Source organism: Funiculus sociatus GB2-C1, from assembly GCF_039962115.1.
Lineage (GTDB): Bacteria > Cyanobacteriota > Cyanobacteriia > Cyanobacteriales > FACHB-T130 > Funiculus > Funiculus sociatus.
Map to the genome: position 1 here is coordinate 57,672 of NZ_JAMPKJ010000010.1, position 55,594 is coordinate 113,265.

General features: G+C 45.4%; 61 protein-coding genes and 1 tRNA gene (2 of these 62 only partly in view). 29 read left to right on the forward strand and 33 right to left on the reverse strand.

All coding sequences use genetic code 11. From position 1 onward, the window contains the following. Window positions 1-83, reverse strand: partial view of an Npun_F0494 family protein gene (locus tag NDI42_RS07315; protein ID WP_190424963.1) — the 5' portion only. Its footprint begins 322 nt before the window's first position; 83 of the gene's 405 nt are visible here — the first part of the coding sequence; its start codon is at window positions 81-83; its stop codon lies off the left edge, out of view. A 213-nt stretch (window positions 84-296) separates the two neighbouring features. Here NDI42_RS07315 and NDI42_RS07320 point away from each other — a divergent pair, with 213 nt between their 5' ends. Beyond that, window positions 297-737 carry a peroxiredoxin gene (locus NDI42_RS07320; protein WP_190452220.1) on the forward strand — a complete coding sequence of 147 codons (441 nt, stop codon included), beginning with the start codon at window positions 297-299 and terminating at the stop codon, window positions 735-737. 149 nt (window positions 738-886) lie between these two features. Here the strand turns inward: NDI42_RS07320 and NDI42_RS07325 are convergent, their stop codons facing one another. The 5 genes from NDI42_RS07325 to uvrC form a co-directional block, all read right to left on the reverse strand. Then, window positions 887-1,270: a hypothetical protein gene (locus tag NDI42_RS07325; protein ID WP_190452222.1), complete on the reverse strand. Its 384-nt coding sequence runs from the start codon at window positions 1,268-1,270 to the stop codon at window positions 887-889. Window positions 1,271-1,308: 38 nt separating this feature from the next. After that, window positions 1,309-2,196, reverse strand: coding sequence for an ABC transporter permease (locus tag NDI42_RS07330; protein ID WP_190452224.1), 888 nt, complete (start codon window positions 2,194-2,196; stop codon window positions 1,309-1,311). A 109-nt stretch (window positions 2,197-2,305) separates the two neighbouring features. Beyond that, a complete protein-coding gene (locus tag NDI42_RS07335; protein ID WP_190452225.1) occupies window positions 2,306-3,325 on the reverse strand; it encodes an ABC transporter ATP-binding protein in 1,020 nt (339 codons plus the stop codon). 66 nt (window positions 3,326-3,391) lie between these two features. Next, on the reverse strand, window positions 3,392-3,958 hold the full coding sequence (locus NDI42_RS07340; RefSeq protein WP_190452227.1) for a Uma2 family endonuclease: 567 nt from the start codon (window positions 3,956-3,958) through the stop codon (window positions 3,392-3,394). Window positions 3,959-4,025: 67 nt separating this feature from the next. Next, window positions 4,026-5,906 carry an excinuclease ABC subunit UvrC gene (uvrC, locus tag NDI42_RS07345; protein WP_190452336.1) on the reverse strand — a complete coding sequence of 627 codons (1,881 nt, stop codon included), beginning with the start codon at window positions 5,904-5,906 and terminating at the stop codon, window positions 4,026-4,028. A gap of 455 nt (window positions 5,907-6,361) precedes the next feature. On the opposite strand from uvrC, the gene NDI42_RS07350 reads away from it, so the two are divergent. Then, window positions 6,362-6,541: a hypothetical protein gene (locus tag NDI42_RS07350; protein WP_190452228.1), complete on the forward strand. Its 180-nt coding sequence runs from the start codon at window positions 6,362-6,364 to the stop codon at window positions 6,539-6,541. A 10-nt stretch (window positions 6,542-6,551) separates the two neighbouring features. Here the strand turns inward: NDI42_RS07350 and NDI42_RS07355 are convergent, their stop codons facing one another. Then, window positions 6,552-7,001, reverse strand: coding sequence for a response regulator (locus NDI42_RS07355; RefSeq protein ID WP_190452231.1), 450 nt, complete (start codon window positions 6,999-7,001; stop codon window positions 6,552-6,554). A gap of 414 nt (window positions 7,002-7,415) precedes the next feature. Here NDI42_RS07355 and NDI42_RS07360 point away from each other — a divergent pair, with 414 nt between their 5' ends. Continuing rightward, entirely contained in the window at window positions 7,416-9,251 is a 1,836-nt protein-coding gene (locus NDI42_RS07360; protein WP_190452337.1) for a M3 family metallopeptidase, read from the forward strand. Between the two features lie 70 nt (window positions 9,252-9,321). After that, window positions 9,322-9,456, forward strand: a complete 135-nt coding sequence (locus NDI42_RS07365) for a hypothetical protein (protein WP_277876803.1) — start codon at window positions 9,322-9,324, stop codon at window positions 9,454-9,456. Between the two features lie 17 nt (window positions 9,457-9,473). On the opposite strand, the gene NDI42_RS07370 is transcribed toward NDI42_RS07365, so the two are convergent. From NDI42_RS07370 to NDI42_RS07380, 3 genes are all read right to left on the reverse strand, one after another. After that, window positions 9,474-9,692 carry a type II toxin-antitoxin system HicB family antitoxin gene (locus NDI42_RS07370; RefSeq protein WP_190452233.1) on the reverse strand — a complete coding sequence of 73 codons (219 nt, stop codon included), beginning with the start codon at window positions 9,690-9,692 and terminating at the stop codon, window positions 9,474-9,476. An 80-nt stretch (window positions 9,693-9,772) separates the two neighbouring features. Next, window positions 9,773-10,639 (reverse strand): DUF4435 domain-containing protein, encoded by an 867-nt coding sequence (locus NDI42_RS07375; protein ID WP_190452235.1) that lies wholly within the window; start codon window positions 10,637-10,639, stop codon window positions 9,773-9,775. Beyond that, the gene (locus NDI42_RS07380) at window positions 10,636-11,994 is read right to left on the reverse strand and encodes an AAA family ATPase (RefSeq protein ID WP_190452237.1); all 1,359 of its coding nucleotides are present in this window, start codon (window positions 11,992-11,994) and stop codon (window positions 10,636-10,638) included. Before NDI42_RS07380 ends, NDI42_RS07375 begins: the two co-directional genes overlap by 4 nt. Window positions 11,995-12,155: 161 nt before the next feature. On the opposite strand from NDI42_RS07380, the gene NDI42_RS07385 reads away from it, so the two are divergent. After that, window positions 12,156-12,314 (forward strand): hypothetical protein, encoded by a 159-nt coding sequence (locus NDI42_RS07385; protein WP_199311019.1) that lies wholly within the window; start codon window positions 12,156-12,158, stop codon window positions 12,312-12,314. A 294-nt stretch (window positions 12,315-12,608) separates the two neighbouring features. Here NDI42_RS07385 and NDI42_RS07390 read toward each other — a convergent pair whose 3' ends face one another. Next, window positions 12,609-13,196: a Uma2 family endonuclease gene (locus NDI42_RS07390; protein ID WP_190452238.1), complete on the reverse strand. Its 588-nt coding sequence runs from the start codon at window positions 13,194-13,196 to the stop codon at window positions 12,609-12,611. 221 nt (window positions 13,197-13,417) lie between these two features. Next, window positions 13,418-14,599, reverse strand: a complete 1,182-nt coding sequence (locus tag NDI42_RS07395; protein ID WP_190452240.1) for an RtcB family protein — start codon at window positions 14,597-14,599, stop codon at window positions 13,418-13,420. 241 nt (window positions 14,600-14,840) lie between these two features. Between NDI42_RS07395 and NDI42_RS07400 the strand changes: the two genes are divergently transcribed. From NDI42_RS07400 to NDI42_RS07415, 4 genes are all read left to right on the forward strand, one after another. After that, entirely contained in the window at window positions 14,841-15,731 is an 891-nt protein-coding gene (locus NDI42_RS07400) for a class I SAM-dependent methyltransferase (protein ID WP_190452242.1), read from the forward strand. After that, window positions 15,728-16,429, forward strand: coding sequence for an HAD family hydrolase (locus NDI42_RS07405; RefSeq protein WP_190452244.1), 702 nt, complete (start codon window positions 15,728-15,730; stop codon window positions 16,427-16,429). The genes NDI42_RS07400 and NDI42_RS07405 overlap by 4 nt, the downstream gene beginning before the upstream one ends. A 47-nt stretch (window positions 16,430-16,476) precedes the next feature. After that, window positions 16,477-16,549, forward strand: a tRNA-Ala gene (locus NDI42_RS07410). Between the two features lie 129 nt (window positions 16,550-16,678). Further along, window positions 16,679-16,978: a hypothetical protein gene (locus NDI42_RS07415; protein WP_190452245.1), complete on the forward strand. Its 300-nt coding sequence runs from the start codon at window positions 16,679-16,681 to the stop codon at window positions 16,976-16,978. Window positions 16,979-17,080: 102 nt separating this feature from the next. Here NDI42_RS07415 and rbp read toward each other — a convergent pair whose 3' ends face one another. Continuing rightward, window positions 17,081-17,398 (reverse strand): RNA-binding regulator, encoded by a 318-nt coding sequence (rbp, locus tag NDI42_RS07420; protein ID WP_190423676.1) that lies wholly within the window; start codon window positions 17,396-17,398, stop codon window positions 17,081-17,083. An 838-nt stretch (window positions 17,399-18,236) separates the two neighbouring features. Between rbp and NDI42_RS07425 the strand changes: the two genes are divergently transcribed. Next, the gene (locus NDI42_RS07425; protein WP_190423680.1) at window positions 18,237-18,470 is read left to right on the forward strand and encodes a hypothetical protein; all 234 of its coding nucleotides are present in this window, start codon (window positions 18,237-18,239) and stop codon (window positions 18,468-18,470) included. A 73-nt stretch (window positions 18,471-18,543) separates the two neighbouring features. Here NDI42_RS07425 and NDI42_RS07430 read toward each other — a convergent pair whose 3' ends face one another. Next, complete coding sequence (locus tag NDI42_RS07430) at window positions 18,544-19,155, reverse strand: hypothetical protein (protein WP_190452246.1); 612 nt, start codon at window positions 19,153-19,155, stop codon at window positions 18,544-18,546. Between the two features lie 69 nt (window positions 19,156-19,224). Next, window positions 19,225-20,358, reverse strand: coding sequence for a bifunctional diaminohydroxyphosphoribosylaminopyrimidine deaminase/5-amino-6-(5-phosphoribosylamino)uracil reductase RibD (gene ribD, locus NDI42_RS07435; protein ID WP_190452247.1), 1,134 nt, complete (start codon window positions 20,356-20,358; stop codon window positions 19,225-19,227). 220 nt (window positions 20,359-20,578) lie between these two features. Here ribD and NDI42_RS07440 point away from each other — a divergent pair, with 220 nt between their 5' ends. Beyond that, window positions 20,579-21,388: an HAD family hydrolase gene (locus NDI42_RS07440; protein WP_190452249.1), complete on the forward strand. Its 810-nt coding sequence runs from the start codon at window positions 20,579-20,581 to the stop codon at window positions 21,386-21,388. Between the two features lie 29 nt (window positions 21,389-21,417). Here the strand turns inward: NDI42_RS07440 and mreD are convergent, their stop codons facing one another. From mreD to NDI42_RS07455, 3 genes are all read right to left on the reverse strand, one after another. Continuing rightward, the gene (mreD, locus tag NDI42_RS07445; protein ID WP_190423687.1) at window positions 21,418-21,963 is read right to left on the reverse strand and encodes a rod shape-determining protein MreD; all 546 of its coding nucleotides are present in this window, start codon (window positions 21,961-21,963) and stop codon (window positions 21,418-21,420) included. A 91-nt stretch (window positions 21,964-22,054) separates the two neighbouring features. Beyond that, window positions 22,055-22,789: a rod shape-determining protein MreC gene (gene mreC, locus NDI42_RS07450; RefSeq protein ID WP_190452250.1), complete on the reverse strand. Its 735-nt coding sequence runs from the start codon at window positions 22,787-22,789 to the stop codon at window positions 22,055-22,057. A 174-nt stretch (window positions 22,790-22,963) separates the two neighbouring features. Next, window positions 22,964-23,971 carry a rod shape-determining protein gene (locus tag NDI42_RS07455; RefSeq protein ID WP_190423691.1) on the reverse strand — a complete coding sequence of 336 codons (1,008 nt, stop codon included), beginning with the start codon at window positions 23,969-23,971 and terminating at the stop codon, window positions 22,964-22,966. Window positions 23,972-24,270: 299 nt separating this feature from the next. Between NDI42_RS07455 and NDI42_RS07460 the strand changes: the two genes are divergently transcribed. Beyond that, the gene (locus tag NDI42_RS07460) at window positions 24,271-24,633 is read left to right on the forward strand and encodes a single-stranded DNA-binding protein (RefSeq protein ID WP_190423693.1); all 363 of its coding nucleotides are present in this window, start codon (window positions 24,271-24,273) and stop codon (window positions 24,631-24,633) included. Between the two features lie 73 nt (window positions 24,634-24,706). Here the strand turns inward: NDI42_RS07460 and NDI42_RS07465 are convergent, their stop codons facing one another. Beyond that, window positions 24,707-25,441 carry an SIMPL domain-containing protein gene (locus tag NDI42_RS07465; protein ID WP_190452252.1) on the reverse strand — a complete coding sequence of 245 codons (735 nt, stop codon included), beginning with the start codon at window positions 25,439-25,441 and terminating at the stop codon, window positions 24,707-24,709. Between the two features lie 337 nt (window positions 25,442-25,778). On the opposite strand from NDI42_RS07465, the gene NDI42_RS07470 reads away from it, so the two are divergent. From NDI42_RS07470 to murI, 3 genes are all read left to right on the forward strand, one after another. Beyond that, window positions 25,779-27,185, forward strand: a complete 1,407-nt coding sequence (locus NDI42_RS07470; RefSeq protein WP_199311028.1) for a cation:proton antiporter domain-containing protein — start codon at window positions 25,779-25,781, stop codon at window positions 27,183-27,185. A gap of 519 nt (window positions 27,186-27,704) precedes the next feature. Next, window positions 27,705-29,624: an N-acetylmuramoyl-L-alanine amidase gene (locus NDI42_RS07475; protein ID WP_190452257.1), complete on the forward strand. Its 1,920-nt coding sequence runs from the start codon at window positions 27,705-27,707 to the stop codon at window positions 29,622-29,624. A gap of 51 nt (window positions 29,625-29,675) precedes the next feature. After that, entirely contained in the window at window positions 29,676-30,539 is an 864-nt protein-coding gene (gene murI / locus NDI42_RS07480; protein WP_190452258.1) for a glutamate racemase, read from the forward strand. 63 nt (window positions 30,540-30,602) lie between these two features. Here the strand turns inward: murI and NDI42_RS07485 are convergent, their stop codons facing one another. Next, window positions 30,603-30,731, reverse strand: a complete 129-nt coding sequence (locus NDI42_RS07485; protein ID WP_277873836.1) for a hypothetical protein — start codon at window positions 30,729-30,731, stop codon at window positions 30,603-30,605. Window positions 30,732-31,329: 598 nt separating this feature from the next. On the opposite strand from NDI42_RS07485, the gene sds reads away from it, so the two are divergent. Both sds and menB read left to right on the forward strand, forming a co-directional pair. Beyond that, on the forward strand, window positions 31,330-32,301 hold the full coding sequence (gene sds / locus NDI42_RS07490) for a solanesyl diphosphate synthase (protein ID WP_190452260.1): 972 nt from the start codon (window positions 31,330-31,332) through the stop codon (window positions 32,299-32,301). A 150-nt stretch (window positions 32,302-32,451) separates the two neighbouring features. Further along, window positions 32,452-33,285, forward strand: a complete 834-nt coding sequence (gene menB, locus NDI42_RS07495) for a 1,4-dihydroxy-2-naphthoyl-CoA synthase (protein ID WP_190423705.1) — start codon at window positions 32,452-32,454, stop codon at window positions 33,283-33,285. 198 nt (window positions 33,286-33,483) lie between these two features. On the opposite strand, the gene NDI42_RS07500 is transcribed toward menB, so the two are convergent. Next, window positions 33,484-33,798 (reverse strand): hypothetical protein, encoded by a 315-nt coding sequence (locus NDI42_RS07500; protein WP_190452262.1) that lies wholly within the window; start codon window positions 33,796-33,798, stop codon window positions 33,484-33,486. Between the two features lie 557 nt (window positions 33,799-34,355). After that, complete coding sequence (locus NDI42_RS07505; protein WP_190452264.1) at window positions 34,356-34,925, reverse strand: DciA family protein; 570 nt, start codon at window positions 34,923-34,925, stop codon at window positions 34,356-34,358. A gap of 161 nt (window positions 34,926-35,086) precedes the next feature. On the opposite strand from NDI42_RS07505, the gene NDI42_RS07510 reads away from it, so the two are divergent. The 3 genes from NDI42_RS07510 (at window position 35,087) to NDI42_RS07520 (ending at window position 38,312) form a co-directional block, all read left to right on the forward strand. Then, window positions 35,087-36,388: a hypothetical protein gene (locus NDI42_RS07510; RefSeq protein ID WP_190452266.1), complete on the forward strand. Its 1,302-nt coding sequence runs from the start codon at window positions 35,087-35,089 to the stop codon at window positions 36,386-36,388. A 142-nt stretch (window positions 36,389-36,530) separates the two neighbouring features. Further along, window positions 36,531-37,289 carry a PspA/IM30 family protein gene (locus tag NDI42_RS07515; protein WP_190452267.1) on the forward strand — a complete coding sequence of 253 codons (759 nt, stop codon included), beginning with the start codon at window positions 36,531-36,533 and terminating at the stop codon, window positions 37,287-37,289. 246 nt (window positions 37,290-37,535) lie between these two features. Next, complete coding sequence (locus tag NDI42_RS07520) at window positions 37,536-38,312, forward strand: PspA/IM30 family protein (RefSeq protein WP_190452268.1); 777 nt, start codon at window positions 37,536-37,538, stop codon at window positions 38,310-38,312. 190 nt (window positions 38,313-38,502) lie between these two features. On the opposite strand, the gene NDI42_RS07525 is transcribed toward NDI42_RS07520, so the two are convergent. Then, window positions 38,503-39,330 (reverse strand): hypothetical protein, encoded by an 828-nt coding sequence (locus NDI42_RS07525; RefSeq protein ID WP_206755901.1) that lies wholly within the window; start codon window positions 39,328-39,330, stop codon window positions 38,503-38,505. 340 nt (window positions 39,331-39,670) lie between these two features. Between NDI42_RS07525 and NDI42_RS07530 the strand changes: the two genes are divergently transcribed. The 3 genes from NDI42_RS07530 to NDI42_RS07540 all read left to right on the forward strand — a co-directional run bounded on the left by NDI42_RS07530 (window position 39,671) and on the right by NDI42_RS07540 (window position 42,649). Next, window positions 39,671-39,997, forward strand: a complete 327-nt coding sequence (locus tag NDI42_RS07530; protein WP_190452270.1) for a thioredoxin family protein — start codon at window positions 39,671-39,673, stop codon at window positions 39,995-39,997. 66 nt (window positions 39,998-40,063) lie between these two features. Beyond that, window positions 40,064-41,233 (forward strand): LL-diaminopimelate aminotransferase, encoded by a 1,170-nt coding sequence (locus NDI42_RS07535; protein ID WP_190452271.1) that lies wholly within the window; start codon window positions 40,064-40,066, stop codon window positions 41,231-41,233. 354 nt (window positions 41,234-41,587) lie between these two features. Then, complete coding sequence (locus NDI42_RS07540; protein WP_190452272.1) at window positions 41,588-42,649, forward strand: NF038130 family PEP-CTERM protein; 1,062 nt, start codon at window positions 41,588-41,590, stop codon at window positions 42,647-42,649. A gap of 338 nt (window positions 42,650-42,987) precedes the next feature. On the opposite strand, the gene NDI42_RS07545 is transcribed toward NDI42_RS07540, so the two are convergent. From NDI42_RS07545 to arsH, 3 genes are all read right to left on the reverse strand, one after another. Continuing rightward, window positions 42,988-43,692 carry a TVP38/TMEM64 family protein gene (locus tag NDI42_RS07545; RefSeq protein WP_206755902.1) on the reverse strand — a complete coding sequence of 235 codons (705 nt, stop codon included), beginning with the start codon at window positions 43,690-43,692 and terminating at the stop codon, window positions 42,988-42,990. Then, window positions 43,661-44,662 carry an arsenosugar biosynthesis radical SAM (seleno)protein ArsS gene (gene arsS, locus NDI42_RS07550; protein WP_190452275.1) on the reverse strand — a complete coding sequence of 334 codons (1,002 nt, stop codon included), beginning with the start codon at window positions 44,660-44,662 and terminating at the stop codon, window positions 43,661-43,663. The genes NDI42_RS07545 and arsS overlap by 32 nt, the downstream gene beginning before the upstream one ends. 147 nt (window positions 44,663-44,809) lie before the next feature. Next, complete coding sequence (arsH, locus tag NDI42_RS07555) at window positions 44,810-45,436, reverse strand: arsenical resistance protein ArsH (RefSeq protein ID WP_190452283.1); 627 nt, start codon at window positions 45,434-45,436, stop codon at window positions 44,810-44,812. Window positions 45,437-45,614: 178 nt separating this feature from the next. On the opposite strand from arsH, the gene NDI42_RS07560 reads away from it, so the two are divergent. Then, a complete protein-coding gene (locus tag NDI42_RS07560) occupies window positions 45,615-45,938 on the forward strand; it encodes a YnfA family protein (RefSeq protein WP_190452285.1) in 324 nt (107 codons plus the stop codon). A 68-nt stretch (window positions 45,939-46,006) separates the two neighbouring features. Here NDI42_RS07560 and NDI42_RS07565 read toward each other — a convergent pair whose 3' ends face one another. From NDI42_RS07565 to arsM, 6 genes are all read right to left on the reverse strand, one after another. Next, the gene (locus NDI42_RS07565) at window positions 46,007-46,480 is read right to left on the reverse strand and encodes a phosphatase domain-containing putative toxin (RefSeq protein ID WP_190452287.1); all 474 of its coding nucleotides are present in this window, start codon (window positions 46,478-46,480) and stop codon (window positions 46,007-46,009) included. A gap of 7 nt (window positions 46,481-46,487) precedes the next feature. Then, on the reverse strand, window positions 46,488-46,901 hold the full coding sequence (gene arsC / locus NDI42_RS07570; protein ID WP_190452289.1) for an arsenate reductase, glutathione/glutaredoxin type: 414 nt from the start codon (window positions 46,899-46,901) through the stop codon (window positions 46,488-46,490). Between the two features lie 13 nt (window positions 46,902-46,914). Next, window positions 46,915-47,628, reverse strand: coding sequence for an MIP family channel protein (locus NDI42_RS07575; protein ID WP_190452290.1), 714 nt, complete (start codon window positions 47,626-47,628; stop codon window positions 46,915-46,917). 59 nt (window positions 47,629-47,687) lie between these two features. Next, window positions 47,688-48,740 carry a PstS family phosphate ABC transporter substrate-binding protein gene (locus NDI42_RS07580; RefSeq protein ID WP_190452293.1) on the reverse strand — a complete coding sequence of 351 codons (1,053 nt, stop codon included), beginning with the start codon at window positions 48,738-48,740 and terminating at the stop codon, window positions 47,688-47,690. A gap of 122 nt (window positions 48,741-48,862) precedes the next feature. After that, window positions 48,863-49,186, reverse strand: coding sequence for an ArsR/SmtB family transcription factor (locus tag NDI42_RS07585; RefSeq protein ID WP_190452294.1), 324 nt, complete (start codon window positions 49,184-49,186; stop codon window positions 48,863-48,865). 177 nt (window positions 49,187-49,363) lie between these two features. Continuing rightward, window positions 49,364-50,332, reverse strand: coding sequence for an arsenosugar biosynthesis arsenite methyltransferase ArsM (gene arsM / locus NDI42_RS07590; RefSeq protein ID WP_190452296.1), 969 nt, complete (start codon window positions 50,330-50,332; stop codon window positions 49,364-49,366). 143 nt (window positions 50,333-50,475) lie between these two features. On the opposite strand from arsM, the gene NDI42_RS07595 reads away from it, so the two are divergent. The 3 genes from NDI42_RS07595 to NDI42_RS07605 all read left to right on the forward strand — a co-directional run bounded on the left by NDI42_RS07595 (window position 50,476) and on the right by NDI42_RS07605 (window position 53,475). Beyond that, window positions 50,476-50,799, forward strand: a complete 324-nt coding sequence (locus tag NDI42_RS07595) for a (2Fe-2S) ferredoxin domain-containing protein (RefSeq protein ID WP_190452338.1) — start codon at window positions 50,476-50,478, stop codon at window positions 50,797-50,799. A 198-nt stretch (window positions 50,800-50,997) separates the two neighbouring features. Then, the gene (locus tag NDI42_RS07600) at window positions 50,998-51,969 is read left to right on the forward strand and encodes a M48 family metallopeptidase (protein WP_190452298.1); all 972 of its coding nucleotides are present in this window, start codon (window positions 50,998-51,000) and stop codon (window positions 51,967-51,969) included. A gap of 213 nt (window positions 51,970-52,182) precedes the next feature. Continuing rightward, entirely contained in the window at window positions 52,183-53,475 is a 1,293-nt protein-coding gene (locus NDI42_RS07605; protein ID WP_199311020.1) for a hypothetical protein, read from the forward strand. 31 nt (window positions 53,476-53,506) lie between these two features. On the opposite strand, the gene NDI42_RS07610 is transcribed toward NDI42_RS07605, so the two are convergent. Next, complete coding sequence (locus tag NDI42_RS07610) at window positions 53,507-54,472, reverse strand: lysylphosphatidylglycerol synthase transmembrane domain-containing protein (RefSeq protein WP_190452301.1); 966 nt, start codon at window positions 54,470-54,472, stop codon at window positions 53,507-53,509. A 449-nt stretch (window positions 54,473-54,921) separates the two neighbouring features. Between NDI42_RS07610 and NDI42_RS07615 the strand changes: the two genes are divergently transcribed. Together NDI42_RS07615 and NDI42_RS07620 are read left to right on the forward strand one after the other, a co-directional pair. After that, window positions 54,922-55,479: a DUF6658 family protein gene (locus NDI42_RS07615; RefSeq protein ID WP_190452304.1), complete on the forward strand. Its 558-nt coding sequence runs from the start codon at window positions 54,922-54,924 to the stop codon at window positions 55,477-55,479. 93 nt (window positions 55,480-55,572) lie between these two features. Beyond that, a protein-coding gene (locus NDI42_RS07620; RefSeq protein ID WP_190452306.1) for a DUF6658 family protein crosses the window boundary here: on the forward strand, window positions 55,573-55,594 show its start. Its footprint extends 692 nt past the window's final position; the window shows 22 of its 714 coding nt (coding positions 1-22); it begins with the start codon at window positions 55,573-55,575; its stop codon lies off the right edge, out of view.

Sequence of the window (55,594 nt, forward strand, 5' to 3'; positions counted from 1 at the left end):
CAACGCATCGCCCGTTCGGCCCTTTTTATACTTTGAGGGGAATATTGAATTACGGGGGAGCTTTTCGCTGCAACAGAGTTCATAGTCAATACCAGTAAACAGCAGGAAATTTAAAGTAGCGATCGCTGCCAATGCCCTTTTTACATTGACTTATTTTTGCAGTCTGCGGAGAGTGGTTTTTTCTTGTAGCCTGAGACTTACTGCCGTCAACTACCTTAACCTAACCCAAGCGCGATCGTAAAATATTGTAAAATCTTATGGCTTAAACGATCGTAACCCAGAAGGAAACAGAATCTATGGCTTTAGCAGTTGATACGATGGCACCTGCCTTCACAGCCAAAGACACCAACGGTAACACCGTTTCGCTATCTGATTTTTCGGGGAAAACGGTAATTCTGTATTTTTATCCTAAAGACGATACTCCAGGCTGCACCAAACAAGCTTGCAGTTTTCGGGATGCCTATACAGACTATCAGGGAAAAAATATTGTAGTGCTGGGTGTCAGCAAAGATGATGAGAACTCGCACCAGAAATTCACTGAGAAATTCAATCTGCCTTTTCCCCTACTAGCAGATGTCGATGGCAGCATTATCAAAGCTTATGACGTTGAAGGTAGCAGTGGTTATGCCCAGCGCGTAACCTATGTTATTGATGGTGGCGGCAAGATTATTCATGTCGATTCCAGCGTTAATACTGCTTCTCACGCGAGTGATATTTTAGCGGCACTTGCTTCTTAAGCTGAGTGCAAGGTAAGCTAACCAAATAATAAAAGAGGGGCATAATAAATACCCCTCTTTTTATTCCCAGTTGTAAATGGGTTTTAGAAACGAAACCCAGCACCCAAAAGTATTTGTTGGGTCTCGTTCCTAGGCAGTTTGCTAAAAGATTAATTCTGTGCTGGTGTATTTGTAACTGGGTTTGTCTGATTGTTCGGAGAAGCTTGATTTTGATTGCGAAGCCGCTCTAATTGTAAACGCCTAAACTCATCGGCGGCAGTATTTATGTTTTGACGCTGTTCAATAGAATACTCATTCAAATCGCGAGGATTGCCCAGCGTGGCTCGATGAATTAAGTCTAAAACACCGAAAGAACTTCCATTGTCACTTCGAGAAAACGGATCTGTATTTTGCTCGTTTTGGAAGGTATCTGAAGGTTTCACTTCTCCTGGTGGAGTTAGGGTTGATTGAGCTAATGTTGCTTGAGGCAGCAGGCAAGAGAGGGCTCCCATGCCAGCAAGGACACCGAAAACCAGCTGGGTTTTTATCTTCATGGCAATTTGGGGTATAACACGCTACTCATGATTGTACGTTAAGCAAAGCGGCGACGCAGCAGGGGTTGAATTGCTAGTAATACTAAAGCATCGAAACCGATAAGCACTAGCAGAGCTGTCCCAAAAGTTACAGTTCCCCACGGAGCCTGCATTACCACACTACCGAGTCCCCAGTCGCTATTAAGATATAGGTAGCGAATTGACTCAATGGCGTAGCTGAGGGGGTTGAGGGTAGCAACTACCTGTAACCATTTGGGCATGAAGGACAAGGGAGCGAGGGCAGTGCTGGCAAATAGTAGCGGCAAGTTAGTAACAAAAATTACCGCAATTAGCTCGACGTGACCGGGTAAAGCAAAAGTCAAACCAAGGCTTAAAGCAGTTACGCCGACAACGAGGAGGAAGACAATTAGAGCGATCGCGCTCAACCCCAGTATATTTGGCAACCCTGCACCAAGCAAAGCACTAGCTGTAACAATTACAGCCGTTTGGATAAAGCTCAAAGCGATGATGTAAATAGCACTGGCTGCAACAATCGAGAATCGGGAAGCTAGAGGAGCCACCAACAAACGGTTAAGAAACCCGAATTCCCGGTCAAACATTACTGGCAAACCAGCATTCAACGCTCCCGCAAAGGCTGTAAAAACAATTACTCCAGCACCGAGAAATTGTCCGTAGCTGAGACTATTGCCAAACAAGCCTTGAGGCGCATTTTGAAACAGCGCCCCGAACAAAACCAACCACATCAGCGGTTGAATTATCCCAGCAATTAGAGTAGAAGGACGGCGTTGCAACTGTATAAACAAACGCTTTGTTAAAGCCAGAGTTTCTTGAATAAAATCGCCAAGTAAACTAGATGCAACTGGTTGACTAGCAGCTTGTGGCTGCAAACGAATGTCAGGTTTTGGAGGTGTTAACGTACTACTCATCTGAATCTCCCTATGATAATTGTCGGGAGGCTGAGCCTCCCAAACCTCTTTCCTGGGCTGCGACCGGGGAACGAGATATCAAAGCTATGCCTTGATGTAAAATCTAAACCTATCGCATATTTTGTTTCTTCTCAGCCTTGGGATCGCGGCTAGCAGATGCTGCAAGTTCAGCATCCATCAAAGTTTTACCCGTAGCAGCCAGGTAAACATCATCTAAACTAGGTCTAGCTTGGGCAATGCCAAAAGTTGGTAAGCCTGCTGATTGTAATGATTGCTGAATCGTTATCAAAGCGTCACTTTGCGGCTTCACCACTAAATTTAGAGAGTTACCTTGAGCGCCATTGATAATCACTTCTTGGACAAAAGGTAAAGATATTAGCATATCTTTGGCTTTTTGGGCTTCCTCAATCGGGGAAAACTCGCGGATGCGGAGAGTAATGCGATCGCCTCCTACTTTATCCTTTAACTCAGACGGCGTTCCAGAGGCAATTACCACACCTTTGTCAATAATCGCCACCCGATCCGCCAGCGCGTCAATTTCCTCTAAATAATGGCTGGTAATTAACACAGATGTACCACTCGCCCGCAGTTGGCGTAAAAAGTCCCAAACCACCACACGGCTTTCTATATCCAATCCCACCGTCGGTTCATCTAAAACCAAGACATCCGGCTGATGCAACAACCCAGCTGCCAAATCTAGCCGCTTGCGTAAACCGCCAGAATAAGTACCAGTCTTTTTATCGGCGTATTCATGCAATCCCAGTAAACCCAGCACCGCTTCAATTCTCTGTTTCGCGACTGCACCGGGGAGGTGGTAAAGTGCAGCGGACAGTTGCAGCATTTCCCGCCCAGTTAGCACCTTATCCAGCGCAACTTCCTGAGCCACATAACCTAGTCTAGCCCTTGCCGCTCTAGGATTATCGATAACTGAGATGCCAGATACCTCAACTTTGCCAGCATCAGGCTTGGTCAAGGTACACAAGACACGCAGAGTCGTAGTTTTCCCAGCCCCATTTGGCCCTAGAAGACCAAAAATTTCACCAGGTTCGACCTGAAAAGAAACGTTTTTAACGGCTTCTACTGAACCGTAGCGTTTGGCGAGCTTTTCGATTAAAACAGCGGGAGCCATAGATGTCCCAATTTTACAAATCTAAACAATCTTTATTTCTATTCTAACGGGCGAAGGATGCAGAGATTAAGCCAATAGTTCATTAATGGCGACACTAAAGCCTGGTAGAACCTTTTGCGTACTAGCCACCTCACCCGCAGCAAACCACAACCGCTGCTGGTGAGTTATCACAAATATGTAACCATTCTCAGGGAACACCAGCCAAACTTCGTCGCAACCAGACTGGAGATATTCCCTAGCTTTAGCAAACAAATCAAGAGCTAAATCAGTCGGTGAAACTATTTCAGCAACTAGCGGGAAACTCTGCGGCAAAACGTCAGTATTGCCTAACTGATCTACCAGTTCCGGTGTGAGATAAGCTACATCAGGACGACGACCCTGCTTGTGGGTGCGACATGGCACGTCGGTATAGACTTTTCCGCGTCCACTGGAAATTGCGTAACTTTTCCAATAAAAAGCTAAATTAGCCTGAATTTCACTATGTTCTAGCGTCATCCCATTTTTCTCGACGAGTTGACCATCCACCCATTCCATACCATCAGGCGGATTTCGCATAAAATCTTCCAGAGAGAAAACCCCAGTTTCATCTTCCAAAGAGACAACAGAGGTTGTAGTTAAAATTGCATTCACCATAACAACCTATCCCAATCGCAACACTCATTGAAATTATCTCTTTCCTGTGCGCCTGAAGCGGTTCGGATTAAGCCGGATGAAAATAATCGTATATCTCCTGAGCTAAACGCGGGCCAATACCGGAAACCTCAGCCAGCTGCTTTGGTGAAGCTTCCCGGATATAATCAACCGAGCGAAAATGCGCCAAAAGTTCCTTTTGTCGCTGAAAACCCAAACCCGGAATTTCATCCAAACGCGATCGCCTTAACTTATCACTCCGTTGCTGACGGTGGAAACTCACCGCAAAACGGTGCGCTTCATCCCGCAATCGCCGCAAAAGTTGCACGCCCGGTTGTTCCGCATCTGTGTGAAGTGGTAAAGATTCCCCAGGTAAGAAAATCTCTTCTCGCTGTTTTGCAAGACTCACGACTCGCAAATCTTCCATCAAATTCATCTCTTGCAAAACAGCAACAACAGATGAAAGCTGACCTTTCCCACCGTCAATCATCACCACATCAGGCCAATCGGAATTTCCCACTCGTTGTAATTGTGGATCTTCAGCATACTTGCGAAAACGCCGCCCAATGACTTCCGCAAGACTAGCAAAGTCGTCAGAGTGACCAGATGTAACCGTGGGATTCTTAATTTTATAGTGGCGATAGTGCTGCTTTGCGGGCAAGCCGTCAATAAACACTACTTGCGACGCTACAGCATTTGACCCTTGGATGTGGGAAATATCGTAACCTTCGATGCGGTGGGGTAAATCTGGCAAATCCAGAATCGCTGCTAAATCTTGCATCGCTTGTTCGTTGCGATCGCCAACTCGTTGCATCCGCGCCAGTTCGTGTTGGGCATTGCGCTCCACCATCTCAACCAATTCTGCCTTAGTTTGGCGCTGTGGCGCGAGAATACTAACTTTTCGCCCTTTGCGTTCCGTTAAGAATTCCCCCAGCATCTCGCCTTCTGGCAATTCATGCTGCACTAAAATTTCTGTGGGGATTTCCACAGACTCAGCGTTTTGGTAATGATCGTCCAAAACGCGCTGCAATATTGCTCCCGGAGTTCCTGAGTCCGCTTCAGCAAGAAAGCCTAAACGTCCCACCAGTTTTCCCGCCCGAATCTGGAACAATTGAATGCAGGCGTGTTTCTCGTCGGCGGCCAGAGCGATCGCATCCCGCGAAACGGTATCATCTGGCAAAGACACTTTTTGGTCAGCTGTCAGCGACTTTAACCCCGCAATCTGATCGCGTTTCCTCGCCGCCGCCTCAAAGTTTAGTTCCGCTGCCGCTTGTTCCATTTGCGCTGTCAAGATGTCGATTAATTCGCTAGTGCGTCCCTGGAACACCATTGCTACTTTTTGCACTGTTTTATGGTATTCCTCTGGGGAAATCAGTTGCTGACAGACACCAGGACAGCGCCCGATGTCGTAATTTAGACAAGGGCGATCTGTAAATAGCGGTTGCGGTCGTTGTCGCAGTAGAAATATTCGCTTGGCTACTCGCAGGCTATTTCGCAACAGTCCTGCATCAGTGTAAGGGCCATAATACTTGTCTCCTTTTTTACCTACACGCCGATTTCGGGTGATGAAAATACGGGGATATTGTTCTGACCAGGTGATCAGTACGTAGGGATATTTTTTATCATCCTTTAGGAGTACATTGAAGTAAGGTTGGTGCTGTTTGACAAGATTTGCCTCTAGCGCCAAGGCTTCGGCTTCGGTGTCGGTGACGATGAATTCAATCTCAGCAACCTGGCGTACCATCATCGCAATGCGATCGCTTAATTTCTGAGAGTCTCGGAAATAGGAACGAACGCGCGATCGCAACTTCTTCGATTTGCCGATGTAGAGAATGCGATCGCACCCATCCCGCATGATATAGACTCCCGGTTCTGGCGGAATCTCCTTCAGGCGATTCTCCAACCGTTCTGGCTCTTTGACTAGCGGCAATGTTTTCCCCGCTGGGGTCATTCCAGCAGACGAGACATAACCGCTTTGAGTTGTAGCGGGGGATAACTCGTTCCCATCCCTCAGCATTTGCGGATCTGTCATAAACAAAGCACTCCTTGAAAGCAGTAGTCTTTAACTGGAATATGTCCTTGAGAAAAGGGTAGCGCGATCACTAAATCAGTAAAATCTCGCAAGGAGTATTTTTGGCGATTTCGCACTTCAGTAGCATTTCACGCTAGGCATTCAAAAAAAGTAAAAATCTCAGTAATATTTCGTAACTAGCAATGTTTTTGTATTCCCTATAACCTAATTTTAGAGTAATTTTAAAGATTCGATAAAGCAATTACTCTCCTAGATAAATTTATAGTAATTCATAAGATTTTTATCTGGAATAAGCTAAATTATTTTTGTTATTTGATATGCTGAGATAGGTAAGTTATTGATTTATTTACTACCTTATATTCCAGGTCAAAGTCATGAATATAGAAGAGTTTGAGGCTAACTACCGAAACGCTATGGATGAAACCCTTAATCAACTGCAAACAGTTGTTTTCTTATTATCGCGAGTCGAAACACAGGTTGGAGAAATCAGCCACTCCATACAAGCTCTCAGCAAAACCGTGGAGGAATATATTAACAATCATAAAATTGAATAAATTGCCCCACCTAACAGGAAGCCTCTAAACTCCCCATCTGGAGTTCTTCCTGTATGGCTTGCTTCAAATCAACGATATTTACAGGTTTAACGATAAAGCGACGGGCGCCCAATCTAAGAGCTTTTTCTTTGTCTACTTGAAAAGCAAAGGCTGAAACAACAATTATAGGAATGTGCAGCCACTCTGTCCCTTTTTGGATTTGTTGAAGTAAGCTATAACCATCGATATCCGGTAACTTCAAGTCTAGCAAAATCAATTCAGGTTGAAAGTCAATCAGCGCCTGAAAAAAGCCCGATCCCTCTGCCAATGCGAAAACTTCGTATCCCAGATATTCCAGGTAGTCATTCAGCAACTCTCGATTCATGGGACTATCCTCAACGATCAAAATTCGCTTGCCAGCTGCGGAGGCGCTGGAGTTTAATTTTTGGTTGGTCGTTGAACTTTGTGTTTCGCTGCTCATGATACGTTAGCTGTGAAGGACTGCTGAAAATTATATGAGCATTAACAAAATAATTTGTTATCTATTTTACCTGAGTTTTCCTTAAAAATCTATTAAACTAAAAAATTATATTATAATTGAGTTTAAAATGTATTAAAAACTCAACTTGCCTCAGAAACTAATCTTTTCCCATAGCCTGCATCCCTAGGATAGGTATTGCTCACACTTTGCTTTAGTGGTAGGCAATGGGGAAGATACGGTATTCACTATTTAATTATGTCTGCCTATTTATTGGCTAAGGAAACTATCCAAAACAGAAAAACTCTAACCTACTCGCCGCAAGGTTGAAATCAATTTGGATAAAATAGACAAGTAACTACATTCTTCAAAGCATTTTTCAACCACATTTTCTAAAGGAGTTTAACTTTGGCTTTGGTGCAATCGTCTTCTAATGCCAATGAATCTAAAGCACTTACCACTTTAGACCAGCTAGATAGCCCTCAAGAGTGGAATCTTTGTGACCTCTACAAAGGCTTTGACGATCCCCATCTGGCGCAAGATTTGCAGGTACTCCAGCAGGATGCAACCCAGTTTAGAGAAAATTACCGGGGAAAAGTCAGTTCCCTGACACCGGAAGAACTGGCGCAATGTCTGCAACAGCTAGAAGCATTGGCAGAAAAATCTGGTTATCTTTATGCCTTCCCTTCTCTGGTTTTCTCAGCGGATACGCGCAACAATGAGGCGAAGCAATTTCTAGATAAGGTGAGAGAAGCCTTAACTGGAATTGAAAACCAACTGCTGTTTTTTGACCTAGAATTGCAGGATTTAGACGGTGCTAAATTTAGGGAATTGCAGGGATCAGCAGCCTTATCTACCTACAGCCACTACTTAGATCGGATCGCCCAATATCGCCCTCACAAACTTTCTGAAGAAGTCGAGCAAACCCGTAACCAGAATAGCTTAACAGGTCGGCAGGCGTTTATTCAATTGCGTTCTATTCATCTCGGCGAACAGGAGTACGAACCTGTCACCACGCCAGAGGGAAAAACATCTGACACCGAGGCGGAACTGGGTGCATTACTATTTCATCCCTCAGCCGAGGTGCGCTACAACGCTTATCGGTCGGTGCGGAAAGTGATGCAGCAGCACAACTTGCTGTATGGCTATATTTTAAACACTGTGACGCAAGATCATCGGCTGGAAAGCCAGATGCGATCGCACGCCTCGACGTTGCACAAACAACTGTTGGCGGATGAAGTCTCGGAGGCTGTGTTTCGGGCGATTATGGAAGGAACGCGATCGCGTTTTGATCTGTTCCAACGATACTACCAGCTCAAAGCAAAATCGCTGAATCAAGAAATCCGGATTTGCGACATCTATGCACCTTGGACAGATGGCGACGACCAGGCTGCGCCAATTGAGTACAAAAATGGTGTAGAAACCCTGCTATCTGCTTTAGAACAGTTTGACATCAACTATGCTCGACGGGCAGAAGAATTTTTCGTAAAAAACTGGGTGGATGCCAAAGTGCGTCCCGGTAAGCGCGGCGGTGCTTTCTGCTCCTACACTCATGGTAAGCACAGTTACTTGTTGCTTTCTTACACAGAAGATTACAACTCTCTGTTTACGTTAGCGCACGAGATGGGGCATGGCTTGCACTTTGCCTGGATAGGCGATCGCCAAACCTATTTTAACAGTAATCCGCCAATGGTGCTGGCAGAAATTGCCTCAACCTTTAATGAATTACTGTTGTTGGATTACTTGCTGAAAACTGCTGGCGACGACGAAAAACTTAAGCGATCGCTAATAACTCGGCAATTGGAAGATCAGCTAAATTTGCTATTCCGCCAAAGCACAATTAGCCGTTTAGAATTGGCAATTCACGAACGCGCCGTCCAAGGTAGTTTTGACCACAATTTTGTTAACGAAAAGTGGACGGAACTTTACCGCGAACTCTGTGGCGATACCGTGGAAATTTTGCCCGAACACCAGTATGATTGGGCGCGGATTGGCCACATCTACTTTAAACCGTTCTACTGCTATCAATACACAGCTTCCAACATTGTCAGTCTCGCTTGTTACCAAAAATATCTTCAGGTAGGTAAAGATTTTATTCCTGGCTACCTCGATCTATTAGCAGCAGGAGGAAGCATGAATCAGGTGGAAGCATTACGCAAGTATGTGGGAATAGACATCGAAGATCCAGCCACAATTAGCGGTGCTTTGACTTATGTTGAGGGTCTTTTAGATCAGCTGCAAGCAACGCTTTAATCGTCCAAATTTCTCGTATTTCTCGCTACCAGGCTCAGCCTGGTAGCGCAGTTTAGGTTTAAATTACATCGTGAACGACAATGCCTTGATGCTGGTGGTGGCATCCCGCAAGGAGTTGAGCGTTTACCGCAATGAGTATCGGCTTGTCTGTCAATTTTTCAACCTGGGTCACGTTCTTAAGCTAGGCGAACTGACTACAGAGTAAGAGTTTTGAAATCGTAATCAGGCAATTTGAAGTGTGCTGGGTTCAGGGATGGATTCACCTTCGGGAAGCCGTGCTTCTAAGTACATTTCAATCACTTCTTCCCCATTACGAATTGCTTCGTCACGAGTTTTCCCATGAGTGCAAGGCATGACAACGCGATCGCCAAACTCTGGGATTGTGACTAGAAAAAGTTGGTCTTCATCTGACCACTGAATAACCATGCTGTATCGATTCATAAATCCTCGTCCTCCCTTAACTCTTCCAGTTCACTTTTTTATTTGGAAGTCTCTAAAGTAAATGTCACAGTCATAAGGAGCTATATGTCATTCCGCCAAACTTTAAATGGTTGATTGTTGTTTTCCCAGGTGCAAATGGCCAAGTAAACTTGCGTTTTGCGAAAGTAAGCTTCTTCATAGGCAAACCGTAAATTACGCTCAAGGCTGATCGGTTCAACATCAGTAGCTTTGGCGGAGCCAATTGCCTTGCGTAAGCCTAGGGACAGGATTTCAACCAAGTCATGACCACAGCAGATTTGCCAGGGATCATGGCTGCTGCTTTTCTGGTTTGTTAGCCGTTGTTGTATATCTTCACTTTTCAGCGAGAAAGCTTGGGATTTATTCTTAACTTCTTGAATTAGTTTACATTCATCAATTTGCAGGGTTTGCTCATCGATGAACTTGCTGAATGTGATGCCATCAAAGGTCAGGTTTAATCCATCACATTGAGAAACCCAGAGTAGATAACCAACCGACATACCAGCTTGAAGCAATGCTGTTCTTACATCTCGACCAAACCTAGTAATTTTCTCCTGCGAACCAAACTCAGCAATCACCTTATCGAAGGCGACCGAATTGAGCAGCATGGTTTCAAGGTCATGGGTATCTGTACGAAGCAGATTAGGGCTATGATGTGATGAAGTTTCAAGACGATCGAAATCTGCATCAACAATGGCTAAAACTCCTTGGAAGCTTGATTTCTCCAAAATGTCCAGAACAGCAATCACTCGAAGCTTGCTGGAGGGTTTGCCTGAAACAGTAACTACTTCACAGGCTGCCTTGTCACTAAAACGCTCATAGAAAATCTTATCCGATCTACCTTCAACTAATAGAAAAGTACCTGAAAAATTACTCCGTTTTAGTCGAATTGCATTAGCTTCACGGTCAACTGAAAGAAACTCTCTCACTTGGCTGGTCCTTTCAGTTCAACTGTCAAATCCCAGCGATCTTGAATGATATCTGGTGAGTGAGTAGCCATTAAAACATCTAAATCTGCAAGTCCTGTGATTTCTTGCAAGTCCTTTAAAAACTGAGCCTGCCATCCCACATGGAGAGATAGTTCAGGCTCATCAATCAAGACTAGAGAATCAGGTTGGACTTTAAATAGTAGTTCGTACAGAAGAACCAATTCATGTTGCTCACCCGATGATAAATCGGGTGGGAAAAGAGGTTTTAAATCAGAGAACGAGGGATGATAAAGTGTCTTAAAGACAAACCCTTTCTCTTTATTAAAGTTCATCTCTTTATAGGAATAAGCAAACTTATTATTAATAATTCTCCTCAATAGATCAATTTTGCTGGCAATTTCATTAAAAACACTCAGCTTCTTTTCTACGTCCTCAACATACACTGATAAGATATTCTTGGTACTTTCATCTATGGCTTGAGGCTGGATTTGAAAGTCTGAGTTTTCATCCTTATCTAATAGACCCACTTCTATAAGACGAGAGCGAGTCTCCTCAAGATCGTTTAGCTGATGACGAAGTTGTTCATCTGTTAAATCGGGAGATGGTTGTTGTTGTACCACCCTTGCAGGAAATGTTCTATCTAGCGATTGAGATGTTGTACCGTATTCAGCAAGCTTAGACTGAATAAGCTGTGCAAGCTCATCAGAATAGGCAGAAACAGTTGGCAACATTGAAGGTACCCCAGAATACAATCTGGAAGAACGACTAGGGACAACGTTTAGTAAACGTTGTGATTCTATGAGACGAACATTAATATTATTCTTCAAGTTCTCTAGCCACTCAGGTTCTTCTCGTGACTTTACTTTTGAGGGTAGAAGGTCCTCAAAACGATCTATAACTTCGTTTAAAGAAAGAGTTTCACCAGTGGGTAGATACCGCCAAAATTTAGAGCCTACTCGACGAATTTCAGGTATTATGTCTTCTAAAATGTCAATTGGAAAGTCTATATCAGGAGGGTTCTTTGTTCCCTTGAGAGGAAAAGAAACTTTTTCTGAATTAGGTTCGTAAAAGTTGAAAGTTATATTATTTTTTTTCTTTGTCTTCTCCGAGGTGTCAGAGGCTTTTACTACCTCAATACTACTGCCATTATCAAACTCAACTTGGAAACTACTAAACGGGATAGTCCGAAACACTGAGTATTTGGAGTTGAGGAATCCATTCAGCATCCTCAGCATTGCTGTTTTTCCAAAGCCATTCGGACCATGAATAATTGTGATCCTCTCATCCATGTTCAACGGAATCACATGGTCAAAAATTCCAAATAAGCCACTGACGGAAATTTGCTGAATTCGCATAGTTTTCGAGTCTATAGCCATAGGCTTCTTGACTCCGATTGTAACCTCTATCTGCCTCTGTGCTTCCCAGAGAGTAGCATCCTGTGTGCAGATAAAAACAAGCTAGATCGAGCAGTGGCTCCCACGAGCCGAAGGAGCTTCCCGACTACTGGAGCGACTATATGATAAACACTCGTAGCTTGCGGGTAAGCTACTTGGACGACGAATCTGCTCGTGAGTTAATCGTGCAGCCTTTGGAGGACTTTAACAACATTTGCGAGTGCGCTGCTGTAAATACCATTATTCACCTCACGCGCTGCGACGGCGAGTATTTCCGGTAATTGTGGAGAAGCCTGACAGATAGCGATCGCTTCGCTACTTCCTGCGGTGTCTAGTTTCTGGGGAAACTCCCACAGACCAAAATCCCAAGATTGTCCGAAAACTGGTAAGGAAAGAAGTGTTGCATCAACAAGGCGATCGCATCCTCGTGCCTTTAGTGCAAAAATTTATTGAACAGGTGGTAGAAGAGGAAGAATAGGCAAGGGTTTCAGCAATTCCTTTAGGGTAATTTTATAGATGAAACATACCTTAAGCGATCGCTCGTGTCAGAATGCGATCGCGCAGAAGCATATACTTCAAGATGCCTCTGTCTCCGTAGATTCAAATCTAACTTGTCGATATACAGCATCTACGCTTAGAGAAAGTCCCACACTAGAGAGAGTGAATGTATCTCCTGACTCATAGGGATAAAGTACCCACAAACCCTCCTCATTGCGCCTAAAGCACTCCACCCCTATCTGTTCTGACTGGATCAGCACGTACTCCTGTAAAGTTTCCATCTGACGATATCGGGCAAATTTACCCCCCCGATCAAAAGCTTCTGTAGAAGGGGAAAGGACTTCTACAATTAGGCAAGGATACTGAACAAACTGATTAGAGTTTCGATCTCTGGAGTCACAAGTCACTACCACATCAGGGTAATGATAAGGGCCATTCTCAGAGGCTTGCACCTTAACATCTGCAATATAGACTTCGCAGCCTCTCTCTTGTAAATGACTATCTAGAGCCGTGTAGATATTGCCAGCGATCCGGTTGTGGGGCTTCGTCCCCCCAGTCATGGCAAAGACTTCCCCATCAATGTATTCGTAGCGGATTTCTTGAGTAGGTTCCCATTCCAAATACTCTTGGGGAGTCATCTGGTTAAGTTGTCGAATAGCAATCATAGTTTCTATTACTTCCTCGTAAAAGCTTTGTTGATGAGGCGAGAAGCATTAACTCAATTTTTCTCAAATTATATTTTAAAACAGACCAATAAAAAACCATCATTTTTATTAATTAGTGAAAAATATCAACCTACCTTTTAAATTTATTAAACTCTGCGTACCGCTGCGTTAACCTTTGCGTTAAAAAACTAAAAAGGTGGGCAATGCCCACCCTACATAAATTAACCCTTAATACAGATAACTTGCTTCAGCGTCGCCACAACTTCGACGAGATCCGCTTGATTAGCCATGACTTGCTCAATCGGCTTATAAGCACCAGGAATTTCATCCAAAACGCCCTCATCCTTGCGGCACTCTACACCATTTGTTTGCTGAATCAAATCATCCAACGTGTAGACATTCTTTGCCTTGTTCCGAGACATCAAACGTCCAGCACCATGACTGCAAGAACAGTAACTTTCAGCATTACCTTTACCCTTAACAATGAAGGATTTTGCCCCCATTGAGCCGGGAATAATGCCATAATCTTCTTCACGCGCCCGGACTGCACCTTTACGAGTCACATACACATCTTCGCCAAAATGCACTTCTTTTTCGGCGTAGTTGTGGTGACAGTTCACTGACAGCAACGGCTTTGTTTGCTTACCACCAGCGAGATGCTTTTCCACAATCCGCTTAAAACGCGCCATCATCACATCGCGGTTGAAACGGGCGTAGTCTTGCGCCCACTGTAAATCGTGCCAGTAGGTGGCAAATTCTGCCGTACCAGCGACAAAGTAAGCTAAGTCTGGATCGGGTAAGCGATCGCCTGCTAGTTTCGCTAGTTCCTTAGCCGTGCCAATATGGTTTTGCGCCAGCATATTGCCAATATTGCGCGAACCAGAGTGCAACATTAACCAAACAGAGTTCTCGGTATCCAGACAAACTTCTATAAAATGATTCCCGCCACCGAGAGAACCCATCTGTTTCATGGCTTTACTTTCCAGGCGTTGTACACCTGAATGTAGTTCCTTGAAATCTCGCCAACCCTGCCAGTTTAAAACGGCTTTTTCAACATCTTTGTTTTCATTAAAACCAACAGGAATAGCAGCTTCTAAATCCAGACGGATTTGCTTTAGCTTGCCCTCCAATTGCGCGCCGGTGAATGGCGTTTTAATTGCCATCATCCCGCAACCAATATCCACGCCCACAGCAGCGGGCATAATTGCTTCTTTAGTAGCCACTACAGAACCCACCAAGGCACCTTTGCCAAGGTGAACATCTGGCATTAGCGCTACGTGCTTAAAGACAAATGGTAGGGATGCGACATTCCTTGCCATCTTGGTTTCATCAGAACCAAGGGCATGATTTGCCCAAGATAGCACTGGCTTTGGAGTCGAAATTTCTAACTTTTCGTAGGGCATAAACGTGTGCCAACTATAAACAAAGATCCGTATTGCCGCAAGGTTACTTCCCGTCAATAAAGCAGACTCAGATGGGATAGCTGCGGCAAAAGTTGTATATTACTTTTATGCTACATATAAATTACAATTTTGTCATCCCTAGAGACAACCCGCAGGCAGAGGTTCTGAGGTATAAGTTACATTAAGATTCGTAAAGAGGAGGTATGCTCCTCTGGTATTCACATTACCCGGATGAAATCCTATGGCGGTTGGCAAGAACTCAATCTATGAGCGCTTCTTAGCACCTGTGATTCGGATGTTCATTGATGAGAAAGGGTTACGGCGTTTTTATGAAAGCGTTGATTGGCAAAAGGAGAGCGATCGCTTCCGCAATCCCAATTTAGAATATCCTTCTTACTACAGTAGTCAAAACTTCCACGGCATAGAGGGCGGTTATCTTACCCCTGGTGCGGCAGTTTCCTACGATCCCGTTACCCAGTATGTTTTGCCGCCTAACGAAGCCTGGATACGTCAAAGCTTGGTTGATGCAATTTGTGGGCAACCGCGACGGATACTGGATTTAGGTTGCGGTACAGGTTCCACAACTCTGATGTTAAAAAAGGCTTTCCCGGAAGCGGAAGTTATTGGTTTAGACTTATCGCCTTATATGCTGGTAATGTCTGAATACAAAGCCAGAAACGCTGAGGCTAATATTCAATTTTTGCACGGCAGTGCGGAGGCTACGGGGTTTCCCGATGCGTCTTTTGACTTGGTAACAGCTTCTCTGTTGTTTCACGAGACACCACCAGAGATATCGCGTGCCATTCTGCGGGAAAGTTTTCGCTTGCTGAGGGCTGGAGGAGAGGTTTTAATACTCGATGGGAATCAGAAAACTATTCGCCAAGTTGATTGGTTGAGCGAAATTTTTGAGGAGCCTTATATTAGAGCTTACGCCGCCGATAGCGTCGATGCTTGGATGGGATCGGCAGGATTTGAAGCTGTGCAAACTCAGGACGTGTGGGCGATACACCAATTAACTAAAGGTGTTAAACCTATCCCAGTCCAGAATTCCCGGCGTACAGCGATCGCTGACATAGCTGATAATGAAGATTTGGCGGGCTTGGGTATCCCGGCTTATGGCACATTGGCATGACTTTGAAGGCAGTTCTGTTTGATTTTAACGGTGTAATTATTAAGGATGAGGCAATTCACCGGGATCTGATTGATGAAATTCTAATTTCGGAAAATCTGCGCTCAAAACCGGGGGAGTATCGACAATTTTGTTTAGGCAGAAGCGATCGCGCCTGTCTACAAAAGATTCTCACAAATCGCGGCAGAGAAGTCAGAGACGGCTATTTAACCCAATTGGTGAACCGCAAGGCTCAAGCCTACCAGCAGGCTTTGGATAAGTTGGAAGAACTGCCAATTTATCCTGGGTTAGAGGACTTTATTCAAAAGCTGCGGTTGCATGAGGTGAAACTAGCTATTGTCAGCGATGCCCTCCGCACTGAAGTAGAATTGGTGTTAAATCGCACCGGGTTACTTGAGCATTTTTCGGTTATTATTGCTGCTGACGACATCACCACCAGTAAGCCAGAACCTGATGGGTATCTCTTGGCGATAGAACGCCTCAACCTCAAAGCTTCTAATTGTCTGGCAATTGAAGATACCCCAGCCGGAATTCAAGCGGCGAGATCGGCTGGTGTACAAGTGGTGGGGGTAGCCCATACTTACCCGTTTCATATGCTCCAGCGTTGGACTAACTGGGCTGTAGATTATTTTACCGACTTAGAAGTGGAGCGGGTGCAGCAAATATTTTCCCGCACGACACCGCAGGCAACCGCAGGTTAAAAGTAAAGTGTTAGAATAGCTAAGGCAAAAAAATTAAGTTTAGATTAGGGGAATTAGCTCAGTTGGTAGAGTGCTGCGATCGCACCGCAGAGGTCAGCGGTTCAAATCCGCTATTCTCCATTTTTCTGTACATTCGCAAATTAAATGTCGTAATTTGCGAATGTACATCAGCAGAGTAGTTGATAAGGCTACTACTGTGTCCGAAGTAATAAGCGCTAACATTGAGCCAATGTTATTAGAGGATACATTATGGCTCAAGTGTCAGTCGCTACTCTCCTGCTAATAGGGTTCAGCCTGTTCGCTACTGCAACCCGCGCCCAAGAGCATACCGCTATAACTCGCCTGGTTATGCGCGATCGCACCATTACCATCACTTCAGATTCTAACGGTTTGCTATACTCAGTTAGCACACAGGATGGTACTGTGCTTAATGCCAATCTCAGAGAAGAACAGCTACAAGCAAAGTATCCTGATGTGTATGAGAATGTTCGCCCAGCCATCGCCAGTGACAAAGTGACGGACAGTGTTATCCCTTGGGCTGGGATGTAATCGTTTCTTAGATTGGCATAACCTATACAGAGATAGCCCCACTCCACTTTGACAGTGGAGTGGGGCTATCTATATATGGCTAAAAGAGTTTAGTCTTAAAGCTTAGTAGCGGTTAGAGAAATTGCTGTTTCTCCGACCACCGCCGCCACCACCACCACCAAAGGATGAACCTCGGTCTTCGCGGGGCTTGGCTTTGTTAACTTTCAGATCGCGGCCCATCCATTCAGCGCCATCAAGCGCTTCAATGGCTGCGGTTTCTTCAGCATCTGTACTCATTTCCACAAAAGCAAAGCCGCGCATGCGACCTGTTTCGCGGTCAGTAGGTAGCTGAACCCGCTTGACACTACCGTATTCTGCAAAAACACCACTGAGGTCTTCTTGTGTGACTTCGTAGGAAAGATTGCCTACATAAATTGACATAGAGTTTCTCCAAAATCAAAGCTTTGTAGAGATTTAGATTTCGGAGACAAGCCTGTCAAAACTAAAAGGAAAATGCCTGTCAATTCTAAAAACAAACGCTGCTACCGAACTTATTCTCACTTACGATACTAGCACGGTATGGAGCTATAGGGGGGAGAGCTAGAAAAACGTTACAAAACGCAACAGTTGGGATGATGAAGTAGAACAAAGCGATCGCCTGATACTATTCAAGATTGGTAAATCCTCGTCAGTAGACGATTTCAGGATTTTAAGTGTGGCAAATCCATATACCCGTTCGTGTTGGGAGTTGGGCGATCACGTGTCACAACTGGCTCCGAAAGGGATAAAGCCGAGGTTAGTTATAAGCCTCAACAAGAAAGAGAATGGGGCAGTTGGCTTACAACCCCCTAATACCAAAAACTGATTTAAAACAGATGAAACCTTTTGCTAGCCTGATTTGTAGCGTTATATATTTATTGGTATAATAATATCGAGTATGGTCAGAAATCATATTTAAGCGACAGTTATTACAGATTTTTACAGCCAAAGTTCCTTTGCCTGGGGTAGAGGGGATAATGAAACGGCGAGAAAACTGAGAAAGCGAAACCCCCTACCCTCCATCTTTGTCAAGTTATTATTCACTTTGTTAAGTATTTTGTAACTATTGTTTCAACTTGTGCGATCGCATTTTTGCTATTACCAGATAAGTTATCGTGGAAAACTAAAGGAATAATTAAGTAGAGGCGGCGAACCGTAACCACCTCCTCCCACCGTACAAATAAAACCAGTTACCACCGATTCCACCACCAAGCACAAGTATCCGCGAAAAGGAGACTGTATGACTCCCACAATGCTACGTCAGCTTTGGACTGTAATTGAGACCACTCAGGCCAATATGCTGTTGAAATTAGACGATGCCAACTTGGTACAGTGGCTACTCAAGCAGATAAAACAACAGCGATCGCTCAATTCCGATGAAGCCAACATAATGAGCGACTATCTGCACTCTAAGCTATCCTTGATTCGGGATCTGGCTCAAGAGCGTCAGTCTGTATGGCAAGAAACCCACTAGAAGGCTCTGATGGAAAAAAGAATTCTTCGGCATTAGAAAAAGAGACGCGATGAACATCGCGTCTCGAATGCTTTTATGGAGCCGGAGGGCGCGTTGGGAAAGACAGTTTCTCCGGGGGAGAATCTGGCGGTGAGATAGTCCGAGAGGAATTATCAAGTGTCCGCGACACCAAAACATAGCCCAAATAAGCGGGTAAAGACATAGCAATAACAGCTGCGATCGCATAAACCCCAGTACGCCGCCTTAACCTAGTCCCATAATGGCTACGGTAAGGGTCATAAGAAAGCGATTCCGATGGAATAATGTCCCGCATAGCGATCGCTCGCTTAAACCGCACCCGCCGATCGTCAAGTTTTTCTAACAAAATCCAGCCAGATTGCGCCTCTTCTTCACACAGCTTTTGAAAAATAGCTGAATTGCGAAACAAATCAGACGAGGCGCGCACAATTTTAAATTCCCAGCCCATCATACGCGGTTCTTTGGATGCTCCCACAGAACCGCCGTTAGAAGATAGCAACTCTGCTGGTGCGGAGTCTTGTTTAGATTCATAACGAGTCAAAGTTTCTTCCTCCTCCTCATCTTGCTGACGTGTAATCACCTGCTGCCAGCGCATCCATCCGCTCAGCATCACCGCATCCATTCCCAAACTTCCAACCAACAGGCTGCCAAAAATAACTTCGAGCATATTTCTATAGCTAATGGTTCCTAGCTAATAGCTAATGGCAATTGACAATAAGCTATTAGCTATTAGCCACTAGCCACTGACTAACGGTAAATAACCTTCCACCAAGCAATCTGAGCCAACTGTGCGCCAACGGACGCGCTCTAAGGTCAGAGCCTCGGTCATAGTTGCCAACCCCAAATCCCCCACCGGAGAGGGAGCCGTCTTACCACCGACAATTTTGGGAGCAATGAAAGCGAAAATTTTTTGCACTGCTCCTTCTGCGATCGCTCGTGCTGCTAAAGTGCCACCACATTCCCACAGCACCGAAAGTAATCCCTGCTCATATAAATATGCCATTGCCTTTGTCGGTGTCAGCCCAGTTAGCTCCACCACGGTTACACCCTTTTTCAGCAGCAGCTGTTGGAAATCCGGATTAGCTCCTTGCTCTGTTAAGACTAAAGTAGGAGCCACCCCTGTCTCCCACACATGAGCCTCTGCGGGTAAATCCAGAGATTGACTCATCACTACCCTTAAAGGATTGCGAGTCTCAGTTTGATGGCTGGTTAAGTGGGGATTATCCCGACGGACAGTATTACCGCCCACAATCACAGCATCGCAAGACCCCCGAAGAGTACGATGCACCTCATTCCGAGCATCAATGCCTGTAATCCAAGCGCTGTGTCCCGTAGTAGTGGCAATCTTGCCGTCCAGAGTCATCGCGTATTTCAAAATGCCAAACGGACGGCGGTAAAGAATGCGATGGATAAAAGCCTCATTGAGCTGCTTGCAGGCTTCCTCCTCCACTCCTACAACTACTTCTATCCCCGCCTGTCGTAATCGCTCAATACCTCCCCCTGACACGCGCGGATCGGGGTCAACCATACCCACCACCACCTTACTCACACCCGCTGCAACCAATGCTTCCGAACAGGGAGGCGTCCGTCCGTAGTGATTGCAAGGTTCCAGATTGACATAAATTGTGGCTCCTTTGGCGCGATCGCCCGCCTCCCTCAACGCAAATACTTCTGCGTGGGGATGACCTGCCCCCGGATGAAACCCTTCGCCCACAATCTGTCCATCTTTGACAATTACAGAACCTACTAGGGGATTGGGAGCCGTTCGTCCTCTGGCGCTTAGGGCTAGTTCTATGCACCGTTGCATCATGGCGCTATCATTGAGGGTTACAAGCGACTCTTGTTGGGCGTCTTTGGGAAATTTATCCATGAGTTTGCTGTCCTGGCTACACCTGAGTTTAATTAATTAAGGGGCAAGCCAGCATAAGATCGCGATGGGATATGCTGGAGGCTGTTTCTAGGCCGCAAGCGATCGCTTGTTATTTCTATAAAAATGTCTAATATAAATTCTCTTCTAAATCCTCTAAAAACTTATGTTACACCTGTTAAGGTAAATAAACGTGTCTAAAGGTTGATATCTGTAACGTCTTATGAAAGGTACAGCCCCCTCAGTTTCGCAACCACCCCAGTGTTACCAACGTCAAGCAACTTCCCCGTATTACCCAGAACTGACGGTGTTTTGTGACTTTGACGGCCCCATCGTAGATGTTTCTAGGCGCTACTACACAACTTATCAGTTAGCGTTAGGTGAAACTCAAGAGCTGTACCAAGCTCAGGATGAAATCCTGCCGATTACAATGCTCAAATTACAGCAGTTCTGGCAAATGAAGCAAGAGCGCGTCCCAGATGTGGAAATTGCCATGCGCTCTGGCTTAGCTGGAGAGCAGATAGATATATTTTTGCAGTGCGTGGTAAACATTGTGAATCAACCAGCACTGTTACAAAAAGACAAGATGCAGCCTGGGGTAAATTGGGCGCTGCCGTTGCTACATTCTCAGGGCTTTAAGCTGGTATTAGTGACGTTGCGCTCTTCATCCCAAGTCACCCAAATCTTGCAGAATTACGGTTTGGCGCGGCTGTTTAGTGGCATCTATGGAACCGAAGACGATGATGCTGCCTATGTAAACTACGCCCACGTGAAAACGCAACTTTTAGAAAAAGCTATAGCCCAACACTCTCAGCCGAACAGCGAAAGCTCATTAGCTTGGATGGTAGGCGATACCGAAGCCGACATCTTGGCAGGACAAGCAGTCTCAATTCCCACAATAGCTCTTACTTGCGGCATTCGCTCTCGCCAAAGATTACAGCAGTTTCAGCCAACTTGCATTCATAGTGACTTACTTTCAGTTGCACATTACCTGTTAGAAGTCAATAGTCTTAGACTAATGCCTAACTGCTAATTGTTAAACAATTAGCAGTTAGCAACTTTTCAAGATTGCTGCAACAAATTCATCTGCTGCCACCAACGATTCAACGGATAGTACACTACTGGGGCCCAGAGACTGCTGAGAATGGCACTAGAGAGGGCGATGCGCTGGTGATAAGTCCAAATTGCTGCCAGAGTGCGATCGCTCCCGATAGAGAACTGAATTGCGCTCACCGTCTCCGCGACAACTGCCATCGCGAACACAATTAACGCCACAGAAATAAAATCTTCTTCAATATACCGCTGCTTTTGAATCCGCGCCGTTAAAATTCCTACTACGGCCAGACTCAAAGCATGACTGGGTTCGGGTGAGGTCATTCCATCTTGGATCAGTCCCAACACCAAACCCGCTACAGCACCTTGAACAGCTGTTCGCTTCACACTCCAAGCCACCACCCAAATCAACAACCAATTGGGGGCAATTCCTAATAACTCCATTCCAGGTAGGCGAGTCGGCAAGATTAGCAAGCACAGCACCACAGAACCAACGGTTACTGCCCAGTTGACAATTTGACGCGCCCAAGGTGACAAATTAGAAACCTTAATCATTAGTCATTAGTTATTAATTATTAGTTATTAATAAATTGTGATTAGCTAATTGTTCAAGAGCCATTAACTATTAGCCAATAACTAAACAAATTTATTTGGGATATATTACCACCCACTCCAAATAACTAATCGGCGCTGTCACCTTAATAATTGCTTCAGGAGCCGGGGTTTTTTCCAAATTTACAGACTCGACGCGACCCAGTGGCAAGCCTGGAGGGAACAGTTTACTGGCAGAGGATGTTGCGACAACATCGCCCCGCCGGACATCCGGCACTTTGTCAAAAAACTGCATCACCACTCTATTAGAGCCGTAGCCCCGAATATAACCCATAACGCGGCTGCGGCTAACCACCGCACCCGCGCGACTGCTAGGGTCGCTAATCAGCAAGACGCGGCTGGTATGGGATGTCGCTTCCACGACGCGACCTATCAAGCCACCTGTACCCATAACAATAAAGTCTTTTTGGATGCCATCTTCAGTGCCACGTCCCAAAGTGACCTGTTGCCACCAATTGTCCGGGGTACGCCCGACTATTGGCGCCGTTATCGCCTTCTGTTTCCTTTGTTGTACATAACCTAGAAGCTCTTGTAACTTCTGATTTTGGTTTTGCAGTTCGGTCAGGCGATCCTGCAATTCTTGTACGCGGGCATTCTCTCTAATCTCTTGTGGCGGGGCTTCAGTTTGAAAGGGGCGGGTAAGCAACTGGTAAACCTCAAACATGGCTGCCCCTTGGGTTTGCCGGAGGAACCAGGCACTCCCAATAGCTGCCCCCGCCACCATAACTTGTATGCCGTGCCGAACCCACCAGCGACGCAGTGTATACATTTAGCTATCAGCTTTTTGTCTGTTATTCGTTGTCTGTTATTCGTTGTCCGTTGTTCGTTGTCCGTCGTTCATTGGCGTTTGAAAGTTTGAAGGTTGGAAAGTTGTCGCCTGACAACTTTTCAACGTTTCAACATTCCAACTTTTGCCTGACTACTGACCACTGACCGCTGATTGCTACATACTGCGCGATCGCCCACTAAAGACCCGCTCCAATTGTTTGAAGTTCTCTAACACTCTACCTGTCCCCAGCACCACGCACGACAGCGGATCTGCCGCTACGTGAGTAACAATTCCCGTTTCGTGGCTGATTAGCGTATCAAGCCCCTTCAACAAAGCACCACCACCAGCCAGCATGATACCTCTGTCGATAATGTCGGCTGCTAGTTCCGGAGGAGTTCGTTCTAAGGTTCGCTTCACCGCATCCACAATCACTGAAAGCGGTTCAGACATACTTTCGCGAATTTCCGGCCCCTTGATAGTAACAGTTCGGGGCAAGCCAGAGAGCAGGTGTAAACCCCTCACCTCCATGATTGCCTCTTCATCAAAACTGGTGGGGTAGGCAGAACCAATCTGAATTTTGATTTCTTCAGAGGTACGTTCCCCGATTACCAGGTTGTGGACTTTTTTCATGTACTGCATGATAGCTTCGGAAAGCTCATCACCAGCCACGCGCACCGACTCACTTAAAACCGTTCCTTGTAAAGAAAGCACGGCAACTTCAGTTGTGCCGCCACCAATATCAATGATCATGTTACCCGTAGGCTCTGCCACTGGTAGTCCAGCGCCAATAGCCGCAGCAACAGGCTCATCAATCAGGTAAACATCTCTGGCACCAGCCTGAGATGCTGCCTCCATAACGGCTCGGCGTTCTACGCCAGTGACACCTGAAGGAATACCGATTACAATCCGAGGAGAGACTAATGCTCTGCCTTCATGAACCCGCCGGATAAAATGCTTAAGCATTAGCTCGGCAGTGTCGAAGTCGGCAATGACACCATCGCGAAGGGGCCGCAAGGCCACCACATTGCCGGGAGTTCTTCCCAACATTTTTTTCGCATCTTCCCCCACGGCCAGCGGGGTTTTAGTGTCCATATCCATAGCAACCACAGAGGGTTCTTGGAGAACAATCCCTTTGCCGGATACATAGACCAGGGTATTAGCAGTACCCAAGTCGATACCCATGTCCCGGGATAAGGAAAAGCGACTGAAAAGACCCACTCGTTTCTACGCCCCCAAAATGAAATGCTGTTGTGTGTGACGGAATCTTAACGGAAATGGAACCGAGGTGGATTCTATTACGTTTTCTATCCTGAGTCTAGTCACGAAGAAGAATTCTTTATGTAAATTTGCCTCAAACTGATTTCCAAGCATGATTCTAATCGTCCAAGAGTAAATCAGGATAAAGTTAATTTGAGACTAAGATTTCAGTTCGCTAAAGTATAATTGACCATACGTAAGTACAAATGTACTAAAAAATTCTTATGACTCTAAATGTTGTAACCCTGGTAGGGCGTGTAGGTGGAGATCCGGATGTTAAGTATTTCGAGTCAGGGAGCATTAAGTGTAAGCTGACGCTGGCAGTAAGAAGACGATCGCGCAATAACGACCAGCCGGATTGGTTCAATTTAGAACTTTGGGGTAAAACGGCGGAAGTAGCTGAAAACTTTGTCCGTAAGGGCAGCTTGATTGGAGTGCAAGGCTCGTTAAAGTTTGATACTTGGAGCGATCGCAACTCAGGAGCTACCCGTTCTACACCCGTCATTAAGGTGGATCACCTGGATCTATTGGGTTCTAAGCAAGACACTGATGCTAGTGCGGGCAGCTATAACGATAGCGAGTTCTAAAAATTAAAAATTCAAAATTTAAAAAGAAGAATTTCCCTTTTAAATTTTGAATTTTTAATGCTTTATCCCTAGATTAATAACTAATTTGCAGGGTAACTGATGCCTCTACCTCTTGCTCACCGCCAATTACCGGAGTAGTTTTTGCTAGAGTCTCAGACCGCATAGCCATATCAGCTATGGGTATTGGCCGTGGCGGCGGTACAACAGCGCCATTGACTTGAATGTTGACGATTTCCCTACGAGTGAGATTTAGGGAACTCAAAACAGCATCAGCTTGGGCTTGGGCATCTTGGGTAGCTTCGCGTAGAGCTTGTTTTTGAGCAGACGCGATCGCGCTATCATCAGCTACAAAACTTATACCATCAATCCGGGTTGCCCCTGCTTTAACTGCCTCGTCCAGAAGAGTTCCGGCTTTTTGAGTATCAATCCGAAAGCTGACAATATTGGTAGCACTATACCCAGTTAGACGCTGGACATTGTTCTCGTAGCTGTAAATCGGATTGAGGCTAATGCCAGTAGTTTCTAATTTCTCCACATTGCGAGATTTTAGCAGCTCCACCACAGCAGCTGAGCGTCGGGCAGCTTCCTGCTGCACATCCGCCGCAACTTTCCCCTGAACTTCCACCCCCAGCCGCACCTGCGTCAAAGTTGTGGGAATATTTTCGACACCTCGCCCACTAACAGTCAGGGTTCGCAGCATTTTTTCTTGGGCAACAGCTCTTGTAGCAATACTCAAGCTAAGCACACTCAATACTAACGATATCAGCCCAGCCTGCTTCCAAAAACTAGACGCAAAGGTTAAATTCATAGATTCTCCTCACAGACATAACCGCTTGTAATGCAGTTTGAATGTTCTCACTGTGCCACTACAGCAGCCAGAAAGTGTAAACAGTTACAGTTTTGGCAACTGAACTAAAGATACTTTTAAGGCGATCGCACTAGCCGGTAAAACAAGTATTTATACTCAATAATAAAAACCAAGCTCAAATCCAACTAATTAGGCTGAGTGAAGAATCGCTAAGAGCGATCGCACACCCTTGAGAGCAATCATCTTGTAGCCTAGTTCACTCCAATTCCATAGCCGAATCGACGCAGGGATTTGTAAAGAAGCTTGTACAGTGAGAAGAATGAATTATGCAGACCCAATGGAGATAGTTTCAACTGCCTGGGTGAATTTTATCACCCCATTCTCATTTCCACTTTGGAACAAAACCATTCCTGTGCTGGCAACAGCAACACCAGAAGCAGAAAACGCCCCACTCGTCCTAGCAGGGGTACTGCTGAGTTTAGTCGTAATTTACCTTGCCAGCAAAATCGGGGGAGAATTATCTAACAACATCGGCTTACCACCCGTCTTAGGCGAACTCGTCGGAGGCGTGGTGGTGGGTGTCTCCGCCCTGCATCTGCTGGTATTTCCAGAAAGCGGCGCAGACAGTTCCAGTTCTGTAATTATGTCTTTCCTCCAATCCACTGGAGGGTTAAGCCCCGACGCAGCGGTAGACGTGTTTCAAACCCAAAGCGAAGTCGTGTCCGTTCTGGCAGAACTGGGCGTGATCATTTTGCTATTTGAAATTGGACTGGAATCGAATTTCAGGGAACTGATGGATGTTGGTATCCAGGCGTTACTCGTAGCAGTAGTCGGGGTAGCAGTGCCATTTGCCGCAGGCACTGCGGGACTGATGATCTTGTTTGGCATTCCAGCGGTGCCAGCGATTTTTGCGGGTGCAGCTTTGACTGCAACCAGTATTGGTATTACCTCCAAAGTTCTATCAGAACTAGGGCGTCTTAATTCCAAAGAAGGTCAGATTATTCTTGGCGCTGCCGTCATAGACGACGTGATCGGTATCATCGTCCTGGCAGTGGTGGCAAGTCTTGCCAAAACTGGCAAAGTGGACGTAAGTAACGTTTTCTATCTGATTATCAGCGCCAGTGCTTTCTTGATCGGTGCGATTCTGCTTGGCAAAGTCTTCAACAAATCTTTTGTGATCATTGCCGAGAAACTCAAGACACGCGGTAGCTTGGTCATACCAGCATTCATCTTCGCCTTTATAATGGCTTATCTTGCCGCCGCCATCCATTTAGAAGCCATACTCGGAGCTTTTGCGGCTGGCTTAGTCTTAGACGAAACGGATAAGCGTAAAGAGTTGGAAAGGCAAGTGTGTCCCATTGCCGATATGTTTGTGCCGATTTTCTTCGTCACGGTAGGAGCCAAAACAGATTTAGGCGTACTCAACCCAGCTGTTCCTAGTAACCGGGAGGGTTTGATAATTGCCATTTTCCTTATCGTAGTGGCGATTGTCGGAAAGGTTGTTACTGGTCTTGCAGTATTTGGTCAACCCCAGATTAATCGATTAGCGATCGGTGTCGGAATGATTCCTAGAGGCGAAGTAGGATTAGTCTTTGCTGGTGTCGGTTCCGCCAGTGGTGCTTTGTCTGAAGCCACAGAAGCCGCGATTATTATGATGGTCATCTTGACAACCTTCTTAGCACCCCCGTTATTAAGGTTTGTGTTTCAAGAGGCTCCCGCAGTTCCGGTTAAGGAGAGTGATTAACTGGGGGCGGGGACTGGGGGCTGGGGACTAGGTAAGACTTTTTCTCAATTCCCAATTCTTAATTCCCAATTCCCAATTCCCAATTCCCAATTTCCTGTAACTGCTACCCACAGATAACGAACAACTAACAAATAAAGGCTTTTAGAGAAACTTAAGTCATTGTCTCAACGTCCTTGGGGCGTGACTCAATGAATTCAAAAGTTTTCTCGCTAGAGAGAATTTTGAGTAACCGATGTAGCGATGGGCAGCATAAGGACACTTAATTGCCAAACACCAGGGGTAAAAATTTACGATACATGAATCCAGTTCGATAGGGCATCTCCAAAGATGGCAAGTAAAATCAGCCATTCCTGCTTAATGTTCTGCATTGCTGCCGCAGTCGTGGTATCGTTCAACCCAGTCTAAAATCATTAACTTGGCTACGCCATGCCCCGGATGCGACTTGATCGCACCCGAAATAGGACTAGAGCGTACAGACCGCTTTAACTCGGTCTTTACCTTTCTTTTGGAGAAACGATAGTGAGACTTTACTGGCTATTACCCAGTTGTTTGAGCCTTTTTCTGGTTACATCTCCCGCTTTTGCGGCAAAACTGGTTTCGTGGCGTTTTGATACTAATCAAAACCGGCTGGATTTTAGGACTGACGATGGAGTGCAGCCGAAAGCGCAGCTTTTGGCTAATCCTTCACGTCTGGTAATCGATTTGCCTGGTACAACTTTCGGACGCCCAACGGTAACTCAGCAGTTGGCGGGGGCGTTACGCAGTTTGCGGGTGGGACAGTTTGAGGGTAATGTTACTCGCCTGGTAATTGAATTAGACCCTGGTTACACGCTTGATCCGGAGCAAGTAGTCTTTCAGGGAGCTTCCCCCAGTCAGTGGTCGGTACAATTACCAAAACCTCAACGAGTTTCACAATTACCAAATTCTTCTGCTAGACCAACTCTGGTAAATTCTTCGTTCTCCTCGATACGGCCAACTTCTCCCAGTAAGCCAACTTTGGGAAATTTGTCGCCGTCGTCTGGATTCAATCGATCTTTAAGCAGTCAAGCAGCCGCCAGCCCAGCTGGGTCGGTTGCTCAAATTGAAGATATACAGGTGACGAATGATGGGTTTTTCCTGCGGACGAATGGCGATCGCCCTTCAATTATTAAGGTAAAGCGGAGTAGCGATCGCCGCAATATTACCTTTGACATCCAAGGCGCTACCATATCCCGTAGTCTCTCATCGCCAGAGTCGCGGGTGAATCGCTATGGTGTCAGTCGCATTCTCTTATCTCAGGTGGATACTTCACCTTCAGTCGTCCGCGTGACGATGAACGTGACCAAGGAAAGTCCCGACTGGCAGGCAAGCGTCAGCGGTTTTGGCGGTATTGTCCTATTACCGCAGGGAACTACTGCTGGAAGCATTGAAAGCCCGACTTTGGCTGGCAATCAGCCTTCTCCTTTCAATCCCCCAACTCGAACGGTGCCAACAACGCCAACAACGCGCCGCGACGGTGAGGTGGCAACGATTCAGTCGGTTGAACTCTCCGGAACTCAGTTATTCATCAGAGCAGATCGGTCTGTAAAATTTACTGGTAAATGGGATGGCTCAGCTGGGGCCTACCGAATTACTATTCCTTCTGCGACTCTGGCTGAAAGAGTCAAAGGGCCAACTCTAGATGCTAGGACTATGGTGCGGCGGGTGCGTCTTGTACAGCAAGACCCTCGTACTGTAGTAGTTCTGGTGCAACCGGGAGATGGGGTGCAAATTGGGGAACTCAATCAGCTGACTGACCAGCTATTAGCACTACAGCTGCAACGTGGTCGCTTTAGTTCGGTGCTTCCCCGTCCTGATACAATTCCTGTCCCGGCACCGGAAACTAATAATCCCCCAGAGTTTTCCCCCCGCCCTCGTAACGGACGATTGGTGGTGGTGGTAGACGCCGGACACGGAGGCAAAGATCCCGGAGCTATCGGCGTTGGTGGGCTCAGGGAGGTGGATGTCATTTTGCCGATCGCACGGCAGGTGGAGGCTTTGCTAGAGCGGCAGGGTGTTCAGGTGGTGATGACGCGAAAGGATGACTATTTCGTAGACCTGCAACCGCGTGTGACAATGGCTGAACGGGCAAACGCCGATTTGTTTGTCAGTATCCACGCCAATTCAATTGGTGGTCGTCCAGATGTGCAAGGGGTAGAGACTTACTATTACTCTAGCGGCGGACGTTTAGCTCGAAGCATTCACAACAGCATTTTGCAGGCTACCGATGCTAAAGATAGAGGGGTGAGGCAGGCGAGATTTTATGTACTTAGAAAGAGTTCTATGCCATCTGTGTTAGTAGAAGTTGGTTTTGTTAGTAACCGACAAGAGGCGGCGAAACTTGGCTCACCTGATTACCAGAGTCAGATGGCACAAGCGATCGCTCGCGGTATTCTACAGTACATTCAACAAAATCTTTAAGCCTCGGTTAAGAGCCTTGGTTCGTGGTGAGTGGGGAGTGATCGATTGAAAATGAACAACAAACAAGAAGGACACATAAATGGACAAAAAAGCAATGAAATATTACAAAGAAGCAGAATAGGCGTTTTTGATAGCGGTGTCGGTGGTCTGACTGTATTGAGAGAACTCTACCGACATCTGCCTAATGAGTCGATTCTTTATTTTGGCGATACGGCTCGACTGCCCTACGGTACCCGCTCTCAAGCTGAAATTTTGCAGTTTGTGCGCGAAATTCTGATCTGGATGGTAGATCAGGGTGTCAAAATGGCGATTATGGCTTGCAACACCAGTTCCGCTCTGGCGCTGGAGGCAGTGCGGTCTGAGTTCGACCTACCAATCTTAGGGGTCATCTTGCCTGGAGCGCGTGCTGCTGTTGGCCTGGGTAAACGGATTGGTGTGATTGCTACCCCAGCCACGGCTGCCAGTAATGCCTATCGCCGCGCTATTTTAGAAGTTGATGCTACTGTCTGTGTCTGGCAAGTCGGTTGCCCAGAGTTTGTGCCGCTCATTGAGCAAAACCGCATTTATGACCCCTATACTTTGGAGGTAGCGCGGGAGTACCTAGCACCTTTGCTACAATATCGGATCGACACGCTGGTTTACGGTTGCACCCACTATCCTCACTTGGCACCGATTCTTAGGACAATTCTGCCCAGGTCGGTTAACCTTTGCGATCCAGCAGTTCACGTAGTTTCCGCTGCTTCACAAGAGCTTGATTTATTGGGATTGAGAAATGTTCGCCCTCCTTTGGCAACTCGATTTGCGGTTAGCGGCTGTCCCGAACAGTTTGCCAAACTGTCCGTACAGTGGCTCGGCTGCACTCCAGAGGTTGAAAAAGTTTATTTACCAGCAATGCTACACCGACAATTACCCTAAGCTTGCTGTTAGCAGTCGAATTTAGGCTGCTAACAACAAGCTTGTTGTCCGTAAGTGCGATCGCTAGGGCGCAGATTTCGTTCTTCCTGCACCCTTAACAGTCCGCTGCGCCAAAATCAACAGCAGATACACTGTTAACAAATAACCAGTAGCTAGAACGGGAATAATCAAAGGCATATCATTATACGTCATAACGTCACTAACAACTAAAGGATGGTGAATTTTTATAACAAACTTTTGAATAGCAAACTTGGCTCACGCTATGGTTGAGCTTATTGCTGCCTATGAAAATTTTGGGTATTCGTTTCCGACCCCTAAAATTTTTAATCGATTAATGCCAGTCCCTAGAAGTACAGTTGAAAATCTAAGATTTTCAACTGTACTTCACCTAGCAAAGCTCCCTATAAAGAAAGCTACTCGCAAGTCTTTCATTTTTCTGACGGCTGTTATCCCCAGCGCTAATGCACTGTGAGATTATGCAGGAAGCCAGAAATGCTACTGCCTACCAAAAACCGTCATAACTACTCATCACAGACACACCAAAAGCGTGACCTGTAATTTTTCTACTCAGTAAGTCTATGAAGTTATTCAAATCCTTACATACTAGAGTAACACAATATCCTCAGTGGTTAAAGCCGTTTTTTTTATATACTTTACAAATCGATACAATTTCAGAAAAAGCCTTGGTCAGCATCTTCTAACCAATAAAACCTTCCCTGTACGGGATCATTAGCTTAAAATAAATGACAAGAATGTAAAATTTCGTAACTAACGCCTGAATGGCTAATCCATGACCTCAGTCACTACCCTCTTTGCCCCTGTTGAAGCTGACCTACGTGTTCTCACGGAGAACTTGAAAAAATTGGTTGGTGCGCGTCATCCCATCCTCTATGCGGCGGCAGAACATCTATTCGGGGCGGGAGGAAAGCGCGTCAGACCCGCAATTGTCCTACTGATATCACGGGCTACGATGCTAGATCAAGACATCACGCCACGTCACCGAAGGTTAGCAGAAATTACAGAGATGATTCACACCGCAAGCCTGGTACATGACGACGTAGTAGATGAATCGGAAATACGACGGGGTGTGGCTACGGTTCACAGTCGGTTTGGCAACCGCATAGCTGTGTTAGCGGGGGATTTCTTATTTGCCCAATCTTCTTGGTACTTGGCAAATCTAGATAACCTGGAAGTGGTCAAGCTACTCTCAGAAGTGATTATGGATATGGCAGAAGGAGAAATTCAGCAAGGGCTGAATCGGTTTGACACGAGTTTGTCGATTGAGGCTTATCTGGAGAAAAGTTACTATAAAACAGCCTCGTTAATTGCCAACAGTGCCAAGGCTGCTGGTTGCTTGAGCGATGTGTCGCCGGAAGTGGCGGATAATTTGTATTGCTATGGGCGTCACCTTGGGTTGGCTTTCCAGATCGTAGATGATATATTTGACTTCACAGGCTCGACAGAAGCGTTGGGCAAACCAGCCGGGTCTGACTTAAAAAGTGGTAATCTCACCGCACCCGTATTGTTTGCTTTAGAAGAAAAACCTTACTTAGAGGTGCTAATCGAGCGAGAGTTTACCCAGGATGGGGATTTAGAAGAAGCGATCGCGCTGATAATGGAAGCGAAGGGCATTGAGCGATCGCGCGAATTAGCCTCACATCATGCTCAACTCGCCGTCCAACAATTAGCTTCTCTACCCACCTCAGAATGCCATCAAGCCCTGATTGATATGGCTGAATACGTGTTGAGTCGCCTTTACTAGGGGCTGGTTGTAGTGGTTGTACTGGGAACTATAAGAGTGAGGTAGAGATAAGGGTTAACTCCTCTCTCTACGAATGAAGAATTATTAATTCCTAACTCATAACTTGTTCCCTAGTCCCCAGTCCCCAGTCCCTAGTCCCTAATATCCTGTATGCAACCTAACTGGCAAACCGCCAAAACTTACGAAGACATCCTATATCACAAAACAGACGGCATCGCCAAAATTACCATCAATCGCCCCCACAAGCGCAACGCCTTTCGCCCCAAAACTGTTTTTGAACTTTACGATGCTTTCTGCGATGCCCGTGAAGATACCAGCATCGGCGTAGTTTTATTTACCGGGGCTGGCCCTCACACAGATGGCAAATACGCTTTTTGTGCTGGTGGCGATCAAAGCGTGCGGGGTCAAGCTGGATATGTGGATGATGATGGCATCCCGCGCCTCAACGTCCTCGATTTGCAACGCCTGATCCGTTCGATGCCCAAAGTTGTAATCGCCCTTGTAGCTGGTTACGCTATTGGTGGGGGACACGTTTTGCACTTGATTTGCGACCTTACCATCGCCGCAGATAATGCTATTTTTGGGCAAACTGGCCCGAAAGTCGGTAGCTTTGATGGTGGATTTGGTGCCAGCTACCTCGCCCGGTGTGTCGGACAAAAAAAAGCGCGAGAAATTTGGTTTCTCTGCCGCCAGTACAGCGCACAGCAGGCGTTGGAAATGGGTTTAGTAAATTGCGTTGTGCCAGTGGAACATCTGGAGACGGAAGGTATCCAGTGGGCTAGTGAAATTTTAGAAAAAAGTCCGATTGCGATTCGCTGTCTGAAAGCTGCCTTTAATGCTGACTGCGATGGTCAAGCGGGGTTGCAAGAACTTGCTGGTAATGCCACCTTACTCTATTACATGACCGAGGAAGGAGCCGAGGGGAAGCAGGCGTTTCTCGAAAAGCGATCGCCTGATTTCCGTAAATACCCTTGGTTGCCCTAATAGTGTATTGCATAGTTCATGGTTCGCCCTACAAGAGCAATGAATCATGAACTGAGACCAGTACCTCCAACTTATGAAATCAAAAGTCGCACTTTTGTTTAAAAAAGTGCGACTTTTGGGAGAGGTAATATTTATTTTTTATGGCATATATATTTATCAAGATATCCTGCTTGGGATAGCTTGCGATTGGCAGTTTAGTCACACAAGCAGTACATCATCTGCTGATTGTTGGTCAGTAGAGGAGTTCTCTTGCTCCTCGCTTGGTTGCTGAGAACAAGCGAGCGCGCATTTCGATGAGGTTGATTGCTGCACCCGCAAATTTTCATCTTGCCAGCGCATAATTCCTTCCAAACTTTCCCATGAAGGAGCAAAGGCTTTTAGCGCTAATGAACACGCTATCCAGCTAGCTCGAACTGGTACCCCAAGTTGCTGACAAACACCACCACGTCGTCCCTCCGGCTTGTAATATTGACAATACCGGCAGGCAGAAGTCATAGAATTTACAGTCTTCATGGGAATCCTCTTGAGGGAATTTTTTCTTCTATGTCTTATATTAAAATTCCCTATAAACGGTCAAAGAACCCTGAATCAAGCAATCTATTATCCTGCCTATGTTCTACGATCCCCGCTGCAAAAAACGGCTTTATATTTTCTTAATTTTCTTGTGATAAACATACATAAACATACATAAATAGGCTCTTCAATCAGAATATAAAATTTAGGTAATAATACTGATTTAAATAGAAACCTGATGGGGATCAAGACAAACGTTAAGGGTATGCGTTTAAGAAAAAACCTAATTTAATTTCAAATAGGGGCAGAAAAACGTTTAATTGAAGGGAATAATTCTGCAAAAAAAATACTTAATGTAGACATTAGATGTTTAAGTAGGCATTGGCGTTAAATGGTGCGATCGCGATCGCGCTCATTTTTATCTTACTTTTGGGAGTAGGCGGAATGCAACAGAGACGGTAAACAAAGCGGTAGCAGCACCTAAAGATAACAAATGTAACTGTCCAAGTAACCCTGAGCAGTTACATTTAAAACAAAAAAAACATAGTAGGGGAAAACTAGCGTTGCCATTTATGGACGGCACACAGAGCGCAAACGTTCCAGCGCTGGAGTTCCCCTGGGGGTGTGGGACACTGACACTGGGGACAAAGAGGTGAGAGATGCGATCGCTCCCGCATTACCGATTCCCAATGTTGAAAAGCAGCTTTTGGCTCTTTTAGCTCAGGCTTCTTGTCAGAAAGTGCTGCCGAAGACATCCCCTCAACCCGACTGGGATGCTCTTGCCAAGTCACAGATTGTTCCTCAGCATAGGGAGAGCGGCTAGAGGCAGATTTGTTCTGCCATTGAGCTGTCGAAAAGCGAATATCCACCAACTGGCTGCTCAACTTAGCATTCAACTTTTGCAAAATCCGCTGACGCTCAAAAGTAAGAGTTTGCGCCCAAGCAGCACCGCTGGTTGCAACCGATAGCACTCCCCGCGATATCGAAATTGGTCGCGTCTGGGCTGCCACCGCTACCCCCACCACCTCAGTCCAACACTTGAGCAAACGCTTAAATTCTTGTTGAGCCTGCCACGCCGCCTGATTTTCGATACTGTCTAAGATATGGTTAAGAGATTTAAAAGACATTGTTGTAATACCTAGTTAAATGGCAGAATAATCAGCCATCAGGTTTGATCGTACCGAACTAACGCCAGACTACAAATTACGGTTACGGTTGCCTAGAAGCCGAAAAAAGCGTCTAATGAATAGGCAAAGCAGCTCTCCAAGATTCGTCAGTTGCAACAGCTATGAGTCAAGGTCATTCGGTTGAATCTTCTAGTCGCTCCTCTTCAGCCCAGTCCATTAACCCAGCCTTGCAGGCGGCTCTGGGCAGTCTCGACGTGCATCTAGAAGAGGAATTATCCAGATATCGGCGCGAACGGGCAGGGCGGGGCGTGCCGCCAAATCGTGGCATGGGTCACAACCAGGTTCGCAAACCCATCGACATGATTTCCGTAAACGCCACGGGCGGCAGGAATCCATCCCCAGCTCCAAAAGAGGCTTATTCCACCCCAGCAATACCAGCAAGCGAACCACCACTGGCAGCACAGGAAATCAAGGCAGTTGAACAAACACACAAGGAGCCGATAGAGACACATAGCGCAGCAATGCCGTCTTTTAACTTAGCCGCTGCCTCAGATATACCCATTCCTAGAGCGCCGGAAGCAGCACCACCAGAGGTGCCAGCACCGCCGGAACCTATCGACCAGGCAGCAACCACTATCCAGCCGGATGACTATCTGGAATCTTCCGAGCAACTGCTACGAAGCCTTGCACAGGAAGAAGCGGCAGCTCGGTCACAACGTAGTTTTCTGGACAATATTCTTACTCCCTTGGGGGTTGGTTCCCTGTTACTTTTGCTGTTTTCCACAGCCATGCTGGGCTATGTGGTGACAAATCCATCGACTCTGAGTTCTCTGGGACTAGATCGATTCTGGAAGTCATCCACTCCTACTGTGGCTCAAAGTCCGACAGCAACGACTCCCCAAACAAATGCCTCACCAGCAACCGATACAGGGAAACCCAACGGGCCAGACCTTTCGTCGGATGAATTTAAGGACTTGAATTTGGACACACTGAGTACGTTGAAACCTACTCCTAGTTCATCATCAAGAACCCCTCAGGTGGCAGTACCTAGCCCTCAAGTATCGGTACCACCTATTGCCCCCTTACCCAATCCTCCTGCTATTGAATCTACTACTGATGTGCCGTCAGGAACAGGGGCGATAGTGCCAGTAAGACCCCCCGCCCCTCTACCAGTATTGCCCGCGCGATCGCCTGTTGCTGCCACAACTCCCTCGGCACAACCAAGCGCTTCCCCAACGGTAACGGAACCTGCCCCACCGAATCCGGAAGGGTTCTACTATGTGGTAGTGAAATACAACGGGCCATCCTCCTTTGAGGAGGCGCGGAAAGTTGTACCTGATGCCTATATGTCACCCCAAGGAACCCAAATTTATCTAGGAGCCTTTAAAAAAGATTCTGAGGCTAAAACATTGGTGACAGAACTTCAAAAACAAGGGATTTCTGCATCGGTCTATCAGCCTTAAGCTGGAGGTGGCAAGCTTTGTAGGTGACATAGCATTCAGTTAACGTTTCTAACGTGTCCGCGATCGCTAATGTCTTGATTATTCAGTAGCCGACCGGAGAGCCACCAACACTAAATCCAAGCGTCGTGAATGGAGACTTGAGATGGGATTGATCGACCGCATTCTGCGAGTAATTCGAGCCAACATTACCAATTTGATTGGAAAAGCGGAAGATCCAGAAAAAGTGTTGGAAGAAACGGTTTTGGAAATGCAGGAGAATTTGATTCAACTGCGCCAAGCTGTGGCTCAAGCGATCGCTACTCAAAAACGTACTGAGCGGCAATACTCTCAAGCGGAAAACACCGCCTCTGAATGGTATGATCGCGCCCAACTAGCACTCTCTAAAGGCGACGAGAACTTAGCCAGACAAGCTTTGACCAAGCGCAAAGGCTATCAAGAAACAGCAGAGGCAATGCGCGAGCAAATAGACCAGCAAAGCCAGATGGTTAACCGGCTCAAACAAGATATGCGATCGCTAGAAGCAAAAATCTCCGAAGCCAGAACCAAAAAAGATATGTACATCGCTCGCGCTCGTTCTGCCCAAGCTAGTGCGAAAATTAACGAAATGATCGGCGGCGTGAATACCACCAGTACCCTGACCGCCTTCGAGCGCATGGAAGATAAAGTTTTGCAACTAGAAGCACAAAGTGAAGCGATCGCTGAACTCGGAACTGACGATTTGCAAAAGAAATTTCTGACGCTGGAAGATGCTGGTGAAATTGACACCGAATTAACCGCCATGAAAGCTCAACTTGGTCAAGGCACCCAAACACCGCAATTGCCGTCTACTCAAAGCGTCACCCCAGATCCTAGCTTAGATCCTGAATTACAAAAAATCCGCTCCCAATTGGAAAGTTCTTGATCTGGAAGCTACCGATTTTGTTGTGAAGTTTCTAGACTAGAAAGAAAAGCGATCGGTCTTTAACAATTCCTAAAGGTTGTGTGAGTCATTTTTGCATACCACCCTAGACTGGAAATGGTGTTACCAAGAATTGCTGACAGCACAACCAACGGAAAAACTGATCTACTAAATTGAACTTGCTCTTTTCTACTCCATAGAGCCTGCAAAATACCTACTTTAGTACACGCCAAGAGGATAAACAGCGTCATGGGATTATTTGATCGCATTAGCCGAGTCGTCCGAGCCAACCTAAACGACGTGGTGAGCAAGGCTGAAGACCCAGAAAAGATTCTGGAGCAGTCTATCATCGATATGCAGGAAGACCTGGTGCAGTTGCGTCAGGCAGTTGCCAGATCCATTGCCGCTCAAAAACGGACTCAGCAACAGTATAACCAAGCCCAAACTGAAGCAAACAACTGGCAACAACGCGCTCAGCTAGCTATCCAAAAAGGCGATGAGAATCTTGCTAGAGAGGCGCTGGTACGCAAGAAGACACACGCCGAAACAGCTGGCACCCTGAAAACCAGCCTGGATCAGCAAACGACTCAGGTGGATGCCCTCAAGCGCAACTTAATTGCTCTAGAAAGTAAGATTTCTGAAGCCAAGACTAAGAAGGATATGCTTAAGGCACGGGCGCAAGCTGCTAAAGCCAACGAGCAGCTACAAAACACCGTGGGACGCTTGGGAACCAGCACCGCGATGGGAGCCTTTGAGCGCATGGAAGAAAAAGTTTTGGAACTGGAAGCTCGTTCCCAGTCAGCGCAAGAACTTACTGGCAATGCTTTAGAAGAGCAATTTGCCATGCTGGAATCCGGCAATGACGTTGATGATGAATTAGCAGCGTTGAAAGCTCAGATGTCTTTAGGCCCTGCAACGGCATCAGGAGGCGCACTACCAGCAGCTAAACCAACTTCTACCTCGTCACCTAATGCCGCAGTTGATAACGAGTTAGAAGACCTGAAAAAGCAATTGGATAACCTCTAAGCTGAGGCTTTATGAGACACTAAAAGCGTCAGATTGTAGGTTGGGTAATGCGATCGCATTACCCAACTTTGGCTTTATAATGTAGGGTTTCTTACCAGAAGAGCCGGAAATTTATTTCCCGGCTCAAAGCTCAAACCTGTTAAAAGTTGAAATCAATATTCAACAAGCAGTTGAGCCAGATGAAAAATTATTAATTATCAACCTTATCTTTCTGTTGGTGTTGGCGTTTTAGCAATGAACCAACACTGAAGGCACCAAACATTACAACACCTAATGTAGTAGAAGCTTCGGGTACATCGGCGGCTGAAACACTAGCTTGGTTACTAAAACTACTTTGTCTAAAAGCAAAAGTGGCTTCAGGAACAGGAGTCAAAGGATTAATTAAAAAATCATTGACATTGTTGGCAATTAGTTGATGCAAACGCACGTCATTATCAATGCCGAGGTGAACGATATTTTGGTCGTTGAACAGTTCCTCAACGTTTATATTGTCGGCACCCTTAACATTTTTTTGTACCGCTGGCGTTACTGCCCTTTCTATAACTTTTTGTGTTAAAGAGCCGCCGGGATAGCTGGGATTCCGCTGAAAATAATTAAATCCTTTGCTCACATTGTCCGGTACCTTATCATCAGAAATACCCACGGAATCAATTTGAACTAGCAGATTAATTGGCTGGGGTGCTGGAAAATTTTTAGCAAACACAGACGCTGCATTTCCGCCTAAGCTGTATCCGATTATCCCTATAGAACTAAGGTTATCGAAACTTTGGAGATAGTTTAATGCGTCGCTTGACTGCGCGTATGTAAAAACTCTGCTGTCGAAGGGTCGAGCAGAATTGCCCCCAAACTGGTTCTGTAATAGGGTATTAAGTATATTCAAACCAGTCTGCGGATTAGCAGGGTCTTCGCCGAATCCGGTGAATAACGCGATCGCAGTGCGTGGAGTGTTGGGCGAATCGCTATCTCCAGACAAGCTTACCGCTATTGCCCCATCAGGCAACAGAGCAAGCAAAGTCACAGGAAATGTGTAAATAAACGCCTTGGCGAGTGTAAAACAAACTCTGGGAAAGAACATTGCCTCGTTTTAATAATGAATTTTAAAGCAGCTATTTTCAGCGCTGAACAAGCTTGACTATCCAAAAATTAGAATAAATGTAGGGGCAATGACTCTACCCTGAGCGATAGAAGCGGACTACCATGTACTTTCCTTGGCTGAAGCGAAACTCCTACAGACCGGAAAAGACCGCCTGTACTTTTTTCAGGGTAAAATTCGGTCTATTGTAGAAACAGCAAGCAGCAGGGTTGATACCTGCCTAATGGGTTAGTGCAATCAAAATAGTGTTAGATGGTAGGTTGCGATGAGCACCAGTATTATTTCTATTACAGATACCGAATTTGAAACGGAAGTCCTGAAAGCAGGACAGCCCGTATTGGTGTACTTTTGGGCTGCTTGGTGCGGCCCTTGTCGCCTGGTATCGCCAACAGTGCAAGCAGCTGCCGATACTTATGGCGATCGCCTCAAGGTCGTGAAAATGGAAAGCGACCCCAATCCCGAAACTGTGGCAAAGTACAAAGTGGAAGGTCTGCCAGCTCTCAGGCTGTTTAAGGACAGTGAGGTAATTGAATCTCACGAGGGAGCCATTGGGAAACAGACATTGATGAGTATGCTGGAAACTCACTTGTAAATGACTAATAGCTAATGACTAATTGTTAAAAGTCATTAGCTATTAGCAAAGGACAAAGGATTAACTATGCAGTTTGCCAAGCGTTTACAACCACTGCAATCAAATGTCTTTGCTGATATGGATCGGGCGAAGGCAAAAGCTAGGGCAGCTGGACAGGAGATAATTGATCTGTCGCTGGGTTCTTCTGATTTACCGACATCGACTCATATCATCGATGCGATCGCGCAATCTCTATCTGACCAGAGTACCCACGGCTACTTACTTTTTCACGGAACTCAAGCTTTTCGTCAAGCCGCCGCTAACTGGTATACGCAGAAATACGGTATTCCTATTGATCCAGAAACTGAGGTGCTGCCTCTAATTGGTTCTCAGGAAGGCACCGCTCATTTACCCTTAGCGGTACTGAATCCAGGGGATTTTGCCTTATTGCTTGACCCTGGCTATCCTTCTCATGCTGGGGGAGTGTACTTGGCTGGGGGCCAAATCTATCCGATGCCAATAGGGGCAGAAAATGGATTTTTGCCCGTATTTGAAGAAATACCCCTGCCAGTTTTGCAAGAGTCACGGATGATGGTACTCAGCTATCCCCATAATCCTACGACTGCGATCGCGCCTTTATCTTTCTTTCAGTCAGCAGTTGCTTTTTGCCAGCAGCATAATCTCGTGTTGGTTCACGATTTTCCTTACGCCGATCTAGTATTTGAAGACGTAGCGGTTCCCTCAATTTTGCAAGCCGACCCGGATAAAAGCGTCTCGATTGAGTTTTTTACTATGTCCAAGTCCTACAATATGGGCGGCTTCCGCATCGGCTACGCAATTGGAAATGCTCAGCTGATTCGCGCCTTGCGTCAGGTAAAAGCGGCAATTGATTTTAACCAATACGGGGGAATTTTGAATGGCGCGATCGCTGCCCTTAATGGCCCGCAAGAAGGTGTAAAGGCAGCAGTTGAAACTTTTCGCCAACGTCGGGATACCTTCGTTAAAGCGCTTCACAGGATTGGCTGGGAGGTTCCTACCCCAGGTGCCACCATGTACGTATGGGCTAAGTTGCCTCAACTTTGGGCAAACGATTCCATCGGATTTTGCAGCCAGCTAGTAGAAACTACTGGTGTTGCTGCTTCCCCCGGTGCCGGGTTTGGGAAATCTGGGGAAGGTTATGTGCGCTTCGCCTTGGTACACGATCCAGCAATTTTGCAAACTGCGGTGGAACGGGCATCGTTGTTTTTACGCAAGTAATTACACGTAAATAAATAGTCATTATTTTATAGTTAAAACCAGTTTACGTACTCAAGTATTAATACTGGTAAATAGCTTGTAAAAACCTGTTCAATTCTTTACTCAGGTGTGACAACAGTTCACGCTAAATTTGCCTATTCAGCTTTGGGAATTTCTACAATTGACATGACCTGTGAGAGAAATCCTCGCCGAGAGTAATGCAGACAAGAGCAACTCCGGTGTGAGGAAACCACATTTAAAGTGAGAATCCTCAGACAGGCTATATCCCACCTTAGTTAACTTTAAAAAGGTCAAGTCATGTTAATAGGTTCTTCCAAAAGACTGAACAACCAGGAATTCTCCAAGCAAACCCGTATGCTAAAGGCAATCGAGAAATTACTAATTAGTGCCTCGGTTGTAGGTGTAAGCGCGATCGCATCTAACCCAGCCTTCGCTACAACACTCAAACCTAGTAATATTCAGTTCAGCACTTACCAGGACAAACCCCAAGTTCAGACCTACCTTTTTGGAGATACTCAATATAAAACTGTCAATGGGATTGAAAGACAACTTTTAAATGACATCACCAGAGATGACATTAATAAAGCAACCCAAGCTTTAACCGATGACAGTGCCGCCACCAACGTTGAGTTTTGGTATGGAAGTGAAAACCCTCAAAGAGTTGGATTCACTGCCAATCTAGGAAAAAACACAGTTAAAGTCGAGACTGTCGTACAAGAAGATTGGCAAGATGAGAAATTGGCAAAAGGCTGGCTAGACGGCTTCCTCGGCGCTTACGGTTCGCTGCTACCAGCCTCACCGACTGCGGATCAATATAATTTGATGCTGGATACACTGAAAACAAAAGGTCTGTACAGTGCTGGAGATCCTAACGTCGGCGCTGTGGCGCTAGATGACCAAACTGGTAAATTACAAATTGACCTGGTTGGACACTTGGATAGGGCTGGACTTTATATAGATACCAGACAGACTATTGAAGATACGAGAAAGACGATTCGTATAGGTGGAAAAACAATAGCTAACCCTACTTTTGGGAAGCAAATTTCCAACCCGAATTATCTAAAGCCAAAAAATGATGCTCGTTACGCCACAGGTAACATATTTCTGGATCAAGCTATAGTCGCTTTAGCCACAAAGTCAGTCCAACAAGGCAAATTCTTCCAAATGAGTGAGATTGCCAAAGTAACCTTCAATGGCGTGGTTGATTATGCTTTCGGCTTCTCAGCAATAGATTCTGGCGCTTTTGCTGCGGACGCTTCTATTAGCGACACTACATCTCACACTGCCATTTACAGCTGGAACCGGACGTATCAGCTACCCCCATCTGAGTCTGTACCTGAACCTTCTGCCATGTTAGGTTTAATTTCTGTGGGTGGTTTCTTGGTTGGTAAGCGTAAGATGTTGAAAAAAGCTTAGTTTTTGCGATATCGATTGCTTTAAACAATACCTTCGCCAAAAATCTAAAGGGCTTTTGTAGTTCAGTTGTTTACTAAGGCGACAACTCCGAATCTACGAAAGCTCACGCCTGACATTCAAGGACTATAGCGTTTCTCAGTTGGGTGGAATATATCGCGGTTGTTTTGTTTTCGCCACCTTGGTATAGCCCTACAGATATATTGTTTTCCAGAGACATATAACAATTCTAATAGGATTGTGAGATGCCCGTCCTTCAGATACCCGACTTCTTAAAGAAGTCGGGTATCTTGCGTTCACGAACCATTTAGGGCTGCTATATAGAAGTTTTCTATGAAAAGTTAAGGATTTTTTTTCCTAGCCAAAATTGGCAGGAAGGAGAGTAAGGCGAGGAAACTCAATGCTAAGAAAAAAGGGAAGCGATCGCCTCCTCGCAAAACCGACTCTCCCGTGGCTCCCACCCAGACGTAAGCTATCATTCCAGGGATAATTCCTAAAAAGGTACCGACTGCATACGGAACCCAATTAATCGGTGTTAGTCCAAAAAGAAAATTGACGACAGTGAAGGGCGAAATTGGCGCAAAACGCACCGCTAACACAAAAGTCAGAGGTTGACGGGCGATCGCTTGATTAAACCGCATCAAGGCTGGATGTTCGCCAAATCGACGTTTTGCCCAGTCATGCAACAGGTAACGGGCAGTCCAGAAAGCAGCGATCGCTCCCAGTGTAGCTCCCACGGTAGACCAAAAGGTTCCCCAAACTAACCCAAAAACGGCACCAGCAACAACCGGAAACATAATTCCAGGTATACCTACCGCCGTTGCTGCGGTGAAAATTAGAAGAAACAAAAAGATGCCCCAATTCCCCCAACTTTTTATCTGCTGAGTGAGAACAATGGGATCGAACAAAACTTTCAGCGGGCTAAAGATACATAGCAGCAGGAAAAATAGCAGCGCGATCGCCATCCAAAATCGTGGATTTTTGAGCAATTTGACTGGCGACCGATTTATCATTTCACACCAAAGCACCGCCGCAACTAGAACCACTCCCAGCCGTACAACCGTAACAATACTGTGCCGTCTGTACCTCGTCTATTAAGTCTAACCTTCCAGCTTCCAGTAACTTAGCCACTGTCAGCGTTTCACCTGTGCGAGTTTTTGCTGGAATATTTGTCATCTGGTTAAAGTCGCAATCATAAATATTGCCCAGATAGTCGATTGAAAGTTCATTTCGACACATTAAATTTTCAACTGTATCGCCATTGAAATGAGCCTCTAGAAACTGCAAATAGGGAGTATATAGCTGCTTACGTTGTAAATGCTGCTGCACTCGACCTATCGGTAAATTCGTAATCGTAAATAGGTTGTTAAATTCAACCTCAAAATGTTCTTTCAAAAAATCTTTGTAATCTTGTTGCAGCTTACTCTGATTAGGAGTTAGAGAAAATTTTTCTGTATGCGGTACTTGCGGGTTAAACACCAAATCTAGGATTAAATTTGGGTCTTGGGCATAACCCAACTTATTCAGCCATTGCAGCGCCCGAATTGAAGCGTCATAAACCCCATTTCCGCGCATTTTATCAACATTATCTTCCAGATAACAGGGCAGAGAAGCAACTATTCTTGTTTGATGTTTGGCACAGTATTCAGGGATATCTTTAAAACCCGGTTCAAAGTAAATAGTGAGGTTAGACCTGACAATTACTTGTTTACTATTTTCCCTGGCTGCTTCTACCAATGGCTTGAAACCATAATTCATTTCCGGTGCGCCGCCCGTCAAGTCTACTATTTTGAGTTCGGGAAATTTATATATTACTTCAATCAGTTGATTGCAAACTTCTGGGGTAAGTTCTTCTGTGCGTTTTGGCCCTGCTTCCACATGGCAATGAGTACAGGCAAGATTGCAGCGCTTTCCTAAATTGATTTGCAAAACACTGATTTTGCTTTTACTTAGAGGAAGTCCGATTTTTTCTTTAAATTGGGTTATTTTTGGTTGATTTGATTGAATCTGGAGCATTTCTTAACAAAAATTTATGGTTCTCTCCCGATCATATCGTTCCATCTTGTAGCTGAGTAGTTAAAAAACCCGTAATCTTTGAGATTACGGGCTTCGAGAAACAGTATTTCACAGCTAGACTTGTTGACCTCTAGCTGTGGTATGAAATTACATCTGAAGCAGCTTGGCTTCTTTTTCCTTGCGTTCGCTGTAGCGGTCGGTGAGGTGGTCTACTTGATCTCTGAGTAGCAGCGTAAACTTGTAAAGTTCTTCCATTACGTCGATAACGCGATCGCGATAAGGTGAATCCTTCATCGTCCCGTCTTCGTTAAACTCGTTGTACGCTTTTGCAACTGAAGACTGATTCGGGATGGTAAACATCCGCATCCAGCGTCCCAAGATTCGCATGGTATTGACGGCGTTAAACGACTGAGAACCGCCGCTTACCTGCATGACTGCCAAAGTTCTGCCTTGAGTTGGTCTCACTGCCCCTAAAGTTAGAGGAATCCAGTCAATTTGGTTTTTCAGGATGCCTGTAATATTCCCGTGCATCTCTGGACTAGACCAAACTTGACCCTCAGACCACAAGCTTAAATTCCGCAATTCTTGAACCTTCGGATGGTCAGCTTCTACGCTGCCGTGAATCGGCAATTCACGCGGGTCAAAAAATTTGGTTTCTGCACCGAAACCTTCGATGATTCTGGCGGCTTCTTCTGCTAATAAACGGCTATAAGAGCGCTCTCTTAAAGAGCCATACAAGAATAAAATTCTAGGTGGATGATCGAAAGTTTTCATGGAAATTAGTAACCTCTAGTTTAGGAATTCAACTAACGAATAGATCATGACTTCTAGATGTAATATCATGTCCGGTTGAATAGCTATAATTAGAACTTAAGCGGACAGGTTTTTATTATTGATAATTAGACGGACTTGATATAGTATGTCTATTTTGACCTCTTAGTAATTATTAAAAATGCAAGCGTTTGGCTTCTTTCTACTTGCAGCTCTAGGAGAAATCTCCGGGTGTTACACCTTTTGGGCATGGTTACGACTAGGAAAGAGTATCTTGTGGACTGTTCCAGGTATCTTCGCTCTGATCATCTATGCTGTTGCTCTAACCAAAGTAGATGCTTCAAATGCTGGAAGAGTATACGCTGCCTACAGTGGTTTCTACATCCTCTTATCTCTGTTTTGGTTATGGTTGGCTGAGGGGGTTAAACCCGATAAGTGGGACTTACTTGGCGTTACGATCTCCCTCATCGGAGCGGTTGTAATCTTGTTCAGCCCTCATCGCTAATGAACCTCCGTCTGCATCCAAACCTTTACTGCACAATCCTCCACCGTCCCGTATGTCAATTGGCTTATTTATCTTCCTGCCAACTCTCGCAAAAAGGTGCTTTGGGCTGCTCGCAGTTCGACTTCGGAGTTCGCACTCTCAATTGTCTGCATTGCATCGTTATAAGATACGCCAGTGCAAATCAGGTAAGAAGCTAGCATCGTTCCCGTCCGTCGTCTGCCACTGGTGCAATGCACTGCAACAGCGTTGCCTTGGCGATTTTGACTGTCAACAAAGTTGTATAATTCTTCAACCTGTTCCCGACTGGGTTGAGTACCGCCTTTGGTTGGCAACCAGAGGTGAGGGATGTTTGCCTGGTGATACAAATCTAGGTTGGAGGGGTCATCCATAACAGAGACAATCGCGCCAACACCCGCAGCCTGTAGTTCGTTCAGTTCCTCTGGCATTGGCTTACGAACACCTGCGAGTTTGCCTGGAATCACCCACCACAAATTCTCTGCAATCGGTTGGATTGGTTGCTCTATCGGTGTTTGGTTTGTCATTAGAACCTTATCCAACAGGTGTCGCTTCTTCTTTAAGCGATTCAATGAGTTGAGTCACCCGTTCTTTTATCTGATCGCGCACTCTGGGGAAAATTTCAGGCTGTTCAGCCGGATCGTCAAGCTGCCAATCTTCAAAGACTTCCCGAAGTACCCAATCTGTCGGCAGATTAACTCCACAACCGCACAGGGAAATTACCACATCAAAGTCTTCAGCCTTGAAGTCGCTAAGAGGTTTCGAGTCTTGATTGGTAATGTCAATGCCGATTTCTTTCATGGTAGCGATCGCTTCCGGTCTCACCTGAGAGGCTTCTAATCCAGAGCTAATCACTTCAATTTTTCCCTTACCCAGCGTTTTTGCAAAGCCTTCCGCCATTTGGGAACGGGCAGAATTTTTCTTGCACACAAACATGACACGTTTCATTTCGTTTCCTCGCTTACTGAATATCTCGAAATCCGTTGGAAAGTTGTCTGTACACTAGCACCGCTAATTGCGCCCCTAAAATCGGTGCCACCCAATAAACCCAATGGTGCTGCCATATTCCGCCCACTAAAGCAGGGCCAAATGACCTTACAGGATTCATACTCGCTCCGGTAATTGGCCCCATAAACGCCGCCTCTAACCCCACCGTCAAGCCAATTGCTAACCCCGCAAAGCCAATCGGGGCGCGGCGATCGAGACCAGAACCAAAAATCACAAACATTAAAATAAAGGTGAGAACCGTTTCCAGCACTAGAGATTGCAGCCAATTCCCTTCTAGTGGCACAGTTGCGCCCAAATTAGCTACGCGCCCCAAAGCTATTAACAGTAAAGCTGAGGCGATAACTGCTCCCAATGACTGCGCCAAAATATAAGGCAGCACTCGCCGCTTGGGAAAAAAGCCACTTGTCCAAAAAGCTAGCGTCACTGCCGGGTTAAAATGAGCGCCGCTAATGTGTCCCAGCGTATAAATTAAAGCGGCAACAACTGCCCCAAATACAAAGCTGATACCGAGATGAGTAATAGCCCCATTACTAATTTGATTGACCATCACAGCGCCAGTCCCAGCAAAGACTAAAACAAAAGTGCCAATGCCTTCCGCCATCGTCTCTCGCCAGCAATGGGAAACTAATTTCCACAAAAAAATTTTTGAATTTGATTTCAAAGCCATTCTCAATGGGGGATAGGTAATAGGTAATAGGTAATTGACCTATTACCTATGTCTTAAAATTAAAACTTTGCTTCTTGGCGTAACAACTCACCAATTGTCAGATTTAGCTTCTGCTCTCCAGCAAATACCGTCCCTACTTTTCCTCTTTCAAAGTGGACAAAGGCGATGTGATAACCTTCTTCAGGTAAAGGTATGTAGCCTACAGTGTTAACCAATCGGTTCGCATTTTTCAGGTAGAATTCTACAAAAGCTCGGACTTCCGGTTTGTTTTGAGCATATTTTGCATTTACGTAGATTAAAAGCGGTCGAGAAAGGGGTTGATACTGAGCATTTTCTACAGCCTGACGTGCAGGAAGCACTGCTCCATTGCCACTGTTAACCGCTAAAGCTTTCAATCTATTTTGGTTAGCTTCGTAGTAAGCGTATCCAAAGTAACCCAAAGCGTTTGGATCTGTGCCAACTCCTCGCACTAGAAAGTTATCATCTTCACTGGCTGTATAGTCAGTGCGGCTGGCTCTGGCTTTACCGACTGTTGCTTCTGTAAAGTAGTCAAACGTACCAGATTCGCCACCTGCACCATAAAGTTTAAGCGGTTTGTTAGGCCAAGAAGACCGAACTTGATTCCAACTGGTAATTTTTCCTTGGGCTGCTGGTTCCCATATCTTTTTCAACTCTGCAATCGTAATGTCTTTTGCCCAATCATTTTGGGGATGAACCGCGACGGTGAGGGCATCATAGGCTACAGGTATTTCTATGTAACGCACGCCAGCTTGACGGCAAGCTTCTACCTCATCGGTGAGGATGGGGCGCGAGGCGTTGCTGATGTCTGTTTCGCCAGCACAGAACTTTTTAAATCCAGCGCTGGTTCCGGAAAAGGCGACTTGTATTTCGCTGTTGCCATTTTTATTTAATTTATATTCTTTGGCTACTGCCTCCGTAATCGGAAAAACCGTGCTAGAACCATCAATTTTAACTGCTCCGTTGCTAGAAGCACTGCTCTGATTTTGTTGCGTGGATGGGGCTGAAGTACATGAGTTTAGTGTCGCTGCGATACTAGCTGTCAAAGCAAGAATACCTAGCCGGATAGCCGAACCCTTTGCTGTTGTGTCCATTGCCCTCCCCCGATTACATATTTTAGGGGTATATCTATATCATTTCAAAAAAAATTGATTTGTCAAGTAGTAGGGAAGGCATTAGAGACAATATCCTTATTAAAAAAGTTGATGGGTGAAGGCTAGTCAGGGCAGGAGCGAGCAGGCAACATCACAGCTTTTGTACGGTACTCGGCGAGGTACTGCTCCAAGAGGACAAATTGGGGGAGGTTCAGACTGTAGTAAATCCAGCGCCCTTCTTGACGCGATCGCACGAGTTCGGCTTCTTTGAGTGTTTTCAGGTGAAAAGAGAGTTTAGACTGCGTAACCCCTAATTTCTCGCAAAGTTCGCACACACATAGCTCTTGCGATCGCAGCAAATCTATGACTTGAAGCCGCAGAGGGTCAGACAGAGCATGAAAACTAGAAGAAATGGAAGCTGGTGCGATCGCCTTTAAGTTAACCATCAAGTTTTGTTGAAACGACTCTTTAGCTATCCTAAACCTTGCACCAACTTTCTAAAACGGAAGCGATCGCCTCCCAAGCTTTGTTACCCAGCTTACGCCGGCTAACGAGAGAAGAAAGCTTCCTCCCCGTTAACCAACCGGCCTAGGGAGGGATTCGGAATATGTTTGCAGCCTATATCAACAGCAACCGCCGCCAGTATAGTGCCAAGTTGAATCAGTAATTAATACTTCATTTGGCATTAATCCTCCCAGTTTTACCGCCGTTTTATCGCACACTGCTGCTGGAATGCCACGCTGAAGTATATGCCCATTCGAGTCATCAAAAAACTCTTCAGAACCAGCATAAATTGCTGTTTTTCCTGTAAAAATACAGGCACCATCTTCAGGGATTTGGACTTTAAAAGAGACAGAATCTAAACTTTCCAAAAGCAAAGGTTCCTGCAAACCGTAGGTAGCAGAATCCAGCAGCCGATATGGACGACGGGCGCGAATTTCCACCTGACCAAACCCAGCATCAATTAGTTGCTGAGTATACTGTTCGTAAGTCATAGCACCAGACAAACACATTGCCCGTAACCTTTCATCTTTCTGAAGATGGGATGGAATCGGACGAGTAGCAATGGGGTCGCTCATTAGCAGCCTGCCACCCGGTTTTAATACCCGATAAGCTTCTTGAAGCGCCTTATTCAAGTCAGCGGGTTCAAAGATATTAAAAAGACAATTTTGGGCAACTACATCCACAGAGGCATCTGGTACTGGTAAGGCGAAAGCGTCGCCTTCCCGAATCTCTACAAAACTGAGGTCAAACCAGGCGTTTTGGGCAGAAGCCATTCTCAAGTTCCTAGCAGCAGCTTCGCGCATTTTTGCTACTGGATCGACGGCAATTACCCCACCAACTCGTCGAGAAAAATAGGCAAATTGCAGCGCTTCCAAGCCACCGCCAACACCCACATATAGCACACTCGGAGAGTTAGCCAGTTCCGCCGCATGGACAGTAGTGCCGCAGCCATAATTCATCTCCTGCATCTGGGGCGGAATTTTCAGTCCTGGTAATTGTAGCGGACTGCTTTGAACGCAGCATAAACCAACTTCTGGTGTCTGTGCCACTTCGCCGTAAAATTCAGCAGCGGTTTCAAGATAGCTCATTAAAATGTTCCCTTTTCTAGCAATTGCAAGAGAAAGACGCTAGACTCCTTTCAAACACTAGCAAAACCTGTCCCTACTGAACGAGTAGGGTGAAGTTAATATGGATCAATAATCATTCGGGACACAAGAGCGGACAGGGGAAATTGGAAAATATTACACCAGAAAATTCTTTAGAACAACAGCAGCGTTGCCTATTTGTTTGCCAGTACCGCTCATGTCTAGCACATGGCTCCGCCGAAGTGTTAGCCGCTTTTGAGGCTCAGGAAGTACCAGGAGTTACGGTAAAGGGGAGCGGTTGCCAAGGACAGTGTAGCTGTGGCCCTACGGTGCGGATAGTCCCGGAAGAAACTTGGTACTGCCGAGTTCAACCCCAGGATGTAGCGGCTATTATTGAACAACATTTAAAAGGGGGCCAACCGATAGAAGCCAAGCTTAACCCCAGGATTCATATAAAAATAACTTTTTAAGGTTATTTATGCTACATATAGTAACTTCTGACTATGATTTTTTTTCAGGGGTTAACTGGTTGTTTGCTTCTAAAGATATTTCTGGGGCTGTTTGGTTACATCCGTAATCCCACTTAAATGTAATGTAGATCAAAACCTGATTACTTTCTTGGTAAGCTTTCATAGTTTCAGTAGAATGCTGTATAAGAGTTGATTAGTATGCCTACTTATACCGGAATTTCCAGCGAAGCATTTAGACACCCCCTCGACCGACAAGCCGAGGAAACTTTACGCAGCGTACCTGGATTTGACCTTGCGGCTCGCAAGTTTGTCGAATTTTTCTCTGAGCGTCCCCAGTTTGTCTATCAGATGGGGAATAGCATTCAGGTGGGCCCGCGCCAGTATTCCACCATTTACGGGATATTTCGGGAATGTGTACGCGATTTGGACATTTACCCAGAGCCATTGTTGTTCATCTCTCAAACTCCAGAGGCTAACGCTGGAGCAATTGGAGAAGAACGCCCTTTTATTATCTTAAATTCAGGTCTTTTAGACCTGCTAAACGAAGTAGAAATTCGAGCAGTAATTGCTCATGAATTAGGACATCTTAAATGCGGCCATACGACTTTAACTCAAATGGCAGTTTGGGCGCTGCGAACCATTAACTATATAGGTAATGCGACATTTGGATTTAGCAATTTGCTAAGCAGTGGTTTGATTTTGGCGTTTTATGAATGGAGCCGAAAAGCTGAGTTATCAGCAGATAGGGCAGCTCTTTTAGTAATAGATGACCTTAATCCAGTAATGAACAAAATGATGAAACTCTCAGGTGGGAGTATGCGTTATGTGAATGAAGCAAGCTTAGATGAATTTATTCGCCAATCAGAGAGGTATCAAGAACTTGATCAAGATGGACTAAATCAAGTGTACAAATTTTTACTTTATAACGGAGGTCAAGGCTGGTTTGTTACCCACCCATTTACAGTTGAACGTGTCTACCACTTGCGAAATTGGGCAACATCCGAGGAGTATGGCCAAATTCGTAGGGGAAATTACCAGCGTAAAGGAGCGTCGGGAGCGGTGAATGTTCCCTCGGAAGCACCAGTTGATGACGTGGAAGCACTGCGGCGTCAACTTGAGGAATTACAAGCTGAAATTAACCGCTTTAGGTCGCGATCGCAAGATCCCTAGCAGTTGAAAATTCTTTTCAAATCTGGCTATTGCAGCCAGAGCAAATAGGATAAACTGCAATTACTCTGTGACGACGGGTGCTATTTACTTTCTCTTTTCATACTCTAAGGAAGGACTCAATAGTCCTAAAGTGCTGGAATGATCGGGGATCTTCTATCAGATGGGTATCAAACTAAGGCTCGCGTCAACTCTAATCAGTCAGAGCGCGAAATTTTGCCTAGTCAAGACATGATATATCGCTTCTTATTGGAGATTGTTCAGCACTGGCCTCCAGAAGATGTTTTGCTGGAATTTAAGCGATTATTTATTTATTATGATACTAATCCTATTAATGCTACAGCAATAAAATCGCTGTCAGAAATTATATTTTCTAATAACGAGGAGGAGTTTAGAAATACGCTGAAGCGGTCTTGTTATATTCTCATTAATAATTGGGAGACAACCAGAAACTATAGCTCTATAAAAGAGTTAATTCATTCATTTGATAATTTGCTAATTAGCAAAAAAACTCTGTCTCATAATTTAAGTAGACTGAGACTTTGGCTAGCAAATTTTATTAAAAGCAAAGACTATCAAGAGTTAAAGTTATTTGCTGCAAGATACGAAGATAGTGACAACTCACACTGGAGCCAGCGTTATACTTCTTATTTATTAGTACCTCAGTATGCCGATCTCAAAAACCCCGTAGAACAGCGGGAAGCTGCGAGAGTGCTATCGCAAGAACTAAAAGACAAGTTTAAGTTTGATCTGGCGATGTATACTGCGCGATCGCAATCGGCGGTAGGTAGAGAACAATTGCCGAAAAACCCGACTGGCTTAGGAGATGAGGTTCTGCGTCTTATCAAGGCAATTGTAGCCAAAAGAGGGCCATTCAGTTATGAAAATCTGGCCAATATTTTTAAACAACAGACAAAAGAACTTCCCTATCAAGATTTTAAGCAAAGCTTAAAAAAATACTTAATCTTTTCAGTACAAAACCCAAATTTTGTCGAAGTTCTGAGAACCAAATTATCTGAAAAATTAGACAAATTATATAATAGTCATAACGAGAATTCCTTAAATGATGCGATAATGCTCCGAACCTGTAATCGGGTTATCGAGTATTTAACAACTGAAAATCATCAAGAACCATCGCCGCTATTTGGTTTGTTGATGTCTCAGGGGAATCCCTTGACTCTAGTGATTGTATTATTAAAAGTTATTTTAATATCAAAAAATTCTCGCACCCATTTGGAAACTTGCATTGCTGAATTAATTCAGTATTATATGCACTATCCAGAAGAAGATTGCAAGTGGGTAATTAGTTTTTTTGAGATATTCAATATAACATTTGCGATTTATGGAGAAAATGTGCAATACAATTTAATAAAAATGCAAGAACATAGAAAAGAATATCAGTCGGATAAACCTGTGGAGGTATACCGGGTTTTTTCTCAATTGAAAATGAATGACGAGCTAGAAGCAGCGAATGAAGCGATCGCAGAGCCTCCAATAACGGATGAATAAATTTAAAATTTAGAATGGGGATTATTCATTTTTAATTTTTCACCAACGATGCTAGTCCCGCAGCTGCTACTTCCGCCAAAATACTTACCATGCGGAACAAGGCAACGACACTAATAAGAATAGCGGGAGAAAACTGTTGCCTCAAGAGTGCCAAAGCAGTTGCTTCAAATACCCCAATCCCCCCAGGAGCGCCCGGTACAACTAAGCCCAAAAGCCACGCCAGACTAAAAGCACTTAACAGCATTGGTATTTGACTGGAATTGATAGCCACAAGCGCCTGCATCGCAAACAAAAAGCCAGTACCGCGCAATAGCAAAAAGCCAATTTCTCCCAACAATGGTAACAGGGGATAGCGTTCTAGCCGAAAAGAAGTTTCTTTTTGTTGAATTAGGGACTCTTGATTAGGGGCTGGGAATCCTATTTCCTCTGCTTGTGGACTTGTGGGTTGCTCTATTTTTCTTTTTCCCTTCAACTTGCTCGCCAACTGCATCAGTGGGTTCAAAATCCGGGGATGAACGCCAAGCAAAACGACAGCCAAACTGAGAACTTGCAAGCCCCAATTTTGGGATTGACTACCTATCAAGGCAATTAGTAAAGCCGCCGCAACCATCAGCAGAGGTTCTAGTACCACGCTGAGAGTTGCTGCACCTAAAGAGCCACCATGCGACGTCACCGCCACGATGCGCCCGTAGTAGTGCCAGACATTTCCTGGTAAATATTTAGCAAGGTTGGTTTTGAGATAAACCTGGATTACCCATCGGGGTTGAACAGGTTGGTGGAAGGATTGTAGAATCCAACTCCATACCCATCCAGACCAAGTGTGAGCAAGTAAGGTAATTAAAAACGCGATCACTAAACAAGTCCATCCATTACCAGTAATCTGAATTGCTGCAACCTCTCGCCAGTTGTCTTTCAGAGCTTTCGCTAAAAAAAACAACGTCGCGCCGAGAATTACCCAGCGCAAGTATGGCTTTAGAGTTGACCAAATTTTTTTCATGGGCTTCTAAATTGAGTAGTCAGTTGCAGCAAATACCTAATCCTAGGGTAAGAGCATAACGGGTAGGGATTGGTAGCGAGAATGTGATTTTGGAAACAGGTAGCGATCGCAAAGTCATCCTTACACTTTGCCAGCATTGGCGAACTATAGACCTTATTTGCGCTCTAGCTAATGGTCTAATTTCTCCAGACCCTCACAAATAGGTGTTGGCAACTATACTTCCAATAGAGCGATAAATCAGCCAAGTTGTATACTAAGACAGCGATTTAGCTTTCTTAGGGGCGCTGCTGACAACTAGATACGCACTTTTGGCTAATTCTTGTGAATCTCTCTAGAGTTAGATACGATTGGCTTGCAGTCGCTGCCAGAATGTGACCTTCGCTAGATGAGCGACCACGCTGCTATTTGTATTAATTACAACAGTTGGTAAAAATTGTTGGGGGCGGTGTGTGAAACACTTAACTACTTTCTTTAAAAAACTACGCTTTGGTCAAATAGTGACCATCTTTTTCGCAGGTGTGTTGCTCATGGTAAGCACAGCTTGCAATAACGGTGACAACTTAGGTGCGCGTCCAAGTAATCCTCCCGTGCAAATGGGAGGTAACAACAACCCGCACGCAAATGGTGGAGATGGGTACACAAACTACAAAATGTCTACTGATCCATCTGTAAAAAATCAAACAGCCAAGCCAAATCGCGCTGAGATTAATACATTCAATCAACTAATTGCCACCAATAAAGATTCTGAAATACTTTACCCAGGCGCAGAGACACCAGCGGGTAGAATAGCCAAAGAGAACGAACTACCAATAAAAACCGCCAAAGATTTCGTGCAGCCTGAACCCGGTGGACTAAATCAGCGTAATCCAGACTTAGGTGAACGAGTGGGAAATCGTCTGGAGAAAGTTGGGGAAACGTTCAAAGAAGCTACCGAATTTGTCAAAGAAAAGGCGGATGAGGCTGGTGCAAGACCAGAAGCCCAAAGCAACCCCGCTTTGCACAAGTAATCTCAGAATTTTAGATTTTGAAAAGGCAATCATTTCAAAATCTAAAATTCTGTAGCTAACAACTATTAACTCTACAAAAAAAGGAGCTTTTCTATGGACAGAATAATTGCACGAA

What these genes read in the sequence shown, in the direction of transcription:
- NDI42_RS07320 (WP_190452220.1), top strand. Translation starts at nt 297, where the DNA reads ATGGCTTTAGCAGTTGATACGATGGCACCTGCCTTCACAGCCAAAGAC.
- NDI42_RS07325 (WP_190452222.1), bottom strand. Translation starts at nt 1,270, where the DNA reads ATGAAGATAAAAACCCAGCTGGTTTTCGGTGTCCTTGCTGGCATGGGA.
- NDI42_RS07330 (WP_190452224.1), bottom strand. Translation starts at nt 2,196, where the DNA reads ATGAGTAGTACGTTAACACCTCCAAAACCTGACATTCGTTTGCAGCCA.
- NDI42_RS07335 (WP_190452225.1), bottom strand. Translation starts at nt 3,325, where the DNA reads ATGGCTCCCGCTGTTTTAATCGAAAAGCTCGCCAAACGCTACGGTTCA.
- NDI42_RS07340 (WP_190452227.1), bottom strand. Translation starts at nt 3,958, where the DNA reads ATGGTGAATGCAATTTTAACTACAACCTCTGTTGTCTCTTTGGAAGAT.
- uvrC (WP_190452336.1), bottom strand. Translation starts at nt 5,906, where the DNA reads ATGACCCCAGCGGGGAAAACATTGCCGCTAGTCAAAGAGCCAGAACGG.
- NDI42_RS07350 (WP_190452228.1), top strand. Translation starts at nt 6,362, where the DNA reads ATGAATATAGAAGAGTTTGAGGCTAACTACCGAAACGCTATGGATGAA.
- NDI42_RS07355 (WP_190452231.1), bottom strand. Translation starts at nt 7,001, where the DNA reads ATGAGCAGCGAAACACAAAGTTCAACGACCAACCAAAAATTAAACTCC.
- NDI42_RS07370 (WP_190452233.1), bottom strand. Translation starts at nt 9,692, where the DNA reads ATGAATCGATACAGCATGGTTATTCAGTGGTCAGATGAAGACCAACTT.
- NDI42_RS07380 (WP_190452237.1), bottom strand. Translation starts at nt 11,994, where the DNA reads ATGCGAATTCAGCAAATTTCCGTCAGTGGCTTATTTGGAATTTTTGAC.
- NDI42_RS07385 (WP_199311019.1), top strand. Translation starts at nt 12,156, where the DNA reads ATGATAAACACTCGTAGCTTGCGGGTAAGCTACTTGGACGACGAATCT.
- NDI42_RS07390 (WP_190452238.1), bottom strand. Translation starts at nt 13,196, where the DNA reads ATGATTGCTATTCGACAACTTAACCAGATGACTCCCCAAGAGTATTTG.
- NDI42_RS07395 (WP_190452240.1), bottom strand. Translation starts at nt 14,599, where the DNA reads ATGCCCTACGAAAAGTTAGAAATTTCGACTCCAAAGCCAGTGCTATCT.
- NDI42_RS07400 (WP_190452242.1), top strand. Translation starts at nt 14,841, where the DNA reads ATGGCGGTTGGCAAGAACTCAATCTATGAGCGCTTCTTAGCACCTGTG.
- NDI42_RS07405 (WP_190452244.1), top strand. Translation starts at nt 15,728, where the DNA reads ATGACTTTGAAGGCAGTTCTGTTTGATTTTAACGGTGTAATTATTAAG.
- NDI42_RS07415 (WP_190452245.1), top strand. Translation starts at nt 16,679, where the DNA reads ATGGCTCAAGTGTCAGTCGCTACTCTCCTGCTAATAGGGTTCAGCCTG.
- rbp (WP_190423676.1), bottom strand. Translation starts at nt 17,398, where the DNA reads ATGTCAATTTATGTAGGCAATCTTTCCTACGAAGTCACACAAGAAGAC.
- NDI42_RS07425 (WP_190423680.1), top strand. Translation starts at nt 18,237, where the DNA reads ATGACTCCCACAATGCTACGTCAGCTTTGGACTGTAATTGAGACCACT.
- NDI42_RS07430 (WP_190452246.1), bottom strand. Translation starts at nt 19,155, where the DNA reads ATGCTCGAAGTTATTTTTGGCAGCCTGTTGGTTGGAAGTTTGGGAATG.
- ribD (WP_190452247.1), bottom strand. Translation starts at nt 20,358, where the DNA reads ATGGATAAATTTCCCAAAGACGCCCAACAAGAGTCGCTTGTAACCCTC.
- NDI42_RS07440 (WP_190452249.1), top strand. Translation starts at nt 20,579, where the DNA reads ATGAAAGGTACAGCCCCCTCAGTTTCGCAACCACCCCAGTGTTACCAA.
- mreD (WP_190423687.1), bottom strand. Translation starts at nt 21,963, where the DNA reads ATGATTAAGGTTTCTAATTTGTCACCTTGGGCGCGTCAAATTGTCAAC.
- mreC (WP_190452250.1), bottom strand. Translation starts at nt 22,789, where the DNA reads ATGTATACACTGCGTCGCTGGTGGGTTCGGCACGGCATACAAGTTATG.
- NDI42_RS07455 (WP_190423691.1), bottom strand. Translation starts at nt 23,971, where the DNA reads ATGGGTATCGACTTGGGTACTGCTAATACCCTGGTCTATGTATCCGGC.
- NDI42_RS07460 (WP_190423693.1), top strand. Translation starts at nt 24,271, where the DNA reads ATGACTCTAAATGTTGTAACCCTGGTAGGGCGTGTAGGTGGAGATCCG.
- NDI42_RS07465 (WP_190452252.1), bottom strand. Translation starts at nt 25,441, where the DNA reads ATGAATTTAACCTTTGCGTCTAGTTTTTGGAAGCAGGCTGGGCTGATA.
- NDI42_RS07470 (WP_199311028.1), top strand. Translation starts at nt 25,779, where the DNA reads ATGGAGATAGTTTCAACTGCCTGGGTGAATTTTATCACCCCATTCTCA.
- murI (WP_190452258.1), top strand. Translation starts at nt 29,676, where the DNA reads ATGAACAACAAACAAGAAGGACACATAAATGGACAAAAAAGCAATGAA.
- NDI42_RS07485 (WP_277873836.1), bottom strand. Translation starts at nt 30,731, where the DNA reads ATGACGTATAATGATATGCCTTTGATTATTCCCGTTCTAGCTACTGGT.
- sds (WP_190452260.1), top strand. Translation starts at nt 31,330, where the DNA reads ATGACCTCAGTCACTACCCTCTTTGCCCCTGTTGAAGCTGACCTACGT.
- menB (WP_190423705.1), top strand. Translation starts at nt 32,452, where the DNA reads ATGCAACCTAACTGGCAAACCGCCAAAACTTACGAAGACATCCTATAT.
- NDI42_RS07500 (WP_190452262.1), bottom strand. Translation starts at nt 33,798, where the DNA reads ATGAAGACTGTAAATTCTATGACTTCTGCCTGCCGGTATTGTCAATAT.
- NDI42_RS07505 (WP_190452264.1), bottom strand. Translation starts at nt 34,925, where the DNA reads ATGTCTTTTAAATCTCTTAACCATATCTTAGACAGTATCGAAAATCAG.
- NDI42_RS07510 (WP_190452266.1), top strand. Translation starts at nt 35,087, where the DNA reads ATGAGTCAAGGTCATTCGGTTGAATCTTCTAGTCGCTCCTCTTCAGCC.
- NDI42_RS07515 (WP_190452267.1), top strand. Translation starts at nt 36,531, where the DNA reads ATGGGATTGATCGACCGCATTCTGCGAGTAATTCGAGCCAACATTACC.
- NDI42_RS07520 (WP_190452268.1), top strand. Translation starts at nt 37,536, where the DNA reads ATGGGATTATTTGATCGCATTAGCCGAGTCGTCCGAGCCAACCTAAAC.
- NDI42_RS07530 (WP_190452270.1), top strand. Translation starts at nt 39,671, where the DNA reads ATGAGCACCAGTATTATTTCTATTACAGATACCGAATTTGAAACGGAA.
- NDI42_RS07535 (WP_190452271.1), top strand. Translation starts at nt 40,064, where the DNA reads ATGCAGTTTGCCAAGCGTTTACAACCACTGCAATCAAATGTCTTTGCT.
- NDI42_RS07540 (WP_190452272.1), top strand. Translation starts at nt 41,588, where the DNA reads ATGCTAAAGGCAATCGAGAAATTACTAATTAGTGCCTCGGTTGTAGGT.
- arsS (WP_190452275.1), bottom strand. Translation starts at nt 44,662, where the DNA reads ATGCTCCAGATTCAATCAAATCAACCAAAAATAACCCAATTTAAAGAA.
- arsH (WP_190452283.1), bottom strand. Translation starts at nt 45,436, where the DNA reads ATGAAAACTTTCGATCATCCACCTAGAATTTTATTCTTGTATGGCTCT.
- NDI42_RS07560 (WP_190452285.1), top strand. Translation starts at nt 45,615, where the DNA reads ATGCAAGCGTTTGGCTTCTTTCTACTTGCAGCTCTAGGAGAAATCTCC.
- NDI42_RS07565 (WP_190452287.1), bottom strand. Translation starts at nt 46,480, where the DNA reads ATGACAAACCAAACACCGATAGAGCAACCAATCCAACCGATTGCAGAG.
- arsC (WP_190452289.1), bottom strand. Translation starts at nt 46,901, where the DNA reads ATGAAACGTGTCATGTTTGTGTGCAAGAAAAATTCTGCCCGTTCCCAA.
- NDI42_RS07575 (WP_190452290.1), bottom strand. Translation starts at nt 47,628, where the DNA reads ATGGCTTTGAAATCAAATTCAAAAATTTTTTTGTGGAAATTAGTTTCC.
- NDI42_RS07580 (WP_190452293.1), bottom strand. Translation starts at nt 48,740, where the DNA reads ATGGACACAACAGCAAAGGGTTCGGCTATCCGGCTAGGTATTCTTGCT.
- NDI42_RS07585 (WP_190452294.1), bottom strand. Translation starts at nt 49,186, where the DNA reads ATGGTTAACTTAAAGGCGATCGCACCAGCTTCCATTTCTTCTAGTTTT.
- arsM (WP_190452296.1), bottom strand. Translation starts at nt 50,332, where the DNA reads ATGAGCTATCTTGAAACCGCTGCTGAATTTTACGGCGAAGTGGCACAG.
- NDI42_RS07600 (WP_190452298.1), top strand. Translation starts at nt 50,998, where the DNA reads ATGCCTACTTATACCGGAATTTCCAGCGAAGCATTTAGACACCCCCTC.
- NDI42_RS07610 (WP_190452301.1), bottom strand. Translation starts at nt 54,472, where the DNA reads ATGAAAAAAATTTGGTCAACTCTAAAGCCATACTTGCGCTGGGTAATT.